Raw genomic sequence first — 45,701 nt, 5'->3', positions numbered from 1 at the left:
TTTTGCCAAACTTGAGAGAAATCAAAAGCAGCAGCAATGATATTTTTCCATTTGGTGATGGTTGCCGTATCAGCACCAAAATAAACCAAGACGTGTGCGCCAGTCATGGTAAAGCGCAACACACGTAGAGCAATATTAAAAGCCATCAGGGCGGCAATGGTTTTGATAATGGCGCTTGTTAAAACGGGATGGTCCTTGCCCCATGCCATTTTACAAAACGCGCATTTAATGGTAAAAAATAACCATAAAAACAATAAATTATCACGTATTTCTAACTAATCTCACTTCTTCCCACTTAGTACAAAACCTAATGTCAAACTACATCCAACGGAGTTTTGTATAGTATGTAGCCTTTCGGAAATTGTGGCTTATCAGCGGATTCTGTATATTTTTATATTTCATTCGTTCAAAGAAGACACTGAGCACTCAAAGAACCCTCAACGCTCTATTAAAGCCTTCTCTCATTTTTGCTGTCAAAAACTCATTCGATACATAATGTAGGTAAGAACAATCAATTATCACATATCCACTCTAATTTCACCTTTTTTCAATAAATATAAAATATTAAAAACACTACTATTCTTATTTATATTATATTTTTTACTTTATTTTATATAACTGTATTTATTTAATTATACATCAATAAATATTAAAATAAATGAATATTGATATAAAATAATACGTACCATTAATAAAAAACTTATTTTTAAAATATAATTATATAAAAATACATTATGAAATAAATTTAATATTACATAATTAAACATAAATACAACTTTAAATTTGACAAAAAAAGCAAAACAAAATATCAAAGTGCTGTGTTATTAAAATAAAAGCAATATCTATTTTCACTTCTGCTTATGAAGTTAGCGGGAAAATGAATGTTGGGGGCTTTAAAAGGAGTAGACTGATGCCTAAAAAATTTCTTCTATCCTGCACAGCAATTGTGGCAGTTGTACTTTCTGGTATCAATCTTAATGCACAAGCTAAAAATCTTGAAATTTCAGAAAATAAAAAAGAAGTTTCCAACGAAACCTACGAAATTATTCACGCAAAAAAAGGTGGTCAAATTATCGGCAAGCATTTGACGATAATCGGAAACAAAAAAACAAACACCAACATAGGCACAAATGCGCACGCTATAACAGCTGAAGGTTCTAACACTGCGATTGAATTACTGGATGGTACAACCATTAAAGGAACTGGTTCTAGCATTTTCTTCGGTCTTGAAGCAAAGGATGGTGCTACACTGAAAATGACTGGGGGAACTATCACAGTTTCCAACACTGGCGCTAAATTCTTGAACAGTAAGAATGCTGAAAACAAGCTAAAAGATATAATAATATCAAGTAGCAAAGGCAAAGCTCCACTAACTTTTGCAATATTTGCAGACAAAGACAGTGAAGTCACTTTAGAAAATGTAAAAGTGACTAAGGCAACGAATAGCGTTACAGCAAATAATAAATCTGAAATCACGATATTGGGAGGATCATTTGATGCCACAAAGGCAGCAATATCTGCTTACAATGGCAGTCGCGTAACTCTAACTAACAATGTTCAAACTACATCATCTCATGGCACTGGACTCCATGCAACAGATTCAGAAACCACAATCGAAATGACGGGAGGAAGCGTAATCACAGAAAAAATGGCGTTGGTTGCAGAAAACGGTGGACATATCAAGGTCACGGATGTTGCGTTAACTGCGACGAATGATAAAATCGGAACAGTTGTCGCCGGCGGTCCGAACAGCGTGATTGAATTGCATGGGAATACAACAATTAAGAATGCTGTAATCGGTCTTCATGCACAAAACAGTGGAATGATTAAAATGATCGGAGGGACCATTACAGCTTCTGCAACCGGCGCTGGTTTCTATAATAGTAAGAGCAATGGAAACAAGCTAGAAAATGTGAAAATATCGGGCAGTAACCATAAAGAGCCTAAAATCACAGGAATAGGTGCCGACAAGGAAAGCAACGTCACTTTAGAAAATGTAACAGTTACGCAGGCAAAAAGTGGCATAGTTGCAAATAATCATTCTAAAGTAACGGTTTCTGGAGGATTATTTGAGGGAAAAAACGTAGGGGTATACGCTGGAAACGGCAGCAACATTACTTTAACCAGCAATAAAAAAGGTAACGTTCAAGTTACATCAACATCATCGAATAGCAAAGGACTCTACACAAATGGTTTACATTCTACCATCACAATGACGGGAGGAACAGTAACCGGAGAATTAGCGTTGGTCGCAGAAAACGGTGGACATATTAAGGTCACGGATGTTGCTCTAACAACAAATGAACATGGGGGCATGGTCACTGATGTTCCTATAATAGGCGCAGGAGTCAATAGCGCTAATAGTATGATTGAATTATATGGCAATACAACGATTAAGAATGCTGGTGTTGGGCTTGTGGCAAGTAACGGTGGCGTAATTAAAATGATTGGGGGGACTATTACAACTTCTAAAACTGGTGTTGGCTTCGTGAACAGTAAGAGCGCCGAAAGTAAACTAGAAAATGTAATAATATCAACCGGTAAAGATAAAAATTCAGGCAAAGGAATTCTTCTAGAGAAAGAAAGTGGTCTCACTTTAAAAAATGTAAAAGTGACTCAAACAGGCAACAGCGTAATTGCAAATAATCGTTCTAACATAACAATCTCTGGAGGATCATTTGATTCAAGCTATGCAACAATATGTGCTCAAAACGGTAGCAGTATCACCTTAACGGACAATGCTCAAATTACGTCACATGATGAAGCAGGCCTCTATGCACGAGACTCAAAATCCACAATTACAATGACAACAGGAAACGTGACAGGAAAATATACAGCCTTAGAAGCAGACATAGGTGGCCATATTACGGTTACAAATGTTGCTTTAAAAGCAACTAATAATGGCAGTGGTGTAGCTGCTGGTGCAGCTGCCTCTGGCTCTAACAGTGTGATTGAATTGCTTGGCAATACAACGATCAGTGACGTTAAAATCGGAATTGATGCGCAAAACGATAGCACAATCAAAATGATCGGAGGAACCATTACTGCTTCTGAAGCAGGCGTTCACTTGTTAAAAAACAAGAGCAATAACAAACTGAAAGATGTAACGATATTAAATCGTAAGGATAATGCACTACTAATCAATGCAATAATTGCAAGAAGAAGTGCCATTACTTTAGAAAATGTAACCGTTCCGCAAGCAATCAATAGCATAATTTCAGATAATGGTTCTCAAATAACAGTTTCTGGAGGATCATTTAACGCAAAAGGTGCAGCAGTATCTGCCATAAACGGCAGTACTATTACTTTAACTGACAATGCTCAAATTACATCATCTGATGACAGTGGGCTCTATGCAAAAGATTCAAAATCCACCATCACCATAACGGGAGGAACAGTACAAGGTAAAACTACTGCATTATTTGCCGGAAACGGCGGACATATTAAAGCCACGAATGTTACTCTAATAACAGCAGATAATAACGGATTCGGTGCGGAAAGCCAAGATGTTGGCAGTTTAGTTGAATTATATGGCCATACAACGATTAAAAATGCTGAGATCGGACTTTATTCAGAAAATGGCAGCACAATCAAAATGAGTGGAGGGACAATAATTGCCGAAAATAGTGCATTTGTTGTAAATAATAATGGACATATTGATGTAACAAATGTTTCTGCCACAGCAGAAGATAGAGGTATCGCATTTGAAAAGTCTAAGAACAATAGAACATCAGAAATCAATTTAACCAATACAAAACTTCATATTAAAAACGGTACTGGAATTAATGCAAATGAATCAATTGGTAAAGCCAATCTCAAAAATTCAGAAATCCGTGCCAATGTTTTATTAGTAACCGAAGCTTCAACGAAAAAAAATGATTTCACTTTTACACTAAACGCCGATCACTCCATCTTAGACGGCAAAGTGAGCACTGAAAAAAAATTCAAAACAGTCTTTGATTTGCAAAACAATACGAAATGGACATTGAAAACAAGCACAAATAAAAAAAGCCAGAACAAAAAACTGCTTGATATTGCTCAAAGAGCACGTTCTGATATTTCTGTCCTTAACATCAATAACAGCTCTATTGTTTTTGAAGAGCCAACTGAAAATCATTATCACACGTTGCACATAGGATCTGGCAGACCAAATACTAAAAAAGTCTACAATGCTACAGGAAAAGCAGAAATTCATTTCAACGTCGAATGGAGTGATAGTGCTGCCATAAACAAACAAAAAGCTGACCATCTTCTGATTCACGGTGATGTTTCAGGTACTACACTGATTTATATCACTGGACATTTAGAAAAGAACAATATTAAAGCAGACGCTTCTGCTCTTACCAGTGCACGTGGTCTTTCATTCATTCAAGTTTTTGGGAAAGTAAATCAAAACTCTTTCAAACTTGCACAGGACTATATCACAATAAGTGGTTCACCTTATAAATATATACTGAAAGCTTATGGACCAAAATCAAACCACAGTAAAACAAATGCTGAACAAAACCTTTTAGGAGAAAATAAAAATTTCTGGGATTTTCGCTTACAACCAGTACTGCTTGATAGCGACTCAAAAGTAAAAACCATCGTGCCATAAATACAAACTATTTGATCAAGCCCCAATGCTCTCTTGTACGCTGGATTGACCAATATAGCTAAGCAAAATGCAACTGTTAACCAATATGCGACATTTGTCTTAAGGAAAAAATAAGACAAACGGAATGGCTTTTTCTTATACACCTATGGAAAAACAGGAAGCTTATTTTTTGATAAGTAGTACTTCTAGTAAATATGGTTATAGCAGTGCTCATCTTCGTTATGCTGCTCTACAAGGAGCTATTAACCTTGTCGCGCTAGAAGGGAAAAATATCTACAACACATTTTGGTCTTATAGAAACCTATGGACAACTCTCTTTGCACTCCAAAGAATATGCAAGACAGCAAGTAAGAGCATATTGAATAAATGGTCATTTCACTCACCGCCTATGGCAGTAAACAGCGTGACAGTGGTTTCTATCTTGATACGCTATTTATCCTATGGATTCCTAAAGAGAAAGATCACCAATGCCCTCATTAGTACAACCACAAAATTGAAAAATGCAAAAATGTTGGCGATCTCCACAACTGTTAGCAAACAATTTGCAACGGGTATCCAAGGCGTAACATTCGAACCGCAGGCACAGCTTGCCATCAACATTTGATGTTTGATACCATTAAAGATGCTGATAATCTGACCATTGAGATGCAAAATCCTTCTCAATGGATAATCCCGTGTTGGTGGACGTTTGACAAAAACCATTGCCACTGAAAACAGTCGTCCTATGTCTTTCTATGGAAAATTAAACTTAATCAAAACCTTTGGTGATGATCAGACATTCCATATTGATAAGTATTATAAATGTGACCCCTCGGGAAGTTCCGTTGAAGGTGGGCTTGGTATTAGTGCATAATTGTCCGCTAACCTCTCCCTTCATGGTGATGTCAGCTATCAACAAAAGCTTCAAAAAACTGGTATAAGTGGTACAAGCTTTTCAGGAGGAATACTCTATCAGTTTTAAATCAAGACTGTAAAAATAGCCTATTCAATTTAACAAAAAGGCAGCATATTGCTGCCTTTTTGGTTTATTATAAGCTGTTTTTAAGCGCTTTTTTAAATAGAGAACAGCGAAATATTTGAAGACAGTCATTGACCATTGGATGTTTTTTACAAAAAATTCTTTTTATAAAGAATAAAACTGTAAAAAAGAGAACAACCAAAAACAAAATGATATTGTAAAATAATGAGAAGCTTTTCTAGAAAATACAACATTACTATCTTTTGTTATTTCTCACGAGTTTAATGCTTAAAATCCCAAAATAAAACTTTTGAACATAAAATGATAAGTAAAAAATAATGCAATAATATCAAACAAAGGGATGTATGTTATAAGTCACTCATATATTTCAAAATGGAAGTTCTAATAGGATTTAAAATATTACAGCTCAAACACTGCCCAGAAAATTCATACTGAAAAAATCCTATTATCCCCTTCCCTCTTAACAATGCCGCCAAACATCTCCAGAAACTTCAAAACAAATAAAATTGCATTTTCTCTTCTGTAAAATTGATCATGCTCTTTGCTCTCTATGGACAATAGGCTCTATACTTGCTTCAAAAAACTCCTTTGTATAATCGTGTTGCGCATGTAGATTACGCAATTCATCATTGCTAAGCTCTTCAAGAATAATCCCTTTATGCATAATTCCAACACGTTCACAAATATGTGCAACAACAGCAAGATCATGGGATACCATTAAATAAGTAAGCTTTTTTCTCACGCGCAGTGATTTCAACAAGTTTAAAATTTCAGCCTGTACCGACACATCCAATGCAGATGTTGGCTCATCAAGCAACAACACCTCTGGCTCAATAATTAAAGCACGTGCAAGAGCAATACGCTGACGCTGCCCTCCAGACAACTCATGAGGATAACGATAAAGAAATGAAGAATCTAAACCAACGGAATCTAAAGCATCCTCCACCCGCTCTCTTTGATTATCCATTCCATGGATTTTGAGCGATTCAGAAAGAACCGTATGGACCATTTTTCTTGGATGCAGCGAAGCATAAGGATCTTGAAAAACCATTTGAATACAGCGTAAAAAATCCTTACTTCTTTTCTTTTCAACTTCTTGTCCAGCAAAAAGGAATTTTCCACTATAATCTGGAATAAGCCCCACCAATGTATTCAAAATAGTTGACTTTCCACATCCGGATTCACCAATCAAACCATAAGCTTCACCACGCTTAATATGAAAATTAACATTTTTAACAACTGTTACTGCCTTATGCCTGTGCCCAAAAGTTACAGATAAATTAGAAACATCAATAATATTCTCACAATTTGTCATGAGGAACCTCCTCAACGCCATTAACAATCGTAGGATTATACAACCAATCAGGATCACGCTCAGGAACAGCCAAAATATCAACTGGATTATCAAGCCGTGGCAAACTCGCGAGCAACGCCTTTGTATAAGGATGACAAGCGTGAGACAAATCAGAAGCAGGCAACTCTTCTAAGACACGGCCCGCATACATCACCAAAATACGATCACAAAAATCAGCAATCATATTTAAATCATGACTAATGAAAATAAGTCCCGTTCCAGATTTTGTCACAAGTTCATCTAATACAGATAAAACTTGTCGTCTGACCGTAATATCAAGTGCAGATGTTGGCTCATCGGCAATAATTAAATCAGGTTTTGGAATGAGCATCATTGCAATCATCACGCGCTGCCCCATCCCCCCAGATATTTCATGAGGAAAGAGACGCATCACATGTTCAGGATCACGAATATGAACAGATTCTAACATAGATATGGTGCGCTCCCTCGCTTCAGCTTTTGAAACACGGTAATGAATACGGTAAGCCTCCATAATCTGTTCCCCGATCCGTATTAATGGATTAAGTGAATATTTGGGATCCTGTAAAATCATTGAAATACGTTTCCCACGGATTTTTCGCATCTGAGATTCACTTGCGGCCAATAAATCAACATCCTCAAAGCGCATTTTTTTAGCTTTAACAATGGCTGCTTTTGGACTCAACCTTAGTATTGCGCGCCCAGTCATCGATTTTCCAGATCCGGATTCACCAACAATTCCAATTTTTTCTTTTCCAACAGAAAAACTAACGCCACGCACAACTTCTGAAATGCCGCGCGTTGTAGGAAAAGAAATACGTAAATCTTCTACTTCTAATAATTTATTACCCATTGCGTGGATCCAATACATCACGAAGACCATCACCTAAAAGGTTGAAAGCAAGACTTGCAAATAATATTGCACAGCCTGGTATTGCCGCCAACCACCAATTTGTCATCATAAATTCCCGCCCTGAAGAAAGCATCGCACCCCATTCAGGACTTGGAAGTTGAGCTCCCAACCCTAAAAAACCAAGACCAGCAGCCGTTAAAATAATTCCAGACATATCCAAAGTTAATCGTACAATCACTGAAGGAATACACATGGGCGCAACATGAAACAAAATAATTCGCCAAGCAGAGGCCCCTTGCAGGCGAACTACAGAAACATAATCAGAAGAACGTATTGTCAAAGTCTCAGCACGTGCTAAACGTGCAATTGGTGGCCATGCTGCAATTGAAATTGCAATAGAAGCATTTTCAATCCCTGGTCCCAATGCGGCTGAAAATGCAAGAGCTAAAATCAAACCTGGAAAAGCAAGAAAAATATCGACAATGCGCATGAGCACAGTATCAACCCATCCGCCCATATAACCAGATACAGTTCCAACAATAAGCCCTATTGGACCTACAATAACTGTTGTAAGAAAAACAACATAAAGAGTAATACGGGAACCAAAAACAAGGCGACTAAAAATATCACGTCCCAATTCATCTGTTCCAAAATAATGCGCCATAGAGGGTGGCTGCAACCGATGCCCCAGATCATTGCTAAGAAAATCATGCGTAGCAATCCAAGGAGCAAAAAATGCACATATGATAATAATACAAATAATAAGCAGACCGAATACAGCCGAAAAGTTATGAAAAAACTTAGCCAGTGCGTGATAAATTCTTTGTATGTTCGCTTGAATTATGGAGTTTGGAACAGGATCGTTTAACCAACTACCCAAAGAAGATGATGATCGCGATTTATGATGATTACTTACTGTCATATTCAACGTGTCCTTGGATCAAAAATGCGATAAAGCAAATCAGAAAATAAATTAATGGCGACAAAGATAAATCCTACAAGTAAAGTACATCCTACAACTGCATTCATATCTCCGGCTAAAAGAGCATTTGTCAAGTAATGTCCAAAACCAGGCCAAGCAAAAACTGTCTCCGTTAAAACAGCCCCTTCTAATAAAAAAGCATAAGAAAGTGCAACAACGGTAATAATTTGAACAGCAGCATTTCGAAAGGCATGCCCCCAAACGGTTCGCGCCCACGATAATCCCTTTACACGTGCAGTAATGATATATTCCTGATTAAGCTGCTCAATCATAAACCCACGAGTCATACGGCTAATATAAGCCATAGCACCGAAAGCCAAGATCAAAGCAGGCATAATAACGTGACTAAAAACATTACCAAAAGCCTCCCATTGTCCTTGGCTTGCAGTATCCCAAAGGAAAAATCCTGTTTTTGGTTCAAAAGAATATTCATAAAGAAAATCAAGTCGTCCTGGGCCACCAACCCAGCCAAGCTTGGCGTAAAATATTAACAACGCCATTAATCCGAGCCAAAATGTTGGAGTAGAATAACTTACAAGTGTAAAAACACGGACAACATAATCAATAAATGAATCGCGATACATTGCTGCAAAAACACCAAATGGAATTCCAAGACTTGTGCCAATAACAATAGCAACGGTTGCAAGCTCTAATGTTGCAGGAAATACACGCATAATATCGGCTAGAACAGGTCGCCCAGAAGTTAAGGAATCTCCAAAATCAAACAAAAATACATTATGAAGATATTTCCAATATTGGACAATCAATGGCTTATCAAGACCCAGCTTATAATACATTGCATCATAAGCTTCCTGACTAATATTATCACCAAGAATAGATAGAACCGGATCTAGAGGAAGAAGATGACCAAGAAAAAAAGTGATCGTCACCAACCCAAGCAATGTGATAAAAACTGAAATAAGAAGTTTCAATCCTTTGCATAAAAAATCCCATAAAAATAATTTTTTCTGCTTTTCTGATACAGCTCTTTCAGTCTCTGAAAGTGGCAAAACCATTATAAAAATCCCCTCTGTAGCGACAAAACATAAAGCAAATACTTTTTTATATAACAAAACAATCTCTTATTAAGCATGTTCTACAATCCTTTTCTATAACATGCTTCTTTTTATTTTTCTGCTTCATTGTAATAAAGTCTATAACTGTTCCAAATCCATTTTTTGACATCAGGCCCCATACCAACGGTATAATATGTCTGAAATAAATAAACCATAGGACCATGCTCTAGCACATAATGCTGTAAAGTACGATATTGCATGATACGCTTATTGGGGTCTTTCTCAAACAAAGCATCCATCACCATGTTATTAATATTTTCATCATAATACCCAGCGCGCCAAGCTAAATACATATTGTGCTTTTTTGTAAATGTTGGATCAGGGTTAAACACGTGATTTAATGAAGCAGGATGTCCATCAGGATCGGCACTCCCCCACCCCATAATAGCAGTATCATAATTTCCACCACGTACACGGCTCAACAATTGATTTTGTGCCATTTTTTCAATTGTAAGCTCAACACCAATTTTGCGTGCATTGGCTTGAATAGACTGTGCAACAGACGACATATAACTAAGGCTTCCAACTAAAAGATTAGCTTTAAACCCATTAGGATAACCAGCTTCAGTAATCAGTTGTTTTGCTTTTTTCAAATCCAACTGAAAAGGCAAACCTTCTTTTTCATCTAAAGCACCTGGAACACCTAAAGACATATAAGTTGCCCGAGGAATAGCAATCCCTTTCAAAACAGTTTTTCCAAGACCTTCATAATCAACCAAATAACGAAGTGCCAATCTGACCTTTTCATTCGCAAAAATTGCATTCTTATTATTTAACGATAAGTAAATAATCTGCGGACGCAAAACACGACTAATTTTGACTGGGCCTCCTTTTTTTTCAAGATCTAAAATATCCTCTGAAGAAAGATCACGCACTATATCCACATCACCTTTTTCCAAAAGAAGTCTTTGACTTGATGAATCCGCTACATGCTGCACAACAATCTGCTTAATTTTAGGCACATCGCCCCAATAATGTTGTGTCGCCTCTAACACAACTTTATCTCCTGGAGACCAGCTCACCAATTTATAAGGTCCAACACAAGCTGTATGTGTTGCTAAATATTTATTCCCCATATCACCGTTAATACTCTGTGCTTCAATTGTTTTCCGATCAAGCAAAGCAGAAGCATAAGATTGTCCAATAACAGTCAATATGAGCTGAATAGGATAGGGTTTATCTAATTTTAATTGTAAAGTCTTATCATCAAGAGCCTGAATATTTGTTTCAATATTGTTTTTGGTAAACCCATAATCCATTAAAGATTGAGCATAGCTTAATCCTAATTTAATAATCCGTCGCATCGACCATACCAGATCTTGCGCTGTAGCCATCCTTCCATCATTAAACTTTAAATCATCACGAAGATGAAAGACTATTCTTTTGCCATTGTCTAAAACGTCCCAAGATTTTGCCATAGCAGGGCGAATTTTTGTAGGATCATGCTCATCATATTGCACTAACGCGCTGCAAATATTCGTCAATAACTCACTCGTCACAACCTCAACAGTTTGCGCTGGATCAAAACTACTAATTGAATCAATATTCCATGCCATTACCAATATATCTTTAGATGAGGCACTGAATGCCGATGTTACAGCCCCATTAAAAAAAACGATTGAGCTTAATAAAATAGAAAATTTTTTCAATATTCTTTGTTTTCCCATTTTATCTCTTCCTTTTGTATTCTTCTACCTTTTCACACAAAGTGATTGTTATTTTGCTTAAATAGCATAGCATTAGACATCAATTTCATTTAATCAAACTAAGCATCTATAAAATAATTTTCTTATACATCAGTCTATATTCGGGATGCAGAGACTATAACCATAAACAAAGATCCTCCCCAATATAACTTTCTATATTCATCGCTCCCTATAAACGATCTTAATTATATACTGCTACTACACAAATATCCCTCACAGTTTCATCCTAAAAAAACTGAAGAGCTTTATATGGGAGAATATTTTCATCATGCAATTATGATTAAGCTCTTTTTAGCTTTGATAACACTAAAAAGACACACTTATTTTTCAATTTTACTATAAAAAATACGCGGTGCACTATTCCAAACCCATTTTTTGACATCAGGCGTCATCGCGACAACGCTATATTGTTGAAAGATAAACGCATAAGGTCCTTTTTGCATTAATTCACGTTGTAAATCAGCATAAAGTTGTGCCCGTTTTTGCGGATCTTTTTGAAATAACGCCTCTTCAACTTTTTGATTCATATTGGCATCAAAATACCCATGCTGCCAACTAGGATAGGCTGTATTTCTAGCCTCAAAACGATTATCTGGATTGAAAATAAGACGTGAAGCCATTGTATGAGGATCCACAGAATCATTATTCCATCCGATAAAAGCCGTATCAAAAGCCCGTGCATTAACTTTTGAAAACAACTGTGTACCTGCTACACGTTCAATTTTAAGACGCACCCCCGCCTGTGCGGCACTATCTTGGAGTGACTGAGCAAGTAACAAAGTATAAGGAGTGTTTGACACGAGAAAATTTGCCTCAAATCCGTTCGGATAACCAGCCTCTGCTAAAAGCTGTTTTGCTTTTGCAATATCAAGTTTAAAGGGTTGCCCCTCTTTTTCATCCAAAGCCCCAACATTGCCAAGAGGAATAAAACTGGCCCGTGGGATACCAATCCCTTTGAGAAGCTTCTTGCCAAGACCTTCATAATCTATGAGATAACGCATCGCCAAGCGCACTTTTTCCTTAGCAAAAATAGGATTCGTCGTATTGAATCCCCAGTACATCATAGTTGGCACTAACACTCTTTCAACTTTAACATCTGTTGTTTTTTGCAGATCTGCAAGATCTTCAGGTGTCAAATTACGAGCAACATCAATATCATGTNTTGGCACTAACACTCTTTCAACTTTAACATCTGTTGTTTTTTGCAGATCTGCAAGATCTTCAGGTGTCAAATTACGAGCAACATCAATATCATGTTTTTGCAACAACAAACGTTGTGTTCCGGGCTCTGCAACATGGCGAATTAAAATCTGCTTCAGTTTAGGCGCTTGTCCCCAATAGTGAGAGCTTGCACGCAACAAAAGAGCTTCTCCAGGGCGCCAACTTTTTAACTGATAAGGACCAACACAAGCAGCATGACTTTTCAAATACTGATTTCCAAAATCGCCATTTTTTTCGTGCTTCATAATCGTCTTACGATCAAGCAAAGCTGTTGCACGACTCGCAACAATATTATTAAGAATGAGCTCTGCTGGATAAGGCTTATCAAATTTCATCACCACTGTTTTCTCATCGGGAGCTTGCAAAGCATCATCAACATTTTGTTCTGTAATTCCATATTCATTAAAAATTGCCGCATTACCCATCTTCAATTTGACAATCCGCTTCATACCCCAAACAAGATCATTGGCATTGGCTGATCTGCCATCATTAAACTTCAAACCATCACGTAAATGAAAAGTAATCACCGTACTGTAATCATCACCTGAAACATCCCAATGTGTTGCTAAAGCGGGAACCATTTTAGCAGGATCATCTGTCGCAGTACTGACCAAATTATCACAAATATTGTAAATAATTTCACTTCCATAAACATCATTAAGTTGTGCGGGATCAAATGTACTAATTGCATCAAGATTCCAAGCCATCACAAGGGTATTAGCCGGTGTTTTTGCTGAAACTTGTTGTGCAACCATCGCCAAAGCTATAAAAGCAGAAACAAGAGAGCTGCTACTTTTCAATATTGTTTTCTTCAAGTTCATAAACTTTTCCCTTTATTTATTTTTTATCAATTAATGACGCTGAAATAATATAGCAAATTTATAATTATAACATTGAATAAATACGTTCTAATCGCCTATATTTCTAATCACCTACACAGAGTCATCTACTTGATAAATTCATTGACTTACGTCTCAATAAACCATAGCGAACATACAATATATGTTTTGCTAACCAGTATTACATTCTTTTCATAACCTCTTTGCATATGATAATGCACTATATCAGTTCCCTATTAATCATCAACAAGCCTTGTCGCCCAAAAAAATAGTGAGCTTTAAAAAGATCATTACGCAAAAATTTATGAATTCATTATTCTATTCCTTTAGGCGACATTTAAAATAAAATATGCAAACTTTAAAAATAGTCATCCCCCTCAAACACTCAGTTTCAAGATGCGGCGCATCTTTACTACATGACCAAAACGGCACTGAAACAGCAGAAAGACATAAGAAAATATCTTTTCTAAAACGCTACCCCCCACAACAATCTGCTTAATCTTTTGAAAACTAAGTGTCAAAAGTTTTACGTTTTTACCAACAAAACCAAACGCGTTAACAAAGATAAAGGAAAAATGAGAAGAATCATTCCCTCCACGCTTTATCTTTTTAGAAATAAAGCTTACAATAAAAGAATACACACTAAAATGCATTCTCCCATTGATAAAAACAAAATTCATTAGACGCTTCCCCCCAAAGACATAACGAATACAAACCCTTCTAAACTTTAGTGTGCATCATTGCTTTACCACTATAAAAATAGAACAGAAAGCAACATACCGCAATAGAACTCTCGTTTCCAGCGGAAACATACAGAGATTCAACGAAGCAATGCAGTGAATACCAGTCTGTCTGAGCTTAAGTATCCTCCCAAAACTGGAGCTCACACGCAGTAAAATTCCTCTCTAGTGAAGGAAAGTTATCAGATAATAAAACCTAACACAAGCAGCTTGAGTCATTTAACTTCAATTTTTCATCGCTGCATTTCATTTTATATTGCCTAGGTAAGCATTGGGCAATCGACCTACATATAAATAAACCAACAGTCATACAAGCAAAGTAAAACAATGCAACAACAGCACCCCATCTAAAAACCACTTTGCATTCGTCAATAAACATGAATAAAATATTCATTAATTATAACGGTCATGTCACTAACGGAAATAAAAACACCTCTTCTGAAGCATTATAAATGCCAAAGACTGTTACACAACATTGAGAGCTAGTAAATGTGTGATGGTGCCGATCTTCTCCTTCATAAGCGTAAAGATGGAGTGCACGATGGATTTACTGTCATAGCATTCATGAGCTGCATCGCAAAATGGGCTTTGGTGTAACTAGATGTTTCTTTAAAACATACAAGACATTACCATTATCTCACTTCAGATACATAACAGTTAAGATATCACTCCTTTTTGCGTCTGTTTTTTCATCCTCAAAATTATACCTTTATCGTTTTTAGTGCCAACAACAATAGAAAATCATTAATATTGTATAGTTTGTATATTTCAATTATCTTATACAGCGGAATTGTATAATTTATACATTTATTAAATAATTCAATTATTATCCTATTGATCATTACTCTTACAAAAGACAGTTTGCCAATTTATCGACAAAAACATCCTTCAAGATGATCATTAACAATCCCTACGGACTGCATAAAAGCATAACAAATTGTGGGACCAACGAATGTCCAGCCACGTCTCTTCAAGTCTTGAGAAAGACGAAGAGAAGCAGGTGTCATAGGGTTAGCCAACAGTGTTTGAAAATCTATCTTTTCATAACGCTCTGATGGTGGTGGTTGAAAAGACCAAAAATAGTGGGACAAACTTCCCCACTCTGTTATAATTTCTTGTGCTCTAAGTGCATTATTAAGCACTGATTGAATTTTTCCTTGATGGCGAACAATGTCTTTATTTTGCATTAACATTTTCACCTTTAGCTCATCGTAATGAACAATCTTTTCAAAGTCAAAGTGATCAAATGCAACGCGAAAAAAAGAGCGTTTTTTTAAAATTGTAAACCAAGAAAGCCCCGCTTGGAAACCTTCAAGACAAATTTTCTCAAACAAACGAATATCCTCAAAAACAGGCTTTCCCCATTCGGTATCATGATAAGCACAATAAAGTGGATCCGTTCCAGCCCATGCGCAACGAACTTTTCCATCTACTCCCTTAAGAAGACCTTCCGCAAGCATGGCATTAACCGTATTAAAAGAGAGTTCCTTGATCATCGCTTGGCGACTTTATCTGCTTGTGTTTTGACCGTTTAGCGGAAATAGGCTCTTGTGTTGCAACACTGATATCTCCATCAAAAAAACGTAAATTTATGTGCCCCATTTCAGGAAACTGAGCCAAGCGTTTAATGGGCTTATTCTCTTTCCCCAAAGCCAAAACAAAACCGCGCTCCAAAATATTCTGATATGAAGTGCTTTTTAAAAGCCTAGATACTACCTCTAACCCAGCACGTTGTTTTTCCACACTACGCACAAAAGCACGCTGAAGACGTACCGTATATTCCTTTGTATTGCGTTGTGCTTTTTCACTATTTAACAAACGCAGTGAAAGACGCACACCAAGTGCATGAAAAGAAAAACGTTTTTTATCGTAGCTTACACAAAGAGCACGCTGCAATCGACTTGAAGTTTCATCCAAACCACGCCGTGGTAGAGCAAAAAGTTGATCGGCAGTCGGAAGAGCTCGTAGAGTAGCACGCAATTTTTGTCGATAAAAATCCAAATAACGCGCGAGTCCCTTGCGCAAACGTGCATCAAGCGATGCCACCAGCACCTCGAGATCAAGCTTAACAGGAACAGCCCGTTCTGCTGCGGCGGTAGGAGTTGGAGCGCGCCAATCAGCCACATAATCAATCAAGGTCCAGTCCGTTTCATGCCCAACAGCAGAAATAACAGGAAGAGAAGATTCATAAATAGCACGAACAACAGCTTCGTCATTAAACCCCCACAAATCTTCTAAACTTCCTCCTCCCCGTGCAACAATAATAAGATCAGGTTTTGGAATAAGTCCACCTGGACCAAGAGCATTAAAACCTTCAACAGCAACAGCCACTTCCCTCCCACTTGTTTCCCCCTGAACACGTACAGGCCAAACCAAAATATGCAACGGAAAACGATCGGATATACGATGAATAATATCACGAATAACAGCACCTGTTGGTGATGTTACAACGCCTAAAATTCGAGGCATATAAGGCAAAGTTTTTTTCTTTTCTTCATCAAACAAGCCTTCTTCTAAAAACTTTTTCTTACGATTTTCAAGAAGTGTCATCAAAGCACCAACCCCCGTTGGTTCAAGAGCCTCAATGACAATTTGATATTTCGATGACCCTGGATAAGTTGTAAGTTTACCAACAGCAACTACTTCCATCCCTTCTTCAGGAGGAAATTTGAGCTTTTCCATAACTCCACGCCAAATAACAGCTTCCAACCGTGCCTTATCATCTTTTAAAGCAAAATAAGCATGTCCCGAAGCATGAGTACCACGGTACCCTGATATCTCCCCACGCACCCGTACATAACCAAACTTTTCTTCAACAACACGCTTTAGAGCCCCTGCTATTTCGGAAACAGTGAATTCTGCCACATTTGTTACACCTGTTTTTTCACTAAACAAACTTACCATTTTTCAATTCTTTACGCCCGTTTCTGTGAATCTTTTTGAAACAACACATCTTTAAACTTTTGATTTATAGCTTCATCAAAATACCCATAACACCGGCTAGAACAGCTTATATTTTTAATTTCAAATCGATTATCAGGGTTGTAAAAAAACTTGAAGCCGTTGTATGGGGATGTCTAAAGTCATTATTTCATCCGAAAATTGTATCAATAGAAGTTAAAATATTCAATCCTAACATCCAAACAAACACATCTTCTATAAGAATTCCTGAAATAAAATTCTCTACACAACATAGTAATCCATTCCCGATAAAATCCAATGTATTGCAAAGTATTAAAGAGCTTTGCAATACATCAAATATATCATGACCATGTTTTTTATATTTTATAAACCTGATACCTTTTTATTTTTCAATTGCACTATAAAAAATACGTGGTGCACTATTCCAAACCCATTTTTTAACATCAGGCGTCATCGCTATCGTGTGATACGTCTGATAGATAAAAGCATAAGGTCCTTTCTGCATAAATTCACGTTGCAAATCAGCATACATTTGCGCCCGTTTTTTGGGATCTTTTTGAAACAACGCATCTTGAACCTTTTGATTCATAGTTTCATCCAAATACCCATGGCACCAACTCGCATAGCCTGTATTTTTAGCCTCAAGCCGATTATCTGGATTATAAATAAGACGTGAAGCCATTGTATGAGGATCCGCAGAATCATTATTCCATCCGAAAAAAATTGTATCAAAAGTACGTGCAGATAGTTTTGAAAATAACTGCGTGCCTACGAAGCGTTCAATTTTAAAACGTACCCCTACCTTTTTTGCATTATCTTGGAGAGACTGAGCAATAGGCAAAGCAAAAGGATAAGGAGAGGCACCGGCAAAAATACTGGCCTCAAAACCATCCGGATAACCTGCCTCTGTTAAAAGTTGCTTTGCTTTTTGGAGATCAAGTTTAAAGGGTTGTCCCTCTTTTTCATCCAAAGCTCCAAGATTACCAAGAGGAATAAAACTTGCACGTGGAATACCAACATCTTTGAGAAGAGTCTTACCGAGTCCTTCATAGTCAATAAGATAGCGCATCGCTAAACGCACTTTTTCATTGGCAAAAATAGGGTTTGTCACATTGAACCCCCATATGATCACGGATGGCTCTAACACTCTTTTAACTTTAATATCCGTTGTTGCTTGGAGATCTGCCAAATCCTCTGGCATCAGATTACGTGCAACATCGATATCGTGTTTTTGCAACAATAAACGTTGTGTTCCAGGTTCCGCAACATGGCGAATTAAAATCTTCTTCAATTTAGGCGCCTCCCCCCAATAATTGGAGCTTGCACGCAACAAAATTCCTTCTCCAGGGCGCCAACTCTCTAGCTGATAAGGACCAACGCAAGCAGAATGGCTTGCCAAATACCGGTTTCCCATATCACCATTTTTTTCGTGTTTCATGAGTGTCTCACGATCAAGCAAAGCAAGAGTACGACTAGTGGCAAAATGGCTAAGAATGAGCTCTGCTGGATAAGGTTTATCAAATTTCATCACAACCGTTTTGTCGTCCGGTGCTTGAAAAGCCTCATCAACGTTTTGTTCTGTAATCCCATATTCATTAAATGTCGCCGCAGTAGCCATCTTCAATTGAACAACCCGCTTCATGCTCCAAATAAGATCATTGGCATTCGCAGGACGACCATCGTTGAACTTCAAACCATCACGCAAATGAAAAGTAATCACCGTACTCTGATCATCACTTGAAACATCCCAACTCTTCGCTAAAGAAGGAACCATTTTAGCAGCATCATCTGTAGCAGAAACGACTAAATTATCACAAACATTAACAAGAACTTCATTACCATAACGGTCATTGATTTGTGCGGGATCAAATGTACTTATTGTATCAAGATTCCAAGCCATCACAAGCGTATCGGCAGGTGTTTTCGCTGAAACTTGTTGCACAAACATCCCCATTGCAAGAACAGCAGAAACAAAAGAACTGCCCTTTTTCAATATTTTTCTTTTCACGTTCATAGAATTTTCCTTTTAAGATTTAAGGTTATTGTATAACTTCCCATGTGACAACATACAAAAATGATAAGATCATGCTTAGAAAACACGCCTCCTAGAGGTAAAATATCAAAATCTCTAAAAGCAGCAGCCACTTTTCAAAAGCTCCTTCCCCCCCAAATACGTATAGAACAAACGAACATATGCAACGCAAAACGATCTGATTAAAATGAAGCTATCACGCACGATAGCACACGACATCACGGCACTTATAATTCAGAGCATATCAGACCAAAATCCTTCCTTGCTTCATTAAAAAGATTTCTTTTTCAAGTTTCTTCTTGCGATTTTCTAAAAAGTATCATCAAAGCGCTACTCTAATTACTTCAAAAGCCTCAAAACAATTTGATATTTTGATGATCCTGAATAAATTTTTTCGTAACCATTTTCACCCTTCTTCAGAAGAAAATTCGAACTTTATTATAACTCCGTATCAAATAACAGCTTCGAACCTATAGATTATCATATTTTAAGTCATAAGGAATGTAACCTGAGGTATGAGAAGAGTAGCTTGATGTTTCCCACGTACCCGCATACAACAGTTTTTTTCACCAAAACATTTTAAAGTCCCCATTTTTTCAGAAACACTAAATTTTGCTTTATTCGTTACACCTGTCTTTTGCAACAAACAAATTTATTACTTTTTATACATATAAATTGAAATATCAAATATTAATATCTATACACGTAGAATTTATCGAGATAAATAACCTCTCTTCCCAATAGAATGTTTTGAAATAAAATTCTCTACACAACATAGTAATCCATTCCCGATAGAATTCAACGTATTGCAAAGTATTAAAGAGCTTTGCAATACATCAAATATATCATGACCATGTTTTTTATATTTTATAAACCTGATACCTTTTTATTTTTCAATTGCACTATAAAAAATACGTGGTGCACTATTCCAAACCCATTTTTTGACATCAGGTGTCATCGCTACAGAAACATATGTCTGATAGATAAAAGCATAAGGCCCTTTCTGCATAAAATCACGTTGTAAATCAGCATACATTTGCGCCCGTTTTTTGGGATCTTTTTGAAACAACGCATCTTGAACCTTTTGATTCATAGTTTCATCCAAATACCCATGGCACCAACTCGCATAGCCTGTATTTTTCGCCTCAAGCCGATTATCTGGATTATAAATAAGACGTGAAGCCATTGTATGGGGGTCCCCAGAGCCATTATTCCATCCGAAAAAAATCGTATCAAAACCACGCGCATAAAATTTTGAAAACAACTGCGTACCTACAAAACGTTCAATTTTAAAACGTACTCCAACTTTTTTTGCATTGTCTTGGAGAGACTGAGCAATAGGCAAAGCAAAAGGATAAGGAGAGGCACCGGCAAAAATACTGGCCTCAAAACCATCCGGATAACCGGCTTCCGTTAAAAGTTGCTTTGCTTTTTGGAGATCAAGTTTAAAGGGTTGTCCCTCTTTTTCATCCAAAGCTCCAAGATTACCAAGAGGAATAAAACTTGCACGTGGAATACCAACATCTTTGAGAAGAGTCTTACCGAGTCCTTCATAGTCAATAAGATAACGCATCGCCAAACGCACTTTTTCATTGGCAAAAATAGGGTTTGTCGCATTAAATCCCCATATGATCATGGAGGGCGCCAACACTTTTTCAACTTTAATATCCGTTGTTGCTTGGAGATCTGCCAAATCCTCTGGCATCAGATTACGTGCAACATCGATATCGTGTTTTTCCAATAATAAACGTTGCGTTCCAGGTTCCGCAACATGGCGAATTAAAATCTTCTTCAATTTAGGCGCCTCCCCCCAATAATTGGAGCTTGCACGCAACAAAATTCCTTCCCCAGGGCGCCAACTTTCTAGCTGATAAGGACCAACACAAGCAGAATGACTGGCCAAATATCGGTTTCCCATATCGCCATCTTGTTCGTTTTTCATGAGTGTCTCACGATCCAGCAAGGCAGCAGCGCGATTAGTGGAAATATTGCTAAGAATGAGCTCTGCTGGATAAGGTTTATCAAATTTCATCACCACCGTTTTGTCGTCCGGTGCTTGAAAAGCCTCATCAACATTTTGTTCTGTAATCCCATATTCATTAAATGTTGCCGCATTAGACAATTTCAATTTGACAACCCGCTTCATACCCCAAACAAGATCATTGGCATTCGCAGGACGACCATCATAAAACTTTAAACCATCACGCAAGTGAAAAGTAATCACCGTACTCTGATCATCACTTGAAACATCCCAACTCTTCGCTAAAGAAGGAACCATTTTAGCAGCATCATCTGTAGCAGAAACGACTAAATTATCACAAATATTGTTAACCACTTCAATTCCATAACGGTCATTGAGTTGTGCAGGGTCAAATGTATTTATTGGATCGAGATTCCAAGCCATCACAAGCGTATCGGCGGGTGTTTTTGCTGAAACTTGTTGCACAAACATCCCCATTGCAAGAACAGCAGAAACAAAAGAACTGCCCTTTTTCAATATTTTTCTTTTCACGTTCATAGAATTTTCCTTTTAACGTTTATTGTATAAATTCTCCATGCAGCAAAACGTGCTTAATTTAAGTTTAGACGAACGATAGGCTCCTAAAGACCAAACTTTAAAATCTTCAAGAACAAGCACCTCTTGCCAATGACTCCTCTTGTCTACACTTATAAGCCAAACTAAAACATACAAAGGAAAACACTCTGATATACAATGAACGCTCACCAACAACAGAGCTTAATCACGATATCATAACGCCTACTATTGAAGACTATAAAACCTGTATTTTTTCTATCTTGTTAAGCAAGCTTGTCTCGTATTTCTTCCGGCGTTTTCTATACCATCAAAGCACTACCCCTTTTGGCTCAAGTACCTTAATAACAAAGAGCCTTCATAACAATTTGACGATTTGATAAAACAGAAAAATTCGTTAGTTTGCCAAATGCAACGACTTTTATTCCTTCTTCAAAAGAAAATTTAATTTTTTCATCACTCCCCGTAAAATAACTCCCTCCAATTGACATCTCATCATCTTTCAAAGCAAAAGAAAATATAAACACCATAAAAAACTGATATCCTTTGTGTACCCCCATAACAAAACTTTCCTTCAACATCGCAAAACCTTTGCACCTTTAGCACTACTAAATTCCGCACATTTGTTACACTTCGTTTCTTTATGTTATACTCAGTTTTTTAACAAATAAATTGACCACTTTCTAATTCAGAAAAATTGAAATATCTATCTTAACATCCACTTAAATACACCTCTAATGAGAATGAAAAATATCTTTAAACGAATGTCTTGAAAAGACATTCAACAATATATCACGCATTACCTATGATCTTCGACGCACTGCAAAGCTTAAAATTTATACAATACGCCGAATATATCATGACGATGCCCTTTATCTATTGAACAGCATTGAAGACACTCTTATTTTTCAATTTTACTATAAAAAATATGTGGCGCACTATTCCAAACCCACTTTTTGATATCAGGTGTCATCGCGATAACGCTATATTTTTGAAAGATAAACGCATAAGGTCCTTTTTGCATCAGTTCACGTTGTAAATCAGCATAAAGTTGCGCTCGTTTTTGCGGATCTTTTTGAAATAACGCCTCTTCAACTTTTTGATTCATATTGGCATCAAAATACCCATGCTGCCAACTAGGATAGGCTGTATTTCTAGCCTCAAAACGATTATCAGGGTTATAAACAAGACGTGAAGCCATTGTATGAGGATCCGCAGAATCGTTATTCCATCCGACAAAAATCGTATCAAAAGCCCGTGCATAAAGTTTGGAAAACAACTGTGTACCTGCCAAACGCTCAATTTTAAGACGCACCCCTGCCTGTGCGGCACTATCTTGGAGTGACTGAGCAACCAACAGCCTATAAGGAGCATTTGATACGAGAAAATTTGCCTCAAATCCATTCGGATAACCAGCTTCTGCTAAAAGCTGCTTAGCTTTTGCAATATCAAGTTTAAAGGGTTGCCCCTCTTTTTCATCTAAAGCCCCAAAGTTGCCAAGAGGAATAAAACTGGCCCGTGGAACACCAACACCTTTGAGAAGCTTCTTGCCAAGACCTTCATAATCTATGAGATAACGCATCGCCAAACGTACTTTTTCCTTAGCAAAAATAGGATTTGTCATGTTAAATCCCCAGTACATCATAGATGGTTCTAACACTTCTTCGATTTTAACATCTGTTGTTTTTTGCAGATCTGCAAGATCTTCAGGGGTCAAATCACGAGCAACATCAATATCGTGCTTTTGCAACAACAAACGTTGTGTTCCGGGCTCTGCAACATGGCGAATTAAAATCTGCTTCAGTTTAGGCGCTTGTCCCCAATAGTGAGAGCTTGCACGCAACAAAAGAGCTTCTCCAGGGCGCCAACTTTTTAACTGATAAGGACCAACACAAGCAGCATGACTTTTCAAATACTGATTTCCAAAATCGCCATCTTTTTCATGCTTCATAATTGTCTGACGATCAAGCAAAGCGGTTGCCGGACTTGCAACAATATTATTAAGAATGAGCTCTGCTGGATAAGGCTTATCAAATTTCATCACCACTGTTTTTTTATCTGGGGCTTGCAAAGCATCATCAACATTTTGCTCTGTAATTCCATATTCATTAAAAATTGCCGCATTACCCATCTTCAATTTGACAATCCGCTTCATACTCCAAAGAAGATCATTGGCATTGGCTGATCGACCATCATTAAACTTCAAACCATCACGTAAATGAAAAGTAATCACCGTACTGTGATCATCACCTGAAACATCCCAATGTGTTGCTAAAGCGGGAACCATTTTAGCAGGATCATCTGTCGCAGTACTGACCAAGTTATCACAAACATTGCGAACAATTTCACTTCCATAAACATCATTAAGTTGTGCGGGATCAAATGTACTGATTGCATCAAGATTCCAAGCCATCACAAGGGTATTAGCCGGTGTTTTTGCTGAAACTTGTTGTGCAACCATCGCCAAAGCCATAAGAGCAGAAACAAGAGAGCTGCTATTTTGTAATATTTTTTTCTTCAAGTTCATAGACTTTTCCTTTTAAAGTTTACTATATAAATTTCCCACACAACAAGCACATGCTTAATAATAAGGTTAGATGATCCATAAGCGCCTCAAACAAAGTATTATTAAAACCTTCAAACAACACCACTTACCAACCACGGACTTCTACCCATGGCTATAAGCCAAGACAAACCAAAACATGCAACAACAAACACTCTGACATACAATGAATGCTCCCCCATAACAGAGCCTATTCATGATGTCATAACGCCTACGATTGAAGACTATAAAACCACTATTTTCTCTCTTTTGTCGGGTAAGCTTGTCTCTTCTTTCCTCTCGCCTTTTTATGCCATCAAAAGGCTCTTCCTTGTTAGCTTAAACGCCTTAATAACAAAGAGCTCTACTAACAATTTGACATTTTAACAAAACAGGAAAATTTACCCATCAACCGACATGACCTCCTCCCCTACAAGAGGAATTTTGAATTTTTCCATAATCCTCTGCTAAATAACAGCTTTTAAATTATATTTTATTTCTAAATAAAAGGAGCATAGGCTCCCCTGATATTCCTTTACGCACCCACACATAACAAAACTTTTTTCCACATCGTATTTTTAATATCTTTGCTCCTTTAACAACACTCAATTCATTGCTTACATTTTTTCAGAAAAAAAAGATCTTTTCAATGCACTAAGGTTGAAATATCTAAATATAATACCTATATAAGCACACCCTTATTAGAATAGATAGTCTTTTTTTAAGTAAACTGTCTTGAAATATTATTTCTATACACGACAATAATAAGTTCGTTACAAAATCTTCAATATACTAGAACTCTCACTCTGATAAGAAATGCTGAAACGTTATAAAATTTCTCTACAAATTCTCGAGACGAAAGGATATCCCTTCATTTAATAAAAGAAGCGCCATGAAAATATCGCAAAAAATGCAATAAAACATGTGTATATTTCAAAAACCAGCACCGTTAACCAGACTAAGGTGATAAACTCAAAAAGTAAGAAAAAATAAAAAAATGTTTTTCCTTTATGATAATAACATCGTTGTACTATGATAATACAATAAAAAACACGATCTTCGAAAGTATCTTAGAATGAAGCGAAAAAAAAATTTATTAAATTCTTTTCATGCGTTTCTTGGAGAAAAATTAAGCCGCGTTAGTCTAAAATTGCTTATTCTTTCATTCTTCATTGGCATCGTAATGAATTTTTTGGGATGGACACCTCGAAACCTCATACAAAAAATAGTAGATTTTTTTCAATCACTATGGGAAGCAGGATTTATAACGCTTACAAATTTCTTCCATATAACTATGACAGGAGCTATTGTTGTTGTGCCTATTTTTCTTATCTTACGAATTTTTCATAAAAAATAAAAGCCTTAACATTTTCCTTGCGTTAATCTTTTCGAAAAATCAAACGACACAAAAATCCTGTAGTAATAGCAATAATCACTGCAACAATACCATATAAAAAACGATACTTGTGCGCTGCATAAAAAATTGTATAGGTGATATGTGCTTTAACAATTTCAAGAGTCGTTGTTGCACTATCAATAAACTGTCCATCACGAAAAAGATAAGCACGAACTTTATAATGTCCAACTGGGATATTTGCTGGCAAACGAAAATGCGCTGTGAAAAGTGTGTCAGAACCAAAACGAACCCCACCCACTTCCTCATAATAAAGGCTTTTAGCTTTTTGCAATTTTATAAGTTCATCGCGAAAGATTTGTATTTTTTTCTGATCTTGTTCATCCGTCTGCAATGGCAAATAGAGTAATCCTAACCCTAAGCGTTTATAATCTTCAATGCTCGTAATACCGTCAATTTCACGTGTTGTGACCATAGAGTAAAAAAGAGGAACCTTTTTAAAAATAAGAGAATCTGTATTGACCCATACACCGGCATTGCGTTTTTTTTCTCGCATCACCATTGTCCGATCTTGTCCCTCCAAGCTTACAACAATATCATAACGGTTCTGTCGAGAATATAACGGATCAATATTTTCCAAAACACCAGCAATATAAAGATCACGACCAGCAAAATTTGCATCCACAGTGATCGTATTCGTTGTTACAATAATTTGGACAGTTTCGTGGTCAACTTGATCAATGAATGTAGCTGGCGTCCCAACATGTGACCATGTAGAAAAAGAAATAAAACAAAAGCAACCTGTAATGATGTATAAAGAAAATAATCTACCCATTTTTATCTCATAAGAATATCCAGAGAGAAAAGATTATCAGGGCGTATAAATAATTGAAAAGCAAGACGCATACACACAATCAACACTAAAAATGCAAGTGCCATACGCAATTGTTCAGCCTTTAACTTCCGTCCAACCCGTGTTCCATATTGCGCACCAATACTTCCTCCAAGCATTAACAAAAAAGCCAAGACAATATCAACGGACTGATTAGTCATACTTTGCAAAACTGTCGTGAAAGAAGACACAAATGTAATCTGAAAAAGTGAAGTCCCAATCACCACACTGGTTGGAACACGCAGAAGATAAATCAATGCTGGTATCATAAAGAACCCCCCACCAATTCCCATAATAGAAGACAACAACCCCACAATGAGACCAATCCCTAAAACTGGAATAATGCTAACATATATCATAGATGTCCGAAAACGCATTTTTAAGGGTAAGCGATGAATCCAATTATGTCGACCAGCAAGACGAATATTGGCTTTTCCTGCCTTACGCTTGCGCATCATATCATACCAACTTTCAACGATCATCAAGCTTCCTACACTTCCAAGAAGAATCACATAAAGAAGCGAAATCATTAAGTCTAATTGACCTAACTTTTTCAAAACAGAGAAAACCTGAATCCCGATTAAAGAACCAATCCCTCCTCCAATCGCCAAAAGAATACCAAGTTTAATATCGAGCGTACGTCTTCTAAAATGTGTAATTGCTCCTGTTACAGATGAAGCAATCATCTGGTTAGCACCTGTTCCAACAGCAATAGCAGGAGGAATATTATAAAAAATCAATAACGGCGTGATGAGAAACCCACCACCGATTCCAAAAAGGCCTGAAAAAAAACCAGCAACGACTCCCATACCAATCAAGATCAGCATATTGAGTGACATTTCAGCAATTGGTAAATAAATACTCACTTACAGAACCTTCAAGATAATTTGAGGTTTTTTTAACAATTAGAGAATCCTCTCCAATTATCCTCTTTTCCAATAATCTCTGTTGCGTGTTTAAAGGATAATTTTAGTTGCTACAGCTTCCGCACAAACACGAATGCGCAATACATTTCACATCTATTAACATCAACATCATAAAAATTAAAAAAAACGAGCTCCTTTTAAAAAGCTATAAAAACATAACGTTATCGCTACCACAAATGCAACGGTTAAAAAACAAAGAACACCTTTTTTTACCAAATAAGATAAAAACGAGACATGTTCCCGAGACTGCGTCCTTAAAGAAGAAAAATCATTCTCAATGCAATGATTAGATGCCTGAGCACCCATCATACCTTTTTCTTCTATCATAGCATGCTTCACTACTCCCTCAACCTTTTTAAAAGAAGATTTCAGAGCATCACTGGGCAAAGGGCTTCTATTTTCTTGCTGCAACGTATTTTCAACATTTGTTTGGAGTGAAATTATGCTGTTTTCTTTCGAAAAATTTTGCACCTTTTGAAGTAATAAGTGTTCTTGATTTCCCTCACATTCCATGTGAGCAAGTTTTTGTACAACAGAATCAGGTGATTTTGAACGAGACACCCGTCGTGTTACCGCTGCTTCTTCTAAACTTTTTTTTTCACTCTGCAAACTTTGAACAATTGTTTTAATCTGCTCTAAAGACTGGAAAAGCTTTTTTTCTCTTTGACGACGTATATAATGTTCAGCCAAAATGGCCCGACTAATATCATCTAAGTAAGATTTAAAATGCTCTTCTACCGAATTCTGCTGCATTAAAGAACGAGGCGAATGCTTCATTTGCATTTGCGCATAAACGGTGCGTAATTTTTGAGCAATATCCGACATCGTTACTTCTACAGAAGTATCCATTCTCTCTTTCTGTTCAACAAAAGAAAAGACTTTATCGTTCCTAACCTGTTTGGTCGCCTGGTCGATCGTATGACCCTTCGTATTCACAAACGCCTACCCCTCATTAACCTTTTTGAAAAGAATCGCAACAAATGATGAGAAAGTGTGCTCTATTTTAGTAAATAGAGCTTTAAGAACTTCCAAAAACTTTTTTGTTAGAAATATTTTCCCCAATCTTTATCTAAAATATTTGAAAGAAAGATCTTTAATTTTTCTGTCTTCAAGATTTGAAGAGCAAAATCATTCCCCCATTTTTATCTTTTTCACTTAATTTTTCATTGCATAAAGGACCTATTGCACCATCATAAACAAAGCATAAGAAACTAAAAAAGAATATTCTCACAATACAGTTTGATTTTTTTACTTTTTATTCAAGCAAATAAGGCAATTATGGCAATGCAAAAATATGAAGATTGAAAATGACGACGAGAAAGTACAAGTAAACATAGAAAAGCTTATACGAAAGAGAACACAAGTTATAAATTGAGACTTCATTCTAAACAATTTGGTTTCTTATGAGTATTGCTATAAACTTGTAACATACAAACAAAGAGGATCATTATGAAGATAATTGTCGCTGTCAAACGTGTTGTTGATTATAACATCAAGATACGCGTCAAACCGGATAATACAGGCGTTGATCTGTCTCACGTAAAAATGTCTATGAATCCTTTTGATGAGATAGCCGTGGAGGAGGCCGTTCGCCAAAAAGAATCCGGTAAAATTTCAGAAGTTCTTCTTGTTTCAATTGGCCCAGAAGCAGCTCAAGAAACTCTACGAACAGGACTTGCAATGGGAGCTGATCGCGCACTTCTTGTCACAACGGATCAAACACTTGAACCCTTAGCAATTGCTAAGATTCTCAAAACCATTGTTGATGAAGAAAAACCCGACATGGTCTTTTTAGGAAAACAAGCAATTGATGACGATAGCAACCAAACAGGACAAATGCTCGCTGCTCTTCTTGGGTGGGGACAAGCAACTTTTGCCTCACATCTTAACATAGAAAATGGGCATGCTACAGTTACTCGTGAAGTTGATAATGGAACACAAACCCTTTGTCTTCCCCTTCCCATGGTTATGACCGCCGATCTACGGCTCAATGAACCGCGTTACACCTCTCTCCCCAATATCATGAAAGCAAAAAAGAAAATCATTGAACAAAAATCTCTTACTGATCTTGGCGTCGATACGAAAGCACGCTTAACAATTTTAAGCGTTGAAGAGCCAAAACCCCGTCAATCCGGTATAAAAGTGGCAAATGTAGTAGAACTTGTCAGAGCCTTAAAACAGAAGAACTGCATTTAATATTCTCACCACTAGAGTAAAAGCAACACTCACATAAAAGGGCAAAAACTTATGGCAATTCTTTTATTGGCCGATCATAATACAGAAGAAACAGCAAAAGTACTCACCGCTGCACGCGTACTCAGTAACGATATCGATATTCTGGTTTGCGGAGAAAAAATTCAAACGATAGCGGAAAATAGTGCTAAACTTAATGGTGTGCGGCAAGTTCTTATTGCAAAAGCAGACTATTTAGCCCATCAACTTGCCGAGCCTATGTCAGATACAATTCTCATGTTAGCAAAGGATTATGATGTGATCATGGCAGCATCCAGCAGTACTGGGAAAAATGTGATGCCGCGCGTAGCAGCTCTTCTTGATCTTATGCAAATTTCAGATATTACCGCCATTCTTTCACCCAACACCTTCAAACGACCAATTTATGCAGGTAATGCATTTGAAACTGTACGCACCAATGATTATAAAAAGATTATAACAGTTCGCACCGCTTCTTTCACCCCAACGCCTTCCCAAAATAATTCTGCTCCCATTAAAACAATAACACCAGCTCCCAATCCAAATCTTTCTTCTTTCGTAAAAGCAGAGACAAACAAAAGTGATCGTCCTGAGCTCACCTCAGCACGTGTTATTATATCAGGCGGGCGTGGTCTTGGTTCTCAAGAGAAATTTATGGCCCTGCTTCTTCCTCTTGCAAACAAATTAAATGCTGCTTTAGGTGCCAGCCGCGCAGCAGTGGATGCAGGCTATGCTCCCAATGATTGGCAAATTGGACAAACAGGAAAAGTCGTTGCCCCTGAACTCTATATCGCCGTTGGCATTTCCGGTGCAATCCAGCATTTAGCCGGTATAATGGATGCACAAATTATTGTTGCCATTAATAAAGATGAAGAAGCTCCCATCATGCAAATTGCCGATTACACCCTTGTAGGTGATCTCCACCAAATTATTCCAGAATTGGAGAAAGCTTTATAAGCCATGAAAGCACCTCTGCATGACCAACGTGAAAGTATGGAGTTTGACATAGTCATTGTCGGAGCAGGACCTGCAGGGCTTTCTGCCGCAATTCGTTTTAAACAAATTAATCCTGAGCTTTCTGTCACAATTGTTGAAAAAGGGACCGAAGTTGGTGCACATATTCTCTCTGGCGCAGTTGTTGACCCCATTGGTATCGATACACTCTTACCAGAATGGCGAAATGATAACGACCATCCCTTCACAACCCCTGTCACACAGGACCAATTTTTTTTTCTAAAGCCTCAAAAGTCCACAGTATTTCCCAATATTTTGCATCCTAAAATCTTATCAAATAACGGATGTTATATCGTTTCGCTTGGGAGCGTCTGCCGCTGGCTAAGCAAAAAAGCTGAAGCGTTGGGTGTTGAAATCTATCCTGGTTTCGCAGCAACAGAACCCATCATCCAAAAAGATAACGGAGCTATTATTGGTGTTCTCACCGGAGATATGGGGCTTAACAAAGATGGAACCCCTGGAAAAAATTATATGCCTGGTATGGCTTTATTGGCAAAATATACTCTGATTGCGGAAGGAGCACGCGGCTCAATTGCAAAACAACTGATACAACATTTCAGCCTTAGCAAAAATCGTGAACCACAAAAATTTGGTCTTGGTCTCAAAGAGCTCTGGGAAATTGATCCCAACAAACACCAACGCGGTTTAGTACAACATTTCACGGGTTGGCCCTTAGACAATAATACCGGTGGCGGTGGCTTTATTTATCACCAAGAAAACAATATCATTTCCGTCGGTTTTGTTGTGCACTTAGATTACAAAAATCCTTATCTTTCTCCCTTTGAAGAATTTCAACGTTTTAAAACACATCCAAAACTCTATAAAATCTTTAAAGGTGCAAAGCGTCTTTCCTATGGTGCACGTGTTATCAGCGAAGGAGGTTGGCAATCTGTACCAAAACTCACCTTTCCTGGTGGGGCACTTATTGGCTGCTCTGCTGGATTTGTCAATGTTCCTCGTATCAAAGGATCACACAATGCCATCTTATCTGGCATATTAGCTGCCGATAAAATCGCTACCGCTCTTGCACAAGGGCGTGCCCATGATGAGGTTAAAGAAATCGAAGAACAATGGCGAAAAGGGCTCATTGGCAAAGATCTTTATAAAGTGCGAAATGCCAAACCGCTCTGGGCAAAATATGGGACAAAATATGGAATTAAACTTGCTGGTTTTGATATGTGGTGGCAACAATTGTTCGGATTTTCCTTATTTAAAACACTCTCCCATGGAAAGGAAGATTATGCATGCCTTGAACCAGCAGAAAAATTTCAACCCATTGCTTACCCAAAACCAGATGGCGTTATAACCTTTGATCGCCTTTCAAGTGTTGCCCTTTCCAATACGCATCATGAAGAAAATCAACCTTGCCATTTAAAAATAGCCTCATTAAAAAAGCAAAAGGACTCTGAATATGCAATCTACGGAGGACCTTCCACAAACTATTGCCCCGCCGCTGTCTACGAGTGGCTAGAGTATAATGATCATCTGACTTATGTGATCAACGCTTCAAATTGTATACATTGTAAAACGTGTGACATCAAAGATCCAAACCAAAATATCACTTGGATCTGTCCGCAAGGCAATGAGGGCCCCTTCTATCCCAATATGTAATTTTCCAATGTATAATCATTGTTCATTCTCCTAAAATTGAAATATACAAAACGCAATGGATAAAAATATTTCCCTCAGATCAGAAATTTATCAATTACCTTCCTGCATACGTTCTTTCACAATGTAAAAAGAACTCTATTCTCATATAAAATACTCTCCCTACCGTATGACTTTTTTCAATAGAAAAACATAACATATTTTTATCAAAATTTTTTTATTTAAATGACAAAACAATAATGAATATATTCATGACAATTCTGCGATAAAGGAACAGCCGCGGTTCTCGAAAACCTGAAGGAAAATAAGCCTGTTCTACTTTACCCCCTCTCCCATATGATCCAAAATGCTTTTAGCCCTCTCATAAGAAACATCAATCGTTTTAACTAGCCAAGAGCCCCCCCTGAAGATGCGCTTCACATTTATTTTTTCTCCTACACTTGCCAAGTAATGCTCACTCAAGAAAAACCACGAATGAATGTAGAAAAAACATTGTGAGATAAAGAGATAAAGAGCATGCTTGTTCAAGCCCTTTATAATGTTTCTACTGATAATGACACGAAAAAATCTTAATCTCACATTAACCTTTTATTTTTGCATCAAGGATAATCGCCTTGCGTCTAACCTTTACCAATATACTGCAATGAATGTATACAAATACCGTAAGAATAAGCAGATGCCAAGCCATGGAGACTATCGCTATTAGCAAAACAACCTGATAAAAAACAAAATAGCTTTCATGACCACTTTATGACGCGTTTTATAGAGTTGTTTTTTATAAAGCTTGTGCTTTCGCTATTGCTTGTAAATCAACATCCAAATTGAACACAAGTGGTATATTTAAAAGAAAGATTAAGGTGAATGAAAGCTCTGCACGCCGTTCCAGCTTTTGTAGCTAGAGCAAAATATTGCATATTCTATTTGAGTAATCTCTGAAACGAAAATACTGCTTCATTTAGAAAGAATATGAAATCTGAAAGGAAAAATCTGTTTTCCTCTTTACTATCATCTGTCCATTCGGTTTTAAAACTTTCAAAAGCATCACAATATCCTCTAAAAAGAAGAGATAACGTATTGTCCCCGCTTTTATTACTTACGTTTTTTTATGAGAGCATATCCTTCAGAAAAAATAAGGTATCCAAAATTAAAGCAGACTTGTGTTGTTCAGTCATGGGCTTGTTTTTAAGAGATAGCTCTCATATCAAACAATTATTTTGCGACACTATCCGAAAAAGGTATAACGCAATCCTGTGAACGAACAGTTCCATATTTATGAAATAAAAAGTACAAGCTAACAGCATTATTTTCTCTGCGATCTCCAATGAGGCGATAATCTTTGTTTTAAGGAGGTTTCAAGATGCACAAAAATGATTTTGATTAATTGACTATAAGAAGATCTGAGATAATGTTACGATATTTAAAGCTCCTAATTAATAGGCAAAATAATAAATTTTCTATTATAAATCAAATCTTTAAGATAAAATTTAGCCTTAAACTTTTCTAAGGTACTCATTATACTGCATACTGTTAAAGCTGTAGAGAATATGAAAAAATAAAGTATTTTGCTGATAAGAGCTTATATTTGATCAATAACAATACAGTCAGCTGCCAGTTAACTGTATGTGTTTCAAAAGGGGCTGTTTACATTTGCTCAGAAAAACAGTTTGGATATCAATAGAATATTTGAAAAATCGGCGTTATGGAAATAATCTAAAAAGCTTAGCTTTTCAAAGAGCACAAACAAGCATGAGATTATAACATGGGTAAAGTTGTTTTTTTTGTTCTCGAAGGAAAAACTTTATAGAAAATCATGGGGCTGATAGAATATTGGTTACATTTGGAATTTGTTTTACTGGAAAAAATAACGCGGATCAAAATAGATAATAATGTTAAATTAAGACGTTAAATATGAAATTATCTTATTGTAGTGTAATCGGATTATTCGAATAAGGTAAGCCTTTGTAATGATAAAAAAGTGCTGGTAAAAAATGAGCCAAAATGGCTTATGAGTATGGATAAAAATCTTGTGGTGAGGAGAATTTAATGAAAAGAAAAGAGCATGTGTGAAAAAGCATATTTTATAGGTGCGCATGCTTATTCTGCACCCGTTATAGAATCAGGGCTTTATCTTGTGGCAACACCTATCGGAAATCTTGCAGATATTACGCTTCGTGCTTTGCAAGTGCTTGCAGGAATTGATATTTTAGCGTGTGAGGATACGCGAGTAACACGTGTTTTGTTGGAACGTTACGGCATTCAAAAAAAACCTTTTCTCTATCATGAATATAATGCGCAAAAAGCGGGTCCGAAGCTCTTAGCGGCTTTAGCAGAAAACAAAACAGTAGCACTTGTTTCAGATGCCGGAACACCACTTATTTCTGATCCTGGATTTCGATTGGTGGAAGAGGCCCGTAAAGCTGGTCATAAAATTATTCCTATTCCTGGAGCATCCGCTCTTTTATCCGCTCTTATACCGACAGGGCTTCCTACTGATAGCTTTTTTTTTGCAGGTTTTTTGAGTGCACGAAAACTACAGCGCCGAAAACGGTTGGAACAATTAAAAGAGATTCCAGCAACTTTGATTTTTTATGAATCACCGCATCGTCTTGTTGAAACTTTACAGGATATGGTCACACTTTTTTCGGCTGATCGACCTGCTGCCATTTGTCGTGAATTAACAAAAAAGTTTGAAACAGTAGATGTTTCCAATTTGGGAAATTTGTTAGAAAATTACAGAAAACAAGCACATATTCGTGGGGAAATTGTTGTACTTGTTGGAGAATCATCTTCTTCTTTAAATGTGATAAGTGATCAAGAAATTGATGAAATGCTATTAGAACGCGCACGGACACATTCTGCTGCTCAAGCGGCAGCTTTTGTTGCAAAAAAAACCGGTTTAAAAAAGCAAGAACTTTTTCAGCGATTAATCTTTTTAAAAAATGCGTAAAATAATACAAAAAAAACGCAGACAAAAGTCTTTTTATCGAGGGGTTCGTGCAGAAAAATTGGCAGCTTGGTGGCTACGTTGCAAAGGGTTTCACATTGCCGAAAGGCGTTTTAAAACAAAATGTGGAGAAATTGATTTAATTGCACGACGCGGAAATCTTGTGTTAATCGTTGAAGTTAAAGCACGTTCAACGTTGGCTGAAGCAATGGAAGCGGTTTCCCGAATGAATGAAAAGCGAATTGAGGCAGCTGCCGATATTTGGCTCGCACGGCAAAAAGATTATGCCCTTTTGTCTGTACGCTTTGATTTAATTGCAATTTTACCTTGGCGTTGGCCACAGCATATCCCTGCATTTTTTACATCTAATCAATAAAAGGCCTCCCCGTTTTAACCATATTCAATAAAAAACATTTCGTTTTTATGTGCATATGCGTTAAAAAGTGTGTAATAATTGAGCGCTATAAGGAGCGAAATATGGATGATTATGAAAAGTTTGCAACAGGTTTGCTCATCATTTTTGGAGCGCTAATTATTGGTGGTTTAATGGCAATGCATATTGTGCTTATGAATAAACCAGGTTTTTTATTTGCATTAGCCGCAGCTGTTGTTGGTTGGTTTTCTGCTTTTGCCGTTCTCTTTGACAAACCCAAAATCTATTTGGTTTTGATTATTCTTGCTATGTTATGTGTTGCTTCTTCAATTAGCGTTTATGTTAGTTAAAACACCTGAAATGTTGATTAAAATTCCTTTTAAAATATGAAACTGAGAAATAGATAATGAGACTTGGCTTTTTGGGAACGGGTACAATCAGTGCTTCAATGGTGAATGGCTTAATGACAAGCAACTTTGATGTTTCTTCCATTATTGTTTCGCCTCGCAATGCACAAACAGCAAAGCGCCTTTCACGCACTTATGATAAAGTTATGATTGCTGAAAATAACCAAGCGTTGCTCGATGTTAGTGATTGTGTTTTTCTTTGCTTGCCCAACCAAATTGCAGAAGACGTTTTGCGCTCTCTTCGTTTTCGTCCAGAACAGCTGGTTATTTCCGTACTTGCTATGGCAAAAGCAGCAGAAATAGAAGAGTGGATTAATCATAAAGTTTATCGTGCTGTTCCATTACCTTTTGTTGCAGAATGCAAAAATTTGACACCAATCTATCCCAATCATCCCTTTTTACGCACTTTATTTGATGCATTGGGGGGCACATTGGTGCTGGATAAGGAAGAGCAGTTTAATCTTTTTATGACAGCTGGTTCACTTATGGGAGTATATTTTAATTTTATAGAAACTGCCCATCAATGGTTTATAACACAAGGGTTAAAAAAACAACAATCAGCAGAATTCCTTACCATGATGTTTGGAAATCTTACAGATGAAATGCGTAAAACTATAGCAACGGATCGTTCTGTATCTCTCGATTTTGCACTGCTTGAAAAAGAGTTTTCAACAAAAGGTGGAACAAATGAATTTTTGTCAAATTACTTTTCTCATCAAGGGGGAAGGAATGCTTTAACAACGGCTCTTGAGGCTACTTTGCAAAAAATGAATGCTTCTAAAAAGACTTGACCAATATTTTTATCATCTCAATAAGAAAAAACTAAATGTTGAAGATGTATATCAAGAAAACTCACATCAAAAAATGCTTTTTTATGAAAAAATTGATTATTAAAATATTTTTTACAACCTTTTACAATTTTTCTAAATTATTTTTATTTTCTGTCTTCTTCTTTTAGCCTCAAGTCCAATATTTTTTCTACCTCACGGCTCTAACTCTTCAATTTGCTTCCCCTTCAGGTTATCCACATGATTGTGTTTTAATAAACTCTCTAAAAAAACATTCAAAAGAGTTGATTTTTTATTTGATCAACAATTTTACGATATAGTTTAGCATGCTCTTCACTAGGCTTAGCAACAAAAATAGGGATTCCTTCATCTGAAGAAAATCGTAAAGCTGCATCAAGCGGTATTTCCGCTAAGAAAGGGACTTCTCGACGTTCCGATTCTGCCCGTGCACCACCATAGCCAAAAATATCATAGCGTTTTCCCGTATCAGGAGCGATAAAATAACTCATATTCTCAATGAGTCCTAAAATAGGAACATTAACTTTCATGAACATTTCTATTGCTTTACGTGCATCCACTAAAGCAAGATCTTGGGGCGTAGAGACAACCAACGCACCTGTTAATTGTACCTGTTGGGCAAGCGTTAATTGTGCATCCCCTGTACCGGGCGGCATATCAACGACTAAAACGTCCAGAGGCCCCCATACAACATCTCGTAACAATTGCGTTACAGCTGCCATAACCATAGGACCACGCCATACTACCGGCTTTTCTTCCTCAACCAAAAATCCCATCGACATCAATTTAAGTCCAAATTTTTCAAGAGGTTGAATCTTTTTTTCTCCAATAAGCTGTGGTTTTTGATTAACAAGTCCTGTCAAACGTGGCAACGAAGGACCATAAATATCAGCATCCATCACCCCCGTCTTGAAACCAGAATCTTGTAAAGCTAAGGCGATATTTATTGCCATCGTAGATTTTCCGACCCCTCCTTTTCCAGAAGCAACAGCAATCACATGCCGCACACCTTCTATGGGCATTTTGATCGGTAAGAGATTTGCTCTTCGACTAGGTGCTGTCTTTGTTATTTTTTCTGCTGTAAGTGTAACAACAGCAGATTTCACTCCCTCCAAAGCACATACCACCTTTTCAGCAGAACGACGCAATGATTCCCATTTTTGCACACCTCCATCAGGAACTGTAATGGAAAAGAAAACCTTACCATCAGCAATCAATATTTCTGAAAGAAGACCCAACGACACAATATCGCTTTCAAGATCTGGTCCTTTGATTGTACGTAATACGTTGCGGACAGCCTCACTTGTGATAAGATCCATGTTCTTTCCTCTCTATAAAAATACCAGCAAATATAAGCATAAGAACGAAAAATACTTACAAGGTTCATCACCTGATAATTTTCTACTTTACTCAGCATTATAAAGTATATATCTCTTATCTCTTTAAAAATATGAAACCATCCTTAAAATAAAGAAGCTCAAACATAAAATCTGCTATAAAATCCTATCAATCACGTTTGTGCTACAACCACTTTAATGAATATTCTGATAAAAATTTTGTAAAAACAAAAACTGGAAAAAACTCTTAATCTTAAAGGATATTTTAAATTGAGCATACAGTAATCAGTCACACCTTCTTTAATTCTTTAAGGCCCTCGCCATTTATGTTCTGTAGATTCAATCGTTATTTTCTAACACTCGTACAGTATTGTAAAAAAGCGTTACAGATAGTTATAAGGTGTTTTGTATTCTTTCAAGAGAGAGAAAAACAATCTAAGATTGACTTTTTTTATATTTTTCCTTATGGGTTAACAGCCGTATGATAGGATAAAATTGTTTATCTCGCGCATAACTACTCATAAAACGAAGATTAAGAAGGGCCGCACTCCGCGGTATTAAAATAAATGAAACGTACTTACCAACCCTCTAAACTTGTCCGTAAACGCCGCCATGGGTTTCGTGCACGCATGGCCACAGCTGGAGGACGTAAAGTTATTGCTGCAAGACGTGCTCGTGGACGTAAGCGGCTTTCTGCTTAACCATTTAAATTTTCACAACCATTGAGGATTGCTCATCGTTTCTTCGTTGTGAAACTTTTATTATGAACCTACAATGTCTGCTTGCAGGCATTTAATGAAATTGCGAAATATTCTTTTATGAAGAAAAAACATCCCTGCCGTATTCGCAAAAGAGCAGACTTTTTGGCTGTCCGTACAGGAGAAAAACGACGTGGTCCTTTATTTTTGCTCGAAGTTAAATCTCGTGAACAAACAACAGAAAGAAAAGATTCTCTTTTTGCACGTGTAGGCTTCACTGTTACCCGTAAAAACGGTAATGCTGTGAAACGTAATCGTATTAAAAGGCGCTTGCGTGAGGCCGTGAGAGTTGGTGTAACAAACCACATGGAAGCAGGAACAGACTATGTCATTGTAGCGTACCGTGATGTGTTACATGCACCTTTTACATCCTTGATTAGTGAATTAAATCGGCGAATAAAACCAAAAATAAAACATCAGCAACAACAACAAGGGTGTACGGATGGAATATAATCGCAATTTCTTTATCGCTATTGGCTTATCTTTCGTGGTGCTCATCGCATGGCAATTTCTTCATGTTGCTCCCAAACAAGCAAAGTTACAAAAACAACAAGTCATCGCACAGCAATTGTCAAAACAACAATCAGCCCTTTCTACTACCACGACAGATTTTTCTGACGATACCTCAACGTATCAAGCTACATCTATCATCGAACAGCCCATGACACCTGAAATCCGGAAAGCTGTATTGGACAAAACAGAGCGTATTGCGATCAAAACCAATGAACTGGAAGGCTCTATTAATCTTGTTGGTGCACAATTTGATGATCTTCACCTCAAAAAATATCGTTTAACAGTCGATAAAAAATCACCGGAAATCGATTTGCTAAATCCTAAAGGTTTCAAAACGACCTACCTTGCTGAATTTGGTTTTGCAAGTGCGTCTTTGCCAGCAAAAGCCTTGCCACAATCGGATACAAAATGGCAAATAGAGGGAAACAATACAATCCTGACTCCTTCAACACCCATCACTTTAATTTATAATAATGGACAGGGACAAATCTTCCGGCGGACCCTTTCTGTTGATAATCATTTCATGTTTACCATTGAGGATTCTATCAGCAATGAAAGCGATCAACCAATACATCTCTCGTCCTATGCTCGCGTTGCACGTGCTGCACCACCAGAACATACAAATGCAACCTATTTACTTCATGAAGGTATGATAGGTATTGCAGGAGATTCGCTCAAAACTGAAAAATATAAAACCTTAGCAGAGCTTGACCCAAATCCTGATAATGGGCAAAAAAGCATAACTTTTTCCAAAGTAACAGGAGGTTGGATTGGTATTACCGATAAATATTGGGCTGTAGCAGTTATTCCCCCGCAAAATAAAGAATATACAAGCCGTTTTATTTATTTTGATCGTTTGCAAACGCATTATCAGTCTGACTTGCTAGGGTCGCTTTTAACGATTGCCCCAAATGAAACAAAAACTGTTACAAATCGTCTTTTTGCTGGTGCAAAACAAGTTGAAATTATTAATAATTATCAAAATGACCTAAAAATCAAAAAGTTTGCTCTTTTAATTGATTGGGGCTGGTTTGATTTCATCACCAAACCAATGTTTTCCCTCATTGATATTCTTTATAAACAAACAGGGAATTTTGGTATCGCCATCCTTCTTGTCACAGTTCTCTTGAAAACTCTTCTTTTCCCTCTAGCCAATAAATCTTATAAATCTATGGCACGCATGAAGCTTTTACAACCGCAGTTGCTAGAAATAAAAGAAAAGTATCCCGATGACCAAACCAAACAACAAAAGGCAATAATAGATCTATATAAAACCGAAAAAATAAATCCCCTTGCAGGCTGTTGGCCAATGTTGGTTCAGTTCCCAATATTCTTTGCTCTTTATAAAGTTCTCTATATCACTATTGAAATGCGCCATGCCCCTTTCTTTGGCTGGATTAAAGATTTAGCGGCACCCGATCCAACTTCTCTTTTTAACTTGTTTGGTCTCTTGCCATATACAACGCCAACATTTCTTATGATTGGTGCATGGCCTTTGATTATGGGAATAACGATGTTTTTACAAATGCGTATGAATCCCGCTCCTCAAGACCAAACCCAAGCGATGATATTCACATGGATGCCTGTTGTCTTTACTTTTATGCTCGCCTCTTTCCCTGTTGGTCTCGTCATCTATTGGGCATGGAACAATATATTATCAATCATTCAGCAAGGTATCATGATGAAGCGCCAAGGAGTTAAAATTGAGCTTTTTGATAATCTGAAAGCCATCTGGAGAAGATCACCCAAAAAAGAAGTGCATGAATGACAAGAGATTCTTCCCTTTCTGGAATTTTTTCTCGCAATTGGATTTTTATTCGTGGTGTACCAGCAGTACGCTTTCTCCCCCCCGAAGGACCACCAGAAATTGCATTTGCAGGACGTTCCAATGTTGGAAAATCATCTTTAATCAACGCACTCGTCCAACAAAAAAGCTTAGCACGTACCTCAAATACACCAGGACGGACTCAAGAGCTTAATTATTTTGTCCCCGATGGATTCAGTGGGCAACTAGGAGACCTTCCCCCTCTAGCATTAGTAGATATGCCTGGTTATGGTTTTGCTGCTGCTCCTAAAAATCTTGTTGATGCGTGGACAAATTTGATTTTTAGCTATTTACGGGGGCGCACAACGTTAAAACGTGTATATATCTTAATTGATTCACGGCACGGAATCAAAAATAATGATGAAGATGTTCTTGCTCTCCTTGATAAAGCAGCTGTTTCTTATCACATTGTTTTGACAAAAAGCGATAAAATCAAATCAAATGCCTTGGAAAAATTAATTATGAGCACACAAACAAAGCTTCTTAAACGCCCAGCAGCTTATCCTGAGCTTCTTGTAACCTCTTCAGAAAAAGCTATCGGTTTAGAAGAATTACGTGCTGCCATTTTGCAAACCATCGCATAAGAGAACAATTCCTAGTCATTAACAATTTATTAATTATAATTACTAGCAGCTACTAATGATCTTGTACTTCTAGTCAAGCATCTTTATAAAAATGATTACTTGAAAGAATTCTCTTCAACTCTATTTGATAGTGTAAATTATGCTGACACTTTTTCACTCTCCCCTATCCTCTGCCTCGCGCTTCATACGCCTCATTCTTGGGGAATATGGTGTAACCACTCAACTGATTGAAGAATATGAATGGGCAAGAAGACACGAATTTCTAGCCCTCAATCCCGCTGGTCATGTTCCTGTTTTTCTCGATGAACACGAGGTTCCATTATCAGGTCCTCTTGTTATCTGCGAATATTTAGACGAAACACATGGAAATTTACGACAAGAAAATAAGCTCTTTCCAGAAAATCCTTTAGATCGTGCGGAAGTACGCCGTCTCAATGACTGGTTCTTAAATAAATTCGAAAATGAAGCAACGCGCCATATCGTACGAGAACGAATCCATAAACGTGAAATGCCACTTGCCATTGGCGGTGGTGCTCCTAATTCACAAATTTTACGCAATGCACGTGCCAATATTTTACCACATATGAACTATCTCAATTGGCTCTGTGCCTCTCGCGATAGCTTAGTCGGTTCTGCCTTGTCCTATGCAGATCTAGCAGCAGCAGCTTCTATTTCTGTACTTGACTTTCTAGGGGAAATTGACTGGGAACAATCTCCTGCTGCCAAAGACTGGTATATGAGAATTAAATCACGCCCTTCTTTTCGTTCTCTTTTAACAGATCGCGTCCGCGGAATTGTTGCAAGTGCTCACTATGCAGATCTTGATTTCTAGCCTTCTCTCACAAACAAAAATAAAAGTGATATTTTATCTAAAGGATATTTATAGGTTTATGAATTTTTATGCATGCGTATAAACAATATAATAATACATTGATTTATGATCGTATTAAACAGAGAATAAGATCCATTAATAATTGAATCACAAAAATCACTTTCTTATCGTGTCACAAAAAAAGATTAGCACAGGAATAAAAAATATTTAAGAAAGCATTTTAACGACACTCTTTAAATACAAGAGCTGTAGCATCATTAGAAGCTAGGCAAATAAAATAACAATACTTAACGCATGTTATCCTCAAGTCTCCCCAATATATGAAAAAACGCATTGCATAACATATATACTATTTGCCCTATAATAAAAAAATCCTCATCATGCGTTTTTACAACATAACAATTTTTTTAACTGACTTTCCTAAAAGATGAAGAATCCGACCAACTCTCGTGTGAAAACAATCCAACTTCTTGTTAGCCCCTTGTTTTTATCCCCTTTTTACGTGATTTTATTTATGGATAACATATTGATATACAATGATAAATAATCGTTTTTTTACCTTAATCATCAATTCCAAATATCTTTTTCTCATTACCTTCATCACATTTAAAACAATCAAAATCGCTTTCTTATGCGTCACAAATGGAATTGGTAAATGAAAGAATATTAAAGAAAAGAATGAAAATGCCTAAGTGCCAAGAATTATTAAAACATTAAAGGCTAACAAAACGTATGATAATGCTAATTTTCTCTATTTATGAAGCATAAAGATAGTGGCGCAGAATAGATGTTATATTATTCATGGATACTCTCTCGTGATACCACTCACGAGCACTATCATAAAATAAGTTTAGAAGAATTGATAAATATTTCTTTAAGAAAAGCGCATGAATTGACAACATAGGTGTATTTTGTTTGGGAGATCTTGTTTTGCATGAAGAACGCTCCCCCCTTAAAGAACGAAAGAAACAAAAGCGTAAAGTAATACACAATCTCCTTTAGGTGTCATAAGCAAACCTTACTTAGGAATATTCATCACACACTCTAACGAAAAACATCTCTATTTAAATTTGTAGATCTTATATCACTTGCTCTAAACAACAGTATTTTGCAGCACAACAAGATAAATTAAAGCAGGAAAAAAATTTTTCTATAAAGAAAAAGAACCATTGGAAAGAAGGCAAGAATTTGCCTATACTGCACAGTAAAGTATCATAAGGAGATAAAAATGCGCCTTACAGTTGTTGGTGCAAATGGAAGAATGGGACGTGAACTCATTACAGCAATCCAGCAGAGGAAAGATGTAGAGCTTTGTGCTGTTCTTGTACGTAAAGGCTCACCGTTTGTAGGAAAAGATGCCAGTGCATTAATTGGTTCAGATTCTCTTGGGATTAGTATCACTGACGATCCCCAAAATGCCTTTTCTAATACAGAAGGTATTTTAGATTTTTCACAACCAGAAGCCAGTATTCTTTATGCTAACTACGCTGCTCAAAAAAGCCTTGTCCATATTATTGGCACCACAGGATTTAGCAAAACAGAAGAAGAAAAAATTGCAGATTTTGCGAAATATACAACTATTGTCAAATCTGGGAATATGAGCCTTGGAATAAATCTTTTAGCCAACCTTGTAAAGAAAGCCGCTAAAGCATTAGAAGCCGATGATTTTGATATCGAAGTTTATGAAATGCATCACGCTAACAAAGTTGATGCTCCTTCTGGAACAGCCCTTCTTCTTGGCCAAGCAGCAGCTGAAGGGCGCAATGTTATGCTTAAAAATGTGCGTGTCAACGAACGCAATGGTCATATAGGTAAACGCAAAAAAGGCACCATTGGCTTTTCCTGTTCACGTGGTGGGACAGTTGTTGGAGAACACAGTGTCATTTTTGCTGGTTCCAATGAGCGCATTGTTCTTTCACATACAGCGCAAGAACGCTCTATCTTTGCCAATGGCGCATTAAAAGCAGCTTTATGGGCACAAAATCATGAAAGCGGTCTTTATTCAATGTTCGATGTTTTGGGATTGAACGATGAATTTTAAACAATCAATAGAATAGAGGCAATTCATAATGGGACGCATACTTACACTAATTCGTCATGGACAAAGTGAATGGAATCTCAAAAACCTTTTTACCGGTTGGAAAGATCCCGATTTAACAGAAAAAGGTCATGCAGAAGCGATAGCAGCAGGAAAAAAACTGAAAGAATATGGTTTGAGGTTTGATATCGCTTATACATCTGCCTTACAGCGAGCTCAAAAAACCGCTCAGCACATTTTAGAGCAAATGGGACAATCAGATTTAGAAGTGATAAAAAATCCCGCATTAAATGAACGTAATTATGGTGATCTTTCTGGTTTAAATAAAGATGAAGTACGCCAACAATGGGGGCAAGAGCAAGTGCAAATGTGGCGCCGCTCCTATACGATTGCGCCGCCGAATGGAGAAAGCCTACGCGACACCGGTGCGCGCATCTGGCCTTATTATCTTTACCATATCCAGCCTTATATTTTGCGCTCCCAAACTGTTTTGATCGCAGCACATGGAAATTCTCTTCGTGCTCTTATTATGGCGCTTGAAGGTCTCTCCGGTGAGGAAATTATATCTCAAGAATTAGCGACCGGCATTCCTATTATTTACACATTTAATCCGGATTCAACAATTTTATCAAAGACAGTCCTCACACCTTAAACTTCTAAAATCATGATCTCCCTCAAAAGTTCAATGCTATCGTTTTAAGCTGAAAAAATAAATTCTATAATTTTATTGACAGAGTTGCTTCATGCGCTTAGATGAATTTTATAAGCCCAGATGGCGGAATTGGTAGACGCGCAGGTTTCAGGTACCTGTGCCGTAAGGCGTGGAGGTTCGAGTCCTCTTTTGGGCACCATGTTCTTTTTTATCCAAAATAAATTATTGATTTTCCATATATTTTTTACAGTGAGGGACGCGTAAATAAAAGT

The 45,701-nt window shown here is 37.1% G+C and carries 32 protein-coding genes, 1 tRNA gene and 3 pseudogenes; 18 read left to right on the top strand and 18 right to left on the bottom strand.

The features are described 5' to 3' along the window. Nucleotides 1-209: pseudogene (locus tag ACFIMG_RS03420) on the bottom strand (hypothetical protein); the annotation flags it as partial. A gap of 668 nt (nt 210-877) precedes the next feature. Here ACFIMG_RS03420 and ACFIMG_RS09935 point away from each other — a divergent pair. Both ACFIMG_RS09935 and ACFIMG_RS09930 read left to right on the top strand, forming a co-directional pair. After that, a pseudogene (locus ACFIMG_RS09935) lies at nt 878-2,122 on the top strand (autotransporter outer membrane beta-barrel domain-containing protein); the annotation flags it as partial. 2,268 nt (nt 2,123-4,390) lie between these two features. Next, a pseudogene (locus tag ACFIMG_RS09930) lies at nt 4,391-5,558 on the top strand (autotransporter outer membrane beta-barrel domain-containing protein); the annotation flags it as partial. 550 nt (nt 5,559-6,108) lie between these two features. On the opposite strand, the gene ACFIMG_RS03400 reads toward ACFIMG_RS09930, so the two are convergent. The 13 genes from ACFIMG_RS03400 to ACFIMG_RS03340 all read right to left on the bottom strand — a co-directional run bounded on the left by ACFIMG_RS03400 (nt 6,109) and on the right by ACFIMG_RS03340 (nt 24,340). Beyond that, a complete protein-coding gene (locus tag ACFIMG_RS03400; RefSeq protein ID WP_273790734.1) occupies nt 6,109-6,891 on the bottom strand; it encodes an ABC transporter ATP-binding protein in 783 nt (260 codons plus the stop codon). Next, complete coding sequence (locus ACFIMG_RS03395; protein WP_375678700.1) at nt 6,878-7,762, bottom strand: ABC transporter ATP-binding protein; 885 nt, start codon at nt 7,760-7,762, stop codon at nt 6,878-6,880. The genes ACFIMG_RS03400 and ACFIMG_RS03395 overlap by 14 nt, the downstream gene beginning before the upstream one ends. Next, nucleotides 7,755-8,684 carry an ABC transporter permease gene (locus ACFIMG_RS03390; RefSeq protein ID WP_375678701.1) on the bottom strand — a complete coding sequence of 310 codons (930 nt, stop codon included), beginning with the start codon at nt 8,682-8,684 and terminating at the stop codon, nt 7,755-7,757. Before ACFIMG_RS03390 ends, ACFIMG_RS03395 begins: the two co-directional genes overlap by 8 nt. A 2-nt stretch (nt 8,685-8,686) precedes the next feature. Continuing rightward, nucleotides 8,687-9,760, bottom strand: coding sequence for an ABC transporter permease (locus ACFIMG_RS03385; protein ID WP_375678702.1), 1,074 nt, complete (start codon nt 9,758-9,760; stop codon nt 8,687-8,689). A 110-nt stretch (nt 9,761-9,870) separates the two neighbouring features. Then, entirely contained in the window at nt 9,871-11,487 is a 1,617-nt protein-coding gene (locus ACFIMG_RS03380; protein WP_375632502.1) for an ABC transporter substrate-binding protein, read from the bottom strand. 359 nt (nt 11,488-11,846) lie between these two features. After that, nucleotides 11,847-13,568: an ABC transporter substrate-binding protein gene (locus tag ACFIMG_RS03375; protein WP_375693568.1), complete on the bottom strand. Its 1,722-nt coding sequence runs from the start codon at nt 13,566-13,568 to the stop codon at nt 11,847-11,849. Nucleotides 13,569-13,963: 395 nt separating this feature from the next. Then, a complete protein-coding gene (locus tag ACFIMG_RS03370) occupies nt 13,964-14,266 on the bottom strand; it encodes a hypothetical protein (RefSeq protein WP_375679790.1) in 303 nt (100 codons plus the stop codon). Nucleotides 14,267-15,195: 929 nt separating this feature from the next. After that, complete coding sequence (locus tag ACFIMG_RS03365) at nt 15,196-15,822, bottom strand: DNA-3-methyladenine glycosylase I (RefSeq protein ID WP_375678704.1); 627 nt, start codon at nt 15,820-15,822, stop codon at nt 15,196-15,198. Further along, nucleotides 15,800-17,230, bottom strand: coding sequence for an exodeoxyribonuclease VII large subunit (gene xseA / locus ACFIMG_RS03360; RefSeq protein ID WP_375678705.1), 1,431 nt, complete (start codon nt 17,228-17,230; stop codon nt 15,800-15,802). The genes ACFIMG_RS03365 and xseA overlap by 23 nt, the downstream gene beginning before the upstream one ends. 400 nt (nt 17,231-17,630) lie before the next feature. Then, nucleotides 17,631-19,262: an ABC transporter substrate-binding protein gene (locus ACFIMG_RS03355; protein WP_375678706.1), complete on the bottom strand. Its 1,632-nt coding sequence runs from the start codon at nt 19,260-19,262 to the stop codon at nt 17,631-17,633. A gap of 904 nt (nt 19,263-20,166) precedes the next feature. Then, nucleotides 20,167-21,798, bottom strand: a complete 1,632-nt coding sequence (locus ACFIMG_RS03350; RefSeq protein ID WP_375678707.1) for an ABC transporter substrate-binding protein — start codon at nt 21,796-21,798, stop codon at nt 20,167-20,169. A 356-nt stretch (nt 21,799-22,154) separates the two neighbouring features. Next, nucleotides 22,155-22,373, bottom strand: a complete 219-nt coding sequence (locus ACFIMG_RS03345) for an exodeoxyribonuclease VII large subunit (RefSeq protein ID WP_375678708.1) — start codon at nt 22,371-22,373, stop codon at nt 22,155-22,157. A 341-nt stretch (nt 22,374-22,714) separates the two neighbouring features. Further along, the gene (locus tag ACFIMG_RS03340) at nt 22,715-24,340 is read right to left on the bottom strand and encodes an ABC transporter substrate-binding protein (protein ID WP_375678709.1); all 1,626 of its coding nucleotides are present in this window, start codon (nt 24,338-24,340) and stop codon (nt 22,715-22,717) included. A gap of 1,090 nt (nt 24,341-25,430) precedes the next feature. On the opposite strand from ACFIMG_RS03340, the gene ACFIMG_RS03335 reads away from it, so the two are divergent. Continuing rightward, nucleotides 25,431-25,712, top strand: coding sequence for a DUF6460 domain-containing protein (locus ACFIMG_RS03335; protein ID WP_375678710.1), 282 nt, complete (start codon nt 25,431-25,433; stop codon nt 25,710-25,712). Nucleotides 25,713-25,734: 22 nt separating this feature from the next. Here ACFIMG_RS03335 and ACFIMG_RS03330 read toward each other — a convergent pair whose 3' ends face one another. The 3 genes from ACFIMG_RS03330 to ACFIMG_RS03320 form a co-directional block, all read right to left on the bottom strand. Continuing rightward, on the bottom strand, nt 25,735-26,544 hold the full coding sequence (locus ACFIMG_RS03330) for a TIGR02186 family protein (protein WP_375678711.1): 810 nt from the start codon (nt 26,542-26,544) through the stop codon (nt 25,735-25,737). 2 nt (nt 26,545-26,546) lie between these two features. Further along, nucleotides 26,547-27,467 carry a sulfite exporter TauE/SafE family protein gene (locus ACFIMG_RS03325; RefSeq protein WP_375613503.1) on the bottom strand — a complete coding sequence of 307 codons (921 nt, stop codon included), beginning with the start codon at nt 27,465-27,467 and terminating at the stop codon, nt 26,547-26,549. A gap of 177 nt (nt 27,468-27,644) precedes the next feature. Next, complete coding sequence (locus ACFIMG_RS03320) at nt 27,645-28,463, bottom strand: hypothetical protein (protein ID WP_375678712.1); 819 nt, start codon at nt 28,461-28,463, stop codon at nt 27,645-27,647. 513 nt (nt 28,464-28,976) lie between these two features. Between ACFIMG_RS03320 and ACFIMG_RS03315 the strand changes: the two genes are divergently transcribed. The 7 genes from ACFIMG_RS03315 to ACFIMG_RS03285 all read left to right on the top strand — a co-directional run bounded on the left by ACFIMG_RS03315 (nt 28,977) and on the right by ACFIMG_RS03285 (nt 36,875). After that, nucleotides 28,977-29,723, top strand: a complete 747-nt coding sequence (locus ACFIMG_RS03315) for an electron transfer flavoprotein subunit beta/FixA family protein (RefSeq protein WP_375677738.1) — start codon at nt 28,977-28,979, stop codon at nt 29,721-29,723. 51 nt (nt 29,724-29,774) lie between these two features. After that, nucleotides 29,775-30,695: an electron transfer flavoprotein subunit alpha/FixB family protein gene (locus tag ACFIMG_RS03310; RefSeq protein WP_375678713.1), complete on the top strand. Its 921-nt coding sequence runs from the start codon at nt 29,775-29,777 to the stop codon at nt 30,693-30,695. Between the two features lie 3 nt (nt 30,696-30,698). Next, nucleotides 30,699-32,363, top strand: a complete 1,665-nt coding sequence (locus ACFIMG_RS03305; protein WP_375678714.1) for a 4Fe-4S dicluster domain-containing protein — start codon at nt 30,699-30,701, stop codon at nt 32,361-32,363. Between the two features lie 2,056 nt (nt 32,364-34,419). Then, nucleotides 34,420-35,307 carry a 16S rRNA (cytidine(1402)-2'-O)-methyltransferase gene (gene rsmI / locus ACFIMG_RS03300; RefSeq protein WP_375678715.1) on the top strand — a complete coding sequence of 296 codons (888 nt, stop codon included), beginning with the start codon at nt 34,420-34,422 and terminating at the stop codon, nt 35,305-35,307. Between the two features lie 4 nt (nt 35,308-35,311). Further along, nucleotides 35,312-35,680 (top strand): YraN family protein, encoded by a 369-nt coding sequence (locus tag ACFIMG_RS03295; protein WP_375655386.1) that lies wholly within the window; start codon nt 35,312-35,314, stop codon nt 35,678-35,680. Between the two features lie 101 nt (nt 35,681-35,781). Then, nucleotides 35,782-36,027 (top strand): hypothetical protein, encoded by a 246-nt coding sequence (locus tag ACFIMG_RS03290; RefSeq protein WP_375612261.1) that lies wholly within the window; start codon nt 35,782-35,784, stop codon nt 36,025-36,027. Between the two features lie 56 nt (nt 36,028-36,083). Beyond that, entirely contained in the window at nt 36,084-36,875 is a 792-nt protein-coding gene (locus ACFIMG_RS03285) for a pyrroline-5-carboxylate reductase (protein WP_375678716.1), read from the top strand. 272 nt (nt 36,876-37,147) lie between these two features. Here the strand turns inward: ACFIMG_RS03285 and ACFIMG_RS03280 are convergent, their stop codons facing one another. Then, entirely contained in the window at nt 37,148-38,209 is a 1,062-nt protein-coding gene (locus tag ACFIMG_RS03280; RefSeq protein WP_375678717.1) for an Mrp/NBP35 family ATP-binding protein, read from the bottom strand. Nucleotides 38,210-38,793: 584 nt separating this feature from the next. Between ACFIMG_RS03280 and rpmH the strand changes: the two genes are divergently transcribed. From rpmH to ACFIMG_RS03240, 8 genes are all read left to right on the top strand, one after another. After that, the gene (gene rpmH, locus ACFIMG_RS03275; protein WP_005864709.1) at nt 38,794-38,928 is read left to right on the top strand and encodes a 50S ribosomal protein L34; all 135 of its coding nucleotides are present in this window, start codon (nt 38,794-38,796) and stop codon (nt 38,926-38,928) included. A gap of 117 nt (nt 38,929-39,045) precedes the next feature. Beyond that, nucleotides 39,046-39,438 (top strand): ribonuclease P protein component, encoded by a 393-nt coding sequence (gene rnpA, locus ACFIMG_RS03270; protein ID WP_375612257.1) that lies wholly within the window; start codon nt 39,046-39,048, stop codon nt 39,436-39,438. After that, complete coding sequence (yidC, locus tag ACFIMG_RS03265; RefSeq protein WP_375678718.1) at nt 39,428-41,266, top strand: membrane protein insertase YidC; 1,839 nt, start codon at nt 39,428-39,430, stop codon at nt 41,264-41,266. The genes rnpA and yidC overlap by 11 nt, the downstream gene beginning before the upstream one ends. Then, nucleotides 41,263-41,907, top strand: coding sequence for a ribosome biogenesis GTP-binding protein YihA/YsxC (gene yihA / locus ACFIMG_RS03260; protein ID WP_375678719.1), 645 nt, complete (start codon nt 41,263-41,265; stop codon nt 41,905-41,907). Before yidC ends, yihA begins: the two co-directional genes overlap by 4 nt. A gap of 139 nt (nt 41,908-42,046) precedes the next feature. Continuing rightward, the gene (locus ACFIMG_RS03255) at nt 42,047-42,739 is read left to right on the top strand and encodes a glutathione S-transferase family protein (protein WP_375678720.1); all 693 of its coding nucleotides are present in this window, start codon (nt 42,047-42,049) and stop codon (nt 42,737-42,739) included. A 1,228-nt stretch (nt 42,740-43,967) separates the two neighbouring features. After that, nucleotides 43,968-44,780 (top strand): 4-hydroxy-tetrahydrodipicolinate reductase, encoded by an 813-nt coding sequence (dapB, locus tag ACFIMG_RS03250; protein ID WP_375678721.1) that lies wholly within the window; start codon nt 43,968-43,970, stop codon nt 44,778-44,780. A 28-nt stretch (nt 44,781-44,808) separates the two neighbouring features. Next, nucleotides 44,809-45,429 carry a 2,3-bisphosphoglycerate-dependent phosphoglycerate mutase gene (locus tag ACFIMG_RS03245; RefSeq protein ID WP_375633246.1) on the top strand — a complete coding sequence of 207 codons (621 nt, stop codon included), beginning with the start codon at nt 44,809-44,811 and terminating at the stop codon, nt 45,427-45,429. A 114-nt stretch (nt 45,430-45,543) separates the two neighbouring features. Next, nucleotides 45,544-45,628, top strand: a tRNA-Leu gene (locus ACFIMG_RS03240). Nucleotides 45,629-45,701: the final 73 nt, after the last annotated feature.

Origin of the sequence: Bartonella sp. AP11XZML (assembly GCF_042196445.1) — a bacterium.
GTDB lineage: Bacteria > Pseudomonadota > Alphaproteobacteria > Rhizobiales > Rhizobiaceae > Bartonella.
The sequence above is the reverse complement of the archived record's forward strand: the minus strand, read 5'-3'. Positions and strand labels throughout refer to the sequence as shown.

What these genes read in the sequence shown, in the direction of transcription:
- ACFIMG_RS03400 (WP_273790734.1), bottom strand. Translation starts at nt 6,891, where the DNA reads ATGACAAATTGTGAGAATATTATTGATGTTTCTAATTTATCTGTAACT.
- ACFIMG_RS03395 (WP_375678700.1), bottom strand. Translation starts at nt 7,762, where the DNA reads ATGGGTAATAAATTATTAGAAGTAGAAGATTTACGTATTTCTTTTCCT.
- ACFIMG_RS03390 (WP_375678701.1), bottom strand. Translation starts at nt 8,684, where the DNA reads ATGACAGTAAGTAATCATCATAAATCGCGATCATCATCTTCTTTGGGT.
- ACFIMG_RS03385 (WP_375678702.1), bottom strand. Translation starts at nt 9,760, where the DNA reads ATGGTTTTGCCACTTTCAGAGACTGAAAGAGCTGTATCAGAAAAGCAG.
- ACFIMG_RS03380 (WP_375632502.1), bottom strand. Translation starts at nt 11,487, where the DNA reads ATGGGAAAACAAAGAATATTGAAAAAATTTTCTATTTTATTAAGCTCA.
- ACFIMG_RS03370 (WP_375679790.1), bottom strand. Translation starts at nt 14,266, where the DNA reads ATGAATTTTGTTTTTATCAATGGGAGAATGCATTTTAGTGTGTATTCT.
- ACFIMG_RS03365 (WP_375678704.1), bottom strand. Translation starts at nt 15,822, where the DNA reads ATGATCAAGGAACTCTCTTTTAATACGGTTAATGCCATGCTTGCGGAA.
- xseA (WP_375678705.1), bottom strand. Translation starts at nt 17,230, where the DNA reads ATGGTAAGTTTGTTTAGTGAAAAAACAGGTGTAACAAATGTGGCAGAA.
- ACFIMG_RS03355 (WP_375678706.1), bottom strand. Translation starts at nt 19,262, where the DNA reads ATGAACGTGAAAAGAAAAATATTGAAAAAGGGCAGTTCTTTTGTTTCT.
- ACFIMG_RS03350 (WP_375678707.1), bottom strand. Translation starts at nt 21,798, where the DNA reads ATGAACGTGAAAAGAAAAATATTGAAAAAGGGCAGTTCTTTTGTTTCT.
- ACFIMG_RS03345 (WP_375678708.1), bottom strand. Translation starts at nt 22,373, where the DNA reads ATGGGGGTACACAAAGGATATCAGTTTTTTATGGTGTTTATATTTTCT.
- ACFIMG_RS03340 (WP_375678709.1), bottom strand. Translation starts at nt 24,340, where the DNA reads ATGAACTTGAAGAAAAAAATATTACAAAATAGCAGCTCTCTTGTTTCT.
- ACFIMG_RS03335 (WP_375678710.1), top strand. Translation starts at nt 25,431, where the DNA reads ATGAAGCGAAAAAAAAATTTATTAAATTCTTTTCATGCGTTTCTTGGA.
- ACFIMG_RS03330 (WP_375678711.1), bottom strand. Translation starts at nt 26,544, where the DNA reads ATGGGTAGATTATTTTCTTTATACATCATTACAGGTTGCTTTTGTTTT.
- ACFIMG_RS03315 (WP_375677738.1), top strand. Translation starts at nt 28,977, where the DNA reads ATGAAGATAATTGTCGCTGTCAAACGTGTTGTTGATTATAACATCAAG.
- ACFIMG_RS03310 (WP_375678713.1), top strand. Translation starts at nt 29,775, where the DNA reads ATGGCAATTCTTTTATTGGCCGATCATAATACAGAAGAAACAGCAAAA.
- ACFIMG_RS03305 (WP_375678714.1), top strand. Translation starts at nt 30,699, where the DNA reads ATGAAAGCACCTCTGCATGACCAACGTGAAAGTATGGAGTTTGACATA.
- rsmI (WP_375678715.1), top strand. Translation starts at nt 34,420, where the DNA reads ATGTGTGAAAAAGCATATTTTATAGGTGCGCATGCTTATTCTGCACCC.
- ACFIMG_RS03290 (WP_375612261.1), top strand. Translation starts at nt 35,782, where the DNA reads ATGGATGATTATGAAAAGTTTGCAACAGGTTTGCTCATCATTTTTGGA.
- ACFIMG_RS03285 (WP_375678716.1), top strand. Translation starts at nt 36,084, where the DNA reads ATGAGACTTGGCTTTTTGGGAACGGGTACAATCAGTGCTTCAATGGTG.
- ACFIMG_RS03280 (WP_375678717.1), bottom strand. Translation starts at nt 38,209, where the DNA reads ATGGATCTTATCACAAGTGAGGCTGTCCGCAACGTATTACGTACAATC.
- rpmH (WP_005864709.1), top strand. Translation starts at nt 38,794, where the DNA reads ATGAAACGTACTTACCAACCCTCTAAACTTGTCCGTAAACGCCGCCAT.
- rnpA (WP_375612257.1), top strand. Translation starts at nt 39,046, where the DNA reads ATGAAGAAAAAACATCCCTGCCGTATTCGCAAAAGAGCAGACTTTTTG.
- yidC (WP_375678718.1), top strand. Translation starts at nt 39,428, where the DNA reads ATGGAATATAATCGCAATTTCTTTATCGCTATTGGCTTATCTTTCGTG.
- yihA (WP_375678719.1), top strand. Translation starts at nt 41,263, where the DNA reads ATGACAAGAGATTCTTCCCTTTCTGGAATTTTTTCTCGCAATTGGATT.
- ACFIMG_RS03255 (WP_375678720.1), top strand. Translation starts at nt 42,047, where the DNA reads ATGCTGACACTTTTTCACTCTCCCCTATCCTCTGCCTCGCGCTTCATA.
- dapB (WP_375678721.1), top strand. Translation starts at nt 43,968, where the DNA reads ATGCGCCTTACAGTTGTTGGTGCAAATGGAAGAATGGGACGTGAACTC.
- ACFIMG_RS03245 (WP_375633246.1), top strand. Translation starts at nt 44,809, where the DNA reads ATGGGACGCATACTTACACTAATTCGTCATGGACAAAGTGAATGGAAT.